Annotated in this window: 50 protein-coding genes and 1 pseudogene (1 of these 51 running past the window's edge); 30 read left to right on the top strand and 21 right to left on the bottom strand. The window is 44.2% G+C overall.

Going from position 1 to position 57,671, the window contains the following annotated elements; genetic code table 11:
* Positions 1–731 carry the start of a hydroxylamine reductase gene (gene hcp / locus AB4384_RS19525; RefSeq protein ID WP_048608912.1) on the bottom strand. It extends 931 nt beyond the left edge of the window, so the window shows 731 of its 1,662 coding nt (coding positions 1–731); its start codon is at positions 729–731; the stop codon falls past the left edge of the window.
* Between the two features lie 273 nt (positions 732–1,004).
* Here hcp and AB4384_RS19520 point away from each other — a divergent pair, with 273 nt between their 5' ends.
* Complete coding sequence (locus AB4384_RS19520; protein WP_017061777.1) at positions 1,005–1,235, top strand: hypothetical protein; 231 nt, start codon at positions 1,005–1,007, stop codon at positions 1,233–1,235.
* Between the two features lie 53 nt (positions 1,236–1,288).
* Complete coding sequence (locus tag AB4384_RS19515; protein WP_048617008.1) at positions 1,289–2,452, top strand: carboxylesterase; 1,164 nt, start codon at positions 1,289–1,291, stop codon at positions 2,450–2,452.
* Positions 2,453–2,843: 391 nt separating this feature from the next.
* On the opposite strand, the gene AB4384_RS19510 is transcribed toward AB4384_RS19515, so the two are convergent.
* The 3 genes from AB4384_RS19510 to AB4384_RS19500 all read right to left on the bottom strand — a co-directional run bounded on the left by AB4384_RS19510 (position 2,844) and on the right by AB4384_RS19500 (position 4,961).
* Positions 2,844–3,458 carry a LysE family translocator gene (locus tag AB4384_RS19510; protein ID WP_017061779.1) on the bottom strand — a complete coding sequence of 205 codons (615 nt, stop codon included), beginning with the start codon at positions 3,456–3,458 and terminating at the stop codon, positions 2,844–2,846.
* A gap of 127 nt (positions 3,459–3,585) precedes the next feature.
* Complete coding sequence (locus AB4384_RS19505; protein ID WP_017061780.1) at positions 3,586–4,506, bottom strand: LysR family transcriptional regulator; 921 nt, start codon at positions 4,504–4,506, stop codon at positions 3,586–3,588.
* Positions 4,500–4,961, bottom strand: a complete 462-nt coding sequence (locus AB4384_RS19500) for an Lrp/AsnC family transcriptional regulator (RefSeq protein ID WP_017061781.1) — start codon at positions 4,959–4,961, stop codon at positions 4,500–4,502. The genes AB4384_RS19505 and AB4384_RS19500 overlap by 7 nt, the downstream gene beginning before the upstream one ends.
* Positions 4,962–5,215: 254 nt before the next feature.
* On the opposite strand from AB4384_RS19500, the gene yjeH reads away from it, so the two are divergent.
* On the top strand, positions 5,216–6,481 hold the full coding sequence (gene yjeH, locus AB4384_RS19495) for an L-methionine/branched-chain amino acid transporter (RefSeq protein ID WP_372129989.1): 1,266 nt from the start codon (positions 5,216–5,218) through the stop codon (positions 6,479–6,481).
* 16 nt (positions 6,482–6,497) lie between these two features.
* On the opposite strand, the gene AB4384_RS19490 is transcribed toward yjeH, so the two are convergent.
* On the bottom strand, positions 6,498–7,955 hold the full coding sequence (locus tag AB4384_RS19490; RefSeq protein ID WP_372129988.1) for a PLP-dependent aminotransferase family protein: 1,458 nt from the start codon (positions 7,953–7,955) through the stop codon (positions 6,498–6,500).
* Between the two features lie 90 nt (positions 7,956–8,045).
* Between AB4384_RS19490 and AB4384_RS19485 the strand changes: the two genes are divergently transcribed.
* Both AB4384_RS19485 and AB4384_RS19480 read left to right on the top strand, forming a co-directional pair.
* Positions 8,046–8,705, top strand: coding sequence for a pyridoxamine 5'-phosphate oxidase family protein (locus tag AB4384_RS19485; RefSeq protein ID WP_102394154.1), 660 nt, complete (start codon positions 8,046–8,048; stop codon positions 8,703–8,705).
* 82 nt (positions 8,706–8,787) lie between these two features.
* Complete coding sequence (locus AB4384_RS19480; protein ID WP_372129987.1) at positions 8,788–9,726, top strand: urea transporter; 939 nt, start codon at positions 8,788–8,790, stop codon at positions 9,724–9,726.
* Between the two features lie 10 nt (positions 9,727–9,736).
* Here the strand turns inward: AB4384_RS19480 and AB4384_RS19475 are convergent, their stop codons facing one another.
* Positions 9,737–10,744 carry an AraC family transcriptional regulator gene (locus AB4384_RS19475; protein ID WP_017061786.1) on the bottom strand — a complete coding sequence of 336 codons (1,008 nt, stop codon included), beginning with the start codon at positions 10,742–10,744 and terminating at the stop codon, positions 9,737–9,739.
* Between the two features lie 133 nt (positions 10,745–10,877).
* Here AB4384_RS19475 and AB4384_RS19470 point away from each other — a divergent pair, with 133 nt between their 5' ends.
* The 6 genes from AB4384_RS19470 to AB4384_RS19445 all read left to right on the top strand — a co-directional run bounded on the left by AB4384_RS19470 (position 10,878) and on the right by AB4384_RS19445 (position 17,696).
* Positions 10,878–11,228 (top strand): MFS transporter, encoded by a 351-nt coding sequence (locus AB4384_RS19470; protein ID WP_017066493.1) that lies wholly within the window; start codon positions 10,878–10,880, stop codon positions 11,226–11,228.
* Positions 11,222–12,445 (top strand): HlyD family secretion protein, encoded by a 1,224-nt coding sequence (locus AB4384_RS19465; RefSeq protein WP_372073541.1) that lies wholly within the window; start codon positions 11,222–11,224, stop codon positions 12,443–12,445. Before AB4384_RS19470 ends, AB4384_RS19465 begins: the two co-directional genes overlap by 7 nt.
* 680 nt (positions 12,446–13,125) lie before the next feature.
* Entirely contained in the window at positions 13,126–14,364 is a 1,239-nt protein-coding gene (gene codB, locus AB4384_RS19460; RefSeq protein ID WP_032545811.1) for a cytosine permease, read from the top strand.
* A 9-nt stretch (positions 14,365–14,373) separates the two neighbouring features.
* Positions 14,374–15,651: a cytosine deaminase gene (locus AB4384_RS19455; protein ID WP_372073539.1), complete on the top strand. Its 1,278-nt coding sequence runs from the start codon at positions 14,374–14,376 to the stop codon at positions 15,649–15,651.
* Positions 15,652–16,009: 358 nt separating this feature from the next.
* A complete protein-coding gene (locus AB4384_RS19450; RefSeq protein WP_004740083.1) occupies positions 16,010–16,222 on the top strand; it encodes a cold-shock protein in 213 nt (70 codons plus the stop codon).
* A 457-nt stretch (positions 16,223–16,679) separates the two neighbouring features.
* Positions 16,680–17,696 (top strand): GGDEF domain-containing protein, encoded by a 1,017-nt coding sequence (locus tag AB4384_RS19445; protein WP_102398619.1) that lies wholly within the window; start codon positions 16,680–16,682, stop codon positions 17,694–17,696.
* A gap of 127 nt (positions 17,697–17,823) precedes the next feature.
* On the opposite strand, the gene AB4384_RS19440 is transcribed toward AB4384_RS19445, so the two are convergent.
* Positions 17,824–18,420 carry a malate synthase gene (locus tag AB4384_RS19440; RefSeq protein ID WP_017060610.1) on the bottom strand — a complete coding sequence of 199 codons (597 nt, stop codon included), beginning with the start codon at positions 18,418–18,420 and terminating at the stop codon, positions 17,824–17,826.
* A gap of 169 nt (positions 18,421–18,589) precedes the next feature.
* Between AB4384_RS19440 and AB4384_RS19435 the strand changes: the two genes are divergently transcribed.
* Positions 18,590–20,119, top strand: coding sequence for a DUF3612 domain-containing protein (locus AB4384_RS19435; RefSeq protein ID WP_081090203.1), 1,530 nt, complete (start codon positions 18,590–18,592; stop codon positions 20,117–20,119).
* A 567-nt stretch (positions 20,120–20,686) separates the two neighbouring features.
* On the opposite strand, the gene AB4384_RS19430 is transcribed toward AB4384_RS19435, so the two are convergent.
* Positions 20,687–22,336, bottom strand: a complete 1,650-nt coding sequence (locus tag AB4384_RS19430) for a DEAD/DEAH box helicase (RefSeq protein ID WP_372129986.1) — start codon at positions 22,334–22,336, stop codon at positions 20,687–20,689.
* A gap of 163 nt (positions 22,337–22,499) precedes the next feature.
* Positions 22,500–23,855 (bottom strand): diguanylate cyclase, encoded by a 1,356-nt coding sequence (locus AB4384_RS19425; protein WP_372129985.1) that lies wholly within the window; start codon positions 23,853–23,855, stop codon positions 22,500–22,502.
* 282 nt (positions 23,856–24,137) lie between these two features.
* Here AB4384_RS19425 and AB4384_RS19420 point away from each other — a divergent pair, with 282 nt between their 5' ends.
* A complete protein-coding gene (locus AB4384_RS19420; RefSeq protein ID WP_017060606.1) occupies positions 24,138–25,280 on the top strand; it encodes a DUF3541 domain-containing protein in 1,143 nt (380 codons plus the stop codon).
* Between the two features lie 143 nt (positions 25,281–25,423).
* Here AB4384_RS19420 and AB4384_RS19415 read toward each other — a convergent pair whose 3' ends face one another.
* The 8 genes from AB4384_RS19415 to AB4384_RS19380 form a co-directional block, all read right to left on the bottom strand.
* The gene (locus AB4384_RS19415; RefSeq protein ID WP_017064868.1) at positions 25,424–26,041 is read right to left on the bottom strand and encodes a class I SAM-dependent methyltransferase; all 618 of its coding nucleotides are present in this window, start codon (positions 26,039–26,041) and stop codon (positions 25,424–25,426) included.
* Positions 26,041–27,294, bottom strand: coding sequence for a HAMP domain-containing sensor histidine kinase (locus AB4384_RS19410; protein WP_017070986.1), 1,254 nt, complete (start codon positions 27,292–27,294; stop codon positions 26,041–26,043). The genes AB4384_RS19415 and AB4384_RS19410 overlap by 1 nt, the downstream gene beginning before the upstream one ends.
* Positions 27,291–28,001, bottom strand: coding sequence for a response regulator transcription factor (locus AB4384_RS19405; RefSeq protein WP_017070987.1), 711 nt, complete (start codon positions 27,999–28,001; stop codon positions 27,291–27,293). Before AB4384_RS19405 ends, AB4384_RS19410 begins: the two co-directional genes overlap by 4 nt.
* Positions 28,002–28,136: 135 nt before the next feature.
* On the bottom strand, positions 28,137–31,325 hold the full coding sequence (locus AB4384_RS19400; RefSeq protein ID WP_372129984.1) for an efflux RND transporter permease subunit: 3,189 nt from the start codon (positions 31,323–31,325) through the stop codon (positions 28,137–28,139).
* Between the two features lie 2 nt (positions 31,326–31,327).
* Positions 31,328–32,557: an efflux RND transporter periplasmic adaptor subunit gene (locus AB4384_RS19395; RefSeq protein WP_017060601.1), complete on the bottom strand. Its 1,230-nt coding sequence runs from the start codon at positions 32,555–32,557 to the stop codon at positions 31,328–31,330.
* A complete protein-coding gene (locus tag AB4384_RS19390) occupies positions 32,554–33,972 on the bottom strand; it encodes a TolC family protein (RefSeq protein ID WP_017060600.1) in 1,419 nt (472 codons plus the stop codon). Before AB4384_RS19390 ends, AB4384_RS19395 begins: the two co-directional genes overlap by 4 nt.
* A 114-nt stretch (positions 33,973–34,086) precedes the next feature.
* Complete coding sequence (locus tag AB4384_RS19385) at positions 34,087–34,356, bottom strand: hypothetical protein (RefSeq protein ID WP_017060599.1); 270 nt, start codon at positions 34,354–34,356, stop codon at positions 34,087–34,089.
* Positions 34,357–34,677: 321 nt separating this feature from the next.
* Positions 34,678–35,886, bottom strand: coding sequence for a NupC/NupG family nucleoside CNT transporter (locus AB4384_RS19380; protein WP_102320600.1), 1,209 nt, complete (start codon positions 35,884–35,886; stop codon positions 34,678–34,680).
* Between the two features lie 613 nt (positions 35,887–36,499).
* Here AB4384_RS19380 and AB4384_RS19375 point away from each other — a divergent pair.
* The 4 genes from AB4384_RS19375 (at position 36,500) to AB4384_RS19360 (ending at position 39,243) form a co-directional block, all read left to right on the top strand.
* Positions 36,500–36,976, top strand: coding sequence for a hypothetical protein (locus AB4384_RS19375; protein WP_372130012.1), 477 nt, complete (start codon positions 36,500–36,502; stop codon positions 36,974–36,976).
* 284 nt (positions 36,977–37,260) lie between these two features.
* Complete coding sequence (locus AB4384_RS19370; RefSeq protein WP_017064872.1) at positions 37,261–37,530, top strand: PTS sugar transporter subunit IIB; 270 nt, start codon at positions 37,261–37,263, stop codon at positions 37,528–37,530.
* Between the two features lie 10 nt (positions 37,531–37,540).
* On the top strand, positions 37,541–38,797 hold the full coding sequence (locus AB4384_RS19365; RefSeq protein WP_017064873.1) for a PTS ascorbate transporter subunit IIC: 1,257 nt from the start codon (positions 37,541–37,543) through the stop codon (positions 38,795–38,797).
* The gene (locus tag AB4384_RS19360) at positions 38,794–39,243 is read left to right on the top strand and encodes a PTS sugar transporter subunit IIA (RefSeq protein WP_017070990.1); all 450 of its coding nucleotides are present in this window, start codon (positions 38,794–38,796) and stop codon (positions 39,241–39,243) included. Before AB4384_RS19365 ends, AB4384_RS19360 begins: the two co-directional genes overlap by 4 nt.
* 134 nt (positions 39,244–39,377) lie before the next feature.
* Here AB4384_RS19360 and AB4384_RS19355 read toward each other — a convergent pair whose 3' ends face one another.
* The gene (locus tag AB4384_RS19355) at positions 39,378–40,643 is read right to left on the bottom strand and encodes an HD-GYP domain-containing protein (RefSeq protein ID WP_102320601.1); all 1,266 of its coding nucleotides are present in this window, start codon (positions 40,641–40,643) and stop codon (positions 39,378–39,380) included.
* Positions 40,644–40,869: 226 nt separating this feature from the next.
* Here AB4384_RS19355 and AB4384_RS19350 point away from each other — a divergent pair, with 226 nt between their 5' ends.
* Entirely contained in the window at positions 40,870–41,406 is a 537-nt protein-coding gene (locus AB4384_RS19350) for a GNAT family N-acetyltransferase (RefSeq protein WP_050633186.1), read from the top strand.
* 130 nt (positions 41,407–41,536) lie between these two features.
* Here the strand turns inward: AB4384_RS19350 and AB4384_RS19345 are convergent, their stop codons facing one another.
* Both AB4384_RS19345 and AB4384_RS19340 read right to left on the bottom strand, forming a co-directional pair.
* Complete coding sequence (locus tag AB4384_RS19345; protein ID WP_372129983.1) at positions 41,537–42,886, bottom strand: sensor histidine kinase; 1,350 nt, start codon at positions 42,884–42,886, stop codon at positions 41,537–41,539.
* Positions 42,879–43,568 (bottom strand): response regulator transcription factor, encoded by a 690-nt coding sequence (locus AB4384_RS19340; RefSeq protein WP_017060591.1) that lies wholly within the window; start codon positions 43,566–43,568, stop codon positions 42,879–42,881. The genes AB4384_RS19345 and AB4384_RS19340 overlap by 8 nt, the downstream gene beginning before the upstream one ends.
* Positions 43,569–43,750: 182 nt before the next feature.
* On the opposite strand from AB4384_RS19340, the pseudogene AB4384_RS19335 reads away from it, so the two are divergent.
* From AB4384_RS19335 to AB4384_RS19295, 9 genes and pseudogenes are all read left to right on the top strand, one after another.
* Positions 43,751–45,139 (top strand): annotated as a pseudogene (locus AB4384_RS19335) (putative bifunctional diguanylate cyclase/phosphodiesterase); the annotation flags it as partial.
* 250 nt (positions 45,140–45,389) lie between these two features.
* Entirely contained in the window at positions 45,390–45,869 is a 480-nt protein-coding gene (locus AB4384_RS19330) for a type II secretion system protein (RefSeq protein WP_372129982.1), read from the top strand.
* An 848-nt stretch (positions 45,870–46,717) separates the two neighbouring features.
* The gene (locus AB4384_RS19325; RefSeq protein WP_372129981.1) at positions 46,718–48,463 is read left to right on the top strand and encodes an EAL domain-containing protein; all 1,746 of its coding nucleotides are present in this window, start codon (positions 46,718–46,720) and stop codon (positions 48,461–48,463) included.
* A gap of 223 nt (positions 48,464–48,686) precedes the next feature.
* Complete coding sequence (locus AB4384_RS19320) at positions 48,687–49,058, top strand: GntR family transcriptional regulator (RefSeq protein ID WP_017079597.1); 372 nt, start codon at positions 48,687–48,689, stop codon at positions 49,056–49,058.
* Positions 49,055–49,909 carry an ABC transporter ATP-binding protein gene (locus AB4384_RS19315; RefSeq protein ID WP_017079596.1) on the top strand — a complete coding sequence of 285 codons (855 nt, stop codon included), beginning with the start codon at positions 49,055–49,057 and terminating at the stop codon, positions 49,907–49,909. The genes AB4384_RS19320 and AB4384_RS19315 overlap by 4 nt, the downstream gene beginning before the upstream one ends.
* The gene (locus AB4384_RS19310) at positions 49,909–50,766 is read left to right on the top strand and encodes a hypothetical protein (RefSeq protein WP_017083226.1); all 858 of its coding nucleotides are present in this window, start codon (positions 49,909–49,911) and stop codon (positions 50,764–50,766) included. Before AB4384_RS19315 ends, AB4384_RS19310 begins: the two co-directional genes overlap by 1 nt.
* A gap of 935 nt (positions 50,767–51,701) precedes the next feature.
* The gene (locus AB4384_RS19305) at positions 51,702–51,989 is read left to right on the top strand and encodes a putative quinol monooxygenase (RefSeq protein WP_017060584.1); all 288 of its coding nucleotides are present in this window, start codon (positions 51,702–51,704) and stop codon (positions 51,987–51,989) included.
* Positions 51,989–52,543, top strand: coding sequence for a nucleotidyltransferase family protein (locus AB4384_RS19300; RefSeq protein ID WP_108207690.1), 555 nt, complete (start codon positions 51,989–51,991; stop codon positions 52,541–52,543). Before AB4384_RS19305 ends, AB4384_RS19300 begins: the two co-directional genes overlap by 1 nt.
* A gap of 125 nt (positions 52,544–52,668) precedes the next feature.
* Positions 52,669–53,106, top strand: coding sequence for a bifunctional diaminohydroxyphosphoribosylaminopyrimidine deaminase/5-amino-6-(5-phosphoribosylamino)uracil reductase RibD (locus tag AB4384_RS19295; RefSeq protein ID WP_372129980.1), 438 nt, complete (start codon positions 52,669–52,671; stop codon positions 53,104–53,106).
* 17 nt (positions 53,107–53,123) lie between these two features.
* On the opposite strand, the gene AB4384_RS19290 is transcribed toward AB4384_RS19295, so the two are convergent.
* Positions 53,124–53,576 carry an NUDIX pyrophosphatase gene (locus tag AB4384_RS19290; protein ID WP_017060581.1) on the bottom strand — a complete coding sequence of 151 codons (453 nt, stop codon included), beginning with the start codon at positions 53,574–53,576 and terminating at the stop codon, positions 53,124–53,126.
* A gap of 279 nt (positions 53,577–53,855) precedes the next feature.
* On the opposite strand from AB4384_RS19290, the gene AB4384_RS19285 reads away from it, so the two are divergent.
* The 3 genes from AB4384_RS19285 (at position 53,856) to AB4384_RS19275 (ending at position 57,574) form a co-directional block, all read left to right on the top strand.
* Positions 53,856–55,568: a pseudouridine synthase gene (locus AB4384_RS19285; RefSeq protein WP_372129979.1), complete on the top strand. Its 1,713-nt coding sequence runs from the start codon at positions 53,856–53,858 to the stop codon at positions 55,566–55,568.
* Positions 55,569–55,723: 155 nt separating this feature from the next.
* Positions 55,724–56,104 carry a hypothetical protein gene (locus AB4384_RS19280; protein WP_076676346.1) on the top strand — a complete coding sequence of 127 codons (381 nt, stop codon included), beginning with the start codon at positions 55,724–55,726 and terminating at the stop codon, positions 56,102–56,104.
* A gap of 309 nt (positions 56,105–56,413) precedes the next feature.
* Positions 56,414–57,574, top strand: coding sequence for a multidrug effflux MFS transporter (locus AB4384_RS19275; protein ID WP_065677369.1), 1,161 nt, complete (start codon positions 56,414–56,416; stop codon positions 57,572–57,574).
* Positions 57,575–57,671 lie beyond the last annotated feature (97 nt).

Raw genomic sequence — 57,671 nt, 5'->3', positions numbered from 1 at the left:
CCTTGCTTCGTCTTCACATTCACAGTTGTTGGTTGAGGGTGACCAAATGTATCTGTCTCGCCTTTATCCAGCATTTCCATGACTTTGTAGTTCATCAAGCCAATCTGCATAGACGTATCTAACAGTTGTTTTAGGTCTGATGGATCCGTACCTAGGAAAGCCATGATTTCATGGTATTCAGCAAAGATAGCATTGTCAGTTTGACCAAGAACACGTGCGTGCTCCATGTAAGCTGCTGCACCTTTTAGCCCGTAAAGACAAAGAAGGCGAAGACCAATCACATCTTCGTGTTGAGAGTCGTGGCCACGGTTTACCGCCGCTTGAGGGGCAAGCGCCAATAGCTCTGAAGAGTCCGTTGGAAGGTCGAATTGAGCAGCAGCAGAAAGCGCTGGGATCTCAAAACCAATCAATGTCGCTGCCGCGCGAACCTGTTGTTCTAAGCGCTGCTTAAATTCATGAGATTGCTGTGCAAATTCAATGATACGAGCAGGGTCGAAGTTAACGTTGGTTAATGTTGCGAAAAACGCTTTTGGCGCCCACTCGTCGATTTCAGTATCAATAACATCACACGCACGGCCCAAATTGGCCCAAAAAGAAACACCTTGAAGAGAATGCACCAACACGTCTTGAAGGTCGGATACTTCAGACGTTTTTCCACACATGCCTTGTGCGAAAGAACAGCCTTTTACGGTTGGGGTTTGAATTGTTTGTTCACATTGAATACAAAACATATAAGGGCTCCAGTAATTTTTATTAACTGTAAGTACTTTGCTTACAGTGACTTATTCCAAACCCTATAGAGCATTAAGCGTGCCAACCTTTAAGTTATTGATTTTATTTAACTTAGTTTTATTCCATATTTTTAGTGCGTGATTATGACTACATATAAACTCCCTAACAGCACACATCCGTGTCATAGTGACTCTCTGAGATTTATTAACGACGTTCATGTTTCGTTCAGAATAGAAGCGATAAAGTAACAACATAGAAAAAGAGGAATGAATATGAAAAATATATTAGTTACGATTGTTGCATTGTTTACTGGCCTTTTGGCGTTATTCACAAGCTTGATCCTTGCTATTCCTTTAGCTATTGCAGCTTTAATTACTGGCAAGCGCATTCAGAATCAAATGAAGAAACAAGGTTTCGCAGCACATATGAACACTCGTCAGTCATCAACCAATGATGCCGGTGTTATTGAAGGTGAATACGAAGATCTTTCAAGCAAAAAGTAACCTAAACTTTAGTTTCAGACATAGTGAAAGCACAACAGAGACAAAATTACATAATGCAAAGAAAGCCCCTGCTAGCACTGCTGGCCTTAACGACTTTAAGTCTCGTTGGTTGTTCCAACGAGACACCGATACCCGCTTACGAAACATCTCCAGACTTACCTAGCTATCAGCAAGACAGCTTCGATGCCTACGTTAATGACACCCAAGATTGGTTATTGAAAAACCGTGTGTTCATGACGGAAGACAAGCAACTCGAGATCCAACTCAATTCACCAACCGAGTATCAACCAACCTCGCCAAACGGTAAGGCGGTGTTATTGGTTCATGGATTAGGCGACTCACCTTATTCATTTAAAGACATCGCTACGCATTTGGCAGAGCAAGGTTACTTAGTGAGAACCGTATTACTTCCGGGTCACGGCAGTCGCGTGGGTGATTTAATGCAGCCGAGCCTAGAAGATTGGCAAGGTGTGGTAGCTCATCATACGAAGTTACTTGAGCAAGAGTATGATTCTGTTTGGCTAGGCGGCTATTCAACCGGCGCGAACCTCGTGACTTCACAGGCGATGAACGATCCTAAGATCTCTGGGTTACTGTTGTTCTCTCCTGCGTTTCAACCAAGCTCGTCTGCTGTTCAATACGCAGGGCTAGCAAGCTACTTTGTCACTTGGGCTGATCAAGATCCTGAAGACAATGTGTTGCGTTACAACTCGTTGCCAATGAACGGAGCCTCGGTTTACTACGAGACATCAGAAGTCGTACGTGATGACTTACAAGATAAACACTTCGACAAACCAGTGTTTATTATGATGAGTGAAGGCGACAGCGTGATTGATACCAACTACGTTCAGCAAGCCTTTACTGAATCAATGCCGAATCCAAACAATGTGTTGGTTTGGCAAGGAGAGACGACTCTCGAGGATCCTCGCGCTGTTCAGTACAGCATGAAAATTCCAGAGCAACGTATCTCGAACGGCTCTCACATGGGCTTACTGTTCTCACCAAATAACCCTTATTACGGAATCAATGGTAGCGAGAAGATTTGCTCCAATGGTCAGGCAGAAGGCTTTGAAGAACAATGTAACGCAACCAGTGAGGTTTGGTATTCAGCTTGGGGCTATCGTGAAGAAGGGAAGAACCATGCGCGTTTGACCTACAACCCCTACTTCTCAGACTCGATGGCGAAGTTAGATGCCGTGCTGAACTCTGAAGGCTAATACGCTCAAGCCTTTCGAAACCAATCCATAGAACTCAAAAAGGCTCACTAGATAACCTCTAGTGAGCCTTTTTAATGAGTGTCGTTTCTGGTGAACGTCTAGGGTCTGTTGACCTTTAGAGCTGATTTTTGCAGCACTTTGTGGGAAATTTCTACAAGGCAGAGGCTTTGAAGTGTAGCTAGCCTACATGAGAAGCCGATAACGCAGTAGAAATGAACCACAAAGGCTGCCCGAAGGGTTCGGCTAGAATCGTTTTATGCTTTGTTAAGAAGTATTAACTTAGAATGACTAGGCTACATACTCCTTGCCGCGCCTAAAACGATTCTATCTCGAACAAAATTTAACCACTAAAAGTTAACAGACCCTAGTTACTTATTCTTATCGTTTACTGCTATATCGTCCACACCACGCGAACAGCAAGCAGGATCAGCACCACGCCAGATAGTCGATCAATCAACTGAGCTTTCGAGCGAATACGTTCAACAATCAACGGGCTAGACAGTACCAAGGTGATAAAGGTGTACCAAAGGCCGTCGACAATCAGCGGCGTTGAGACAATAATCACTTGATTGGTCAGTTCATTACCTAGCGCTACAAATTGGCTAAACAGAGCGATGAAGAACAATGCGATCTTTGGGCTCAAGATAGAGATCAAGAAAGCCTCACGAGCAGACTGCATGTAACTCATCTTTTCACCCGCTTCTAATTTCGCGGCAACACCACCTTTCGAACGTAACGCATTAACGCCAAGATAAAGCAGATAAGCAGCCCCCGCTAAGCTAATACCTTTAAATAACATTGGGGATTGCTCAAGCACAACGGCTAAACCAACAATGGTTGCGAACGCATAAATACCGATACCAGCAGCGTGTGACCAAGCTGCGATAAGCCCGTTCATACGGCCACCAGCCAAACTGTGTTTAGCGATCATCGCCAAGCTTGGGCCCGGAGACATTGCACCCAACAAGCAAATCGCTAATAAAGAAAACCAAATTGTTACTGTCATCATTCCATTCCTAATAAAATAAAGCGTTCCAGCTGAACGCTCTACGCTTAATACTCAATACTTGGCACTTACCATAATTCGCAGGAGGTATTATTTGAAATCAAAGATTATCATCACACCTATGATTTCAAGTCATACTGATATTGTAACTCGACTTTTGCATGGCTTGGAATGCTTTTTCTCGCGCCCATTTGTGGGCAGAGTCGTTGTCATATTTAGGATGCCACATTAACCAATAGGTATGCATTTCCGTATCAAATGGCAACGAAAAGTAGGTAGTATCGAGGTGTCGACCTAGGTTATAGGCGATATGTTCTGGCACGATCATCAGATAGTCGTCTTGCAATAACACAGTACCAGCAGATGAAAAGAACGGAACCTGTAAAGCCACTCTTCGCTTCAGCCCTTGCTTCTTCAATGCTATGTCCGCGTAACTGTCTTTATCTCCACCACCCGTCACTTTGATGTGAGAGTAGTGAACAATATCTTCTGCACTCAAAACCGCTTGTTGAGCCAGCGGGTGCGACTTTCGCATCAAACACACCGACTTATCTTCACCAAGTTTGATACTTGAGACATGTTCTGGCTTTGTGGGAAACATACTGGAAGCCAAATGAATCCCAGACTCGTTCAGTGCTTCAAGGTAGTTTGGCTGCCACAATCGATAAGCCAAATTGATGTTCGGCGCTTCAGCAGACACCTCTGCCACAATCACAGGAAGAATATACTGAGCGACATAATCACTCGAGGACAACACCAATTCACCTTGCCAGTCTTGCGGCTCGAAGGGTTTATCATCTAACAGGTGGTCAAACTCGCCAAGCAGGTCGTCGAGTTTGCCTTTAAGCAGAAGTGCGCGGTTGGTCGGCACCAGTTTGTTGCCATCACGGACCAGTAAAGGGTCACCACACAAATCTCGTAACTGGCTGAGCTGGCGGCTCACCGCGGATTGTGTGATATGCAAACGTTGGGCGGCACGGCTCACATGACACTCTTCAAGAAGTACATGCAGTGAACGCAGCAGGTTTAAGTTGATATTGCCTAACATGAATGCACCGTCGCATTCTGTTTGTTGAAAAACTCGGTCAAAACCGTATGAGTCATTAAGTGACGCAGATCTGGGTAGCTTTGCAGCTGATCGCGAACTCGGTTCAGGCTCTCCATGCTTTCCACTTCCACGTACAGCATCATGTCGGTCTCACCGCTAATAGAGTGGCACCATTGCACCTCATCGATACTCTGAATTTGTTTCGCGTAAGACTCACAACTATGGTCACTACTCGACATGTCGAACTTCAACAAGATATAAGCGCACACATTCTTCGTTTGGTTGGGTTCTGCCACTTGAGCGCAGTAGCCCGTAATCACTTTGTCGCTTTCCAGTTTCTTGATTCTGGCGTTCACTGCCGAGCGCGAGAGACTGACATCTCGGGCGATATCGCTCACTGAGCATCGTGCATTGGTTTTGAGAATATCCAAAATCTGGCGATCAAATTTATCCATGCTTCTGATTCTTTCCATTTATTGTTCTATTTATAACGCCTAATTTGACACAACTTTCCTACTTATAACAGCCATTCTGACAGCCGACACTTTCACGCTGAATCGGATTAATACCGTTAAAATGACGGTGTCTTACGACGTTTCGCTAGCTGTATTATTGATGTCAACAATGTATGCTCTCAATCATAACTTCTCACACACCAGAAGAAAGTTACTGGAAGACCGTGACCAGAATCAAATAGCTAGGAGAGCGAATGACACAACTCAAACAAGAAATCACGCTTATTTCAGGAATCGGACAACTCTCGACGACCTTGCTAGGCACGGGATTATTTATGATCCCTGCGATCGCAGCAGGCATTGCAGGACAGTTGTCTCTTCTTGCTTGGTTAATCCTGTTTATCGCTATTTGCCCGATTGCACTGACCTTTGCAGCATTAGGAAAACGCTACCCGAATGCAGGTGGTACTGCTTACTTTGTGCGTCAGGCATTTAGCGAGCGATTAGAAACCAGCGTGGCGTGGTTGTTTGTGAGTGTTATTCCTGTCGGTATTCCAGCGGCCATTGCACTAGCAGGTGGGTTTGCTCAACAATTGTTACCCGCCCCCCTCGACACACCACTTGGCGCTCAATCCTTTACCGTCGCCCTGCTTATTGCCGTCAATTTGATGGGCAGTAAATCTTCTGGCCGACTACAAACCGTGATCGCATTGTCGATTTTTGCCTTAGTCAGCGCTTTTGTTTGGAAAGCCGACATCACGGCAGCCGATGTTTCTCTTCCAACCATCTCGTCCGATTCGGTGTGGTCTATCGGCGCTGCGTTGGCTGTCATGTTTTGGTGCTTTGTCGGAATAGAAGCTTTTGCTCACATGGGAGAGGAATTCAAAAATCCACAACGTGACTTCCCAATCGCCATCATTGCAGGCTGTTTTGTTGCGGGGTTAGTGTACTGGGCTTGTTCAGTGGTGATTCTTAAACTGGGCGCTTACGGTTCATCTGAATTCGATGCCGCATCCATCCCGTGGGTAACAGAACAACTGTTTGGCAATGGCTTCAAAACTGTCATCAGCGTGCTGGGGTTCTTTGCTTGCTTTGCTAGCCTAAACCTTTACACACAAAGCCTGTCTCGGATGATCTGGGCTCAGGCTCGCCAACACTCTCCTACAAGTCGAATGGCTCAACTGAACAGCCGCGGCGTACCGTTTTACCCAACCATAGCAATTGGCTTTGTCGTGCTTATCTCGTGTGTGATTGGTGAACTGTCCAACTTGGACCTTGAATTCTTTCTCAAGCTCGCCAACGGTATTTTTGTTCTGGTTTATCTGCTCGCGATGTTAGCCGCTTGCCGATTACTAACAGGCGCATCTAGATACACAGCCATGCTTTCATTGGTCATCTGTACCTTGGTGTTTATCTGTTTAAGTTGGTCGATGCTCTATGCCGTGACTATCTTTGTGACATTGTCACTCCCTTGGCGAAAGTGGTTGGGTAAACCCACCGTTTCTGTCGACAAGCTGTAAACGATACCTACCAATATCACTGATAGAAAAGCCGAGCGATCTGTTTGATCTTCGGCTTTATCTCAGCCAAACGGATATTTCCAAACCCCAACACCGCCCCACTCCAATCACGAGCATCACTTGATCCATATTCATAAAAATCAAACGGACGAATGATGATATTTTGAAGATCAGCTCGTCGGCTCCACTCATGTTCAGATATACCTTGATACCACTTCACGGTCACATGTAGCCCTGCTGCCTGACTGATCACTTCAAGATCACCGTTAAACTCGCTTTCAATCGCTTCTATCATAGCTTCATACTTGAGTTTGTATGACCGGCGCATCTTTCTAATATGACGCAGCAGGTCGCCTTCTCGAACAAAATCAGCCAAAGCTTCCTGTGTGTGGGACGCCGTGTCTCCAGTGAGCGCGTCTTTGATCTCAAGACACTTCGCCACCAGACTTTCTGGTACCACTAAGTACCCTAATCGAAGGCCATTGAACATAACCTTACTCAGAGAGCCAACATAGATGATGCGATCATCGAATCCCAACTTTCCCGCCAACCCTTGCATGCTGGTATAAGGACGATGAGCAAACTGGAACTCACTATCATAGTCATCTTCAATGATCCATGACTGATGTTGATTGGCCCAGTCGATCAATTTAAGGCGCTGCTCAGTATTTAAAGTCGTGCCCATTGGGTATTGGTTACTCGGTGTGACATAGAGAGCCTTAGCGTTGCTGGACAACACTTTTTCAATATCTAGCCCCACCTTTTCACGCACACTCACACCATCCAGCTCTAGTCTCAACAGATCGATAATTTTATGCACTTGTCGATAACCGGGTTCCTCTACAAGGATTTTGTCGTCCATCGCTAACGTTGCCATTAATCCGATTGAGATGGCTTGCTGCGCACCTGCGGTGATGATGATTCTGTCGGCACTGCAATGAACCGAACGACTGCTTGCAAGATACCCACTCAACGCTTCCCTCAAGGCTGAGCTTCCCTGAACCTCTTGATTGCCCGCAATGTTCTGACGTGTAGAGTGGCGTTGCAGCAGCCTCTGCCATTTTGCAAAAGGGAACGCATCTAAGTCAGGGACTCCGGGGGCAAAGCTACGGTTAATGTCGTTCGGTGTCGCTATGTTTGCACTCGGTTTACTGACTGTTTGTTTGACCTTCGGATCCTGAATACTGTTTGGCTTAGACAAACTTAGAAAGTGTTCTGGTTGTTCAACCGAGACATAAAACCCTGAGCCTTGCTTACTCTCGATATAGCCTTCCGTGACCAGTTGTTCGTACGCGTAAATCACCGTATTTCGACTCACTGATAACTCGACGGCCAACTTACGTGTTGAAGGTAACTTACTGCCCTTGCTCCATAAATCTTGAACGATTTTCTCTCTTATCGCGTGGAACAAGGCGGTTTGACGCGTGTCGTGTTGTTCGTCTAACTGTAGGTCACCGACATCGATAGGCTGCATAACTGGATCCAAATAGTGTTTAAAAGTGGCTCTATTTAATAGACCAGTTAATCGCTACATTAATCAAAAGGCAATGATTAAGGAGCGATTATGTTATCTAACACGAAAAGAACCACGATTAAAAAAGGGGCTCACAAAGCCGTATTTGAACAAGAGAAACTGCACCAAATTATTGATGAGAGCTTAATCGCACACATTGCATTGCAAGGCGAACAAGGCCCAATGGTTATCCCGATGCTCGCGTGGCGAGTGGATGATATGGTCTACATTCATGGGGCTAAAAACAGTCGCCTACTAAAAGGGCTAAAAAAGGGAGAACCAACCTGTTTAACGTTCACCTTATTCGATGGTTGGGTGTTGGCTCGTTCGGCATTTCATCATAGTGCGCATTATCGTTCTGCTGTGGTATTGGGGTCATTTTCAGTCATCGATGACAATCAAGAAAAGGATCGCTTGTTGAATATCTTTATTGAGCAAATCGCACCGGGCAGAACCGATGAAGTGAGGCTCAGTAATGAAAAAGAACTCACTGCGACCGAGTTGTTGGCGATACCTTTAACAGAAGCTTCCGTGAAGATTGGTAAACATGGAGTGAATGATGATAAAGCCGATATGGACATTCCAGTTTGGGCTGGCGTATTACCCTATAGAACTGTTGTTGGGCCGTTAGAAACCGTTCCAGAACAAGAAGGCATCATTGAAACACCAGATTACCAACAAGCTTATGGTGAACGCTGGTATCAGAATTAACACTCGAAGATGGTGAACTTGATAAAATTGTATACAATCTGAATTACAAAAATTTAACATGACTCAATAATGTAATCAGACGATGAAAACGAACAAGGATATTCTGCCGTTTCAAGGCTTGCTCAATGGCATTGGGCAAGTCTATTTCACACCGTCTATCATGACGTCGACTTTGCTGTTGCTTGCCATTTCTATTGAGTCACTGGCGCTGGCTTTTCTTACCTTACTTGGCGCCAGTTGCAGCTATGCATTAGCTTTCTATGGCTATATGTACACCAACACCAACACCAACACCAACACCAACAAGTCAGTTGACGACATTGATAGTGGAATGTACGCGCTAAATGGCGCTTTGATTGGTTTATTTATCGGTAACTTTTTTGGTGTGACACCATTATTGGCTTTAGTGACTGCGTTAGGTGCATTACTCACGGTGCCGATTGCCCACATCGTATTCAGTTTTGAGAAATATCGCGGTTACACTAGCGCCTTTATCCTCACCACTTGGCTGATTTATATTATCCAATCAACCTTTGAGCTGTCAGCGTTTTCTGCACCTGATTCCGCACTGATGCCACTCATCAGTATTGAGGCTAACTCGTGGTTCAACCTGCCGACAGTGGTGATCCCGTTGTTAAAAGGGATAAGCCAAGTCAGCTTCATCGAAAATGCGTTGTCGGGGCTCGTTATCTTAGTCGCCATCGCACTCAACAATATCAAGCATGCCATTTGGGTTATGCTCGCAGTAATAATTAGCACCGTATTTAGCGGGTTGATTGGCGCTTCTAACGAACTGGTAGCCCAAGGTCTTTACGGGTACAACGCCATTCTTGCCACTTTAGCACTTGTGCCCTATCCGCGAATCCGTTGGCCGTTAATCCTATTAGGCATTCTGTTAAGCTGTCTCATCACACTTGGTTTTCATGAACTGTCACTGTTACCACTCACCGCCCCTTTCATTTTGAGTACTTGGGGGATGGTTTACTTGTCCAGCCTGATCCATAAACGAACCATAAGATAGCTCTGAATAGTTACAGGCCAGTTTTTAGGCGCTCAACATATTGCTTGGGTGTCAAACCTCGATGTTTCTTAAACATCCGATTAAAGCTCGCGACATTGGTATAGCCGAGCCTCGTCGCGACTTTATCTATTGGCACTGAATACATCAACAACTCCACCGCCACATTACTTAACGCATAGCCCATAATGGTAGAAAAGTTGATGCCTAAGTTATGCAATCGACGTTGAAATTGCTGTTCAGATAACCCAAGCAAACTCGACACTTTATGCAGTGTTGGCAGGCCGAAATGGCGACTGTAATTGATCATCTCATAGGTCACCTTATGCTCATCCGCGGCATCAGGCATGTTGAGGTAATTATCTAAGTCATGAAAGTTCATTGCCAAGCTCATCTTGCCGCTAGAAGGGGCTTGATTGCTCGATAACCTCGACTGGCTTGGTATCCAGATTTCAGTTCGTGGCTGGCCCCACTGAATATTGCACCCAAAATACTCTTGATAGAGTTGAGTGTTCTCGCGATAACCTGCGATAGAGACGGCTGCGGGAGTAAAGTCGTCTCCCAAGTAACGCCTTAATATCTTCATCATAAAGATGGCAACTCGAATTGAGTCATGAACTTTACCCACCTCAGTATAAGCAGGATTGTCGTAGCACCATTTGATGAAATTACCGACTTGAGCGCCATATAGAAAAGCCCCGGACTGCAAACAGTGCAACCCGATGTTAACTCGGCGTATAGACGACGCCAGATCGTGCCCCGAGAAAAACCAGTTAGAGAGAGGACCTAGCCTTTCAATATCCACTCTATCAGCCAGCTTCAAGATAATATCGGAATCACCGGTTTGTTGTTCAAGTAAGCCATACCATTTGTCCACTTCACTTACGGGGATAAGGTTCATCGGGTTATTAAACACCGATTTAGGAATACCTAATTGCTCAGTATTCACAGCCTTATTAGTCGTTGCGTATTGGTAAATACCCAAAATACCCAATGCTCTTAAGAAGTTACAATTGTTCATTAGCCACCATACTTAGAAGTCACTATTACAGATCAAATCATAATGACATCATTATTAAAGTAATTGGTAAATTATCAACTTCTAAATCTGATATCAATAACACTCGGTGCTCAATTTAACCTAGGGTATATCAATGAGTTTAGTTAGTGTCCCATTTGTCGGAACCGGCGCAGATACCGCACTACACGTAGTTGCAGGCGTAGTGTTAGTCGCAACCATCGCTGCTGCATGTTACGGCTTCTGGCGTGTGCATGAATTACCAATCAACAAGGCTCACAGTAAAGAGCATCAACAACTCGGTTTGATCACCGCATTAACATGGATTGGTTTTGTATGGCACTGGGTATGGGTACTAGCAGTAATTTTGGCCTTCGTTGATATGGAAAAAGCCATCATCAATCTAAGAGACACATGGAAGTCACCGACCACAACCAAGGAGCAAACAACTTCCGACAAGCAAGATGAGGAGAGCCAAACATGTTAGAAGGCTTGGCAATTTGGGCACTGTTCATTTACTTACTCAGACTTGTTGGTATGCCTTGGAACAAAGGCACCAAGGCGTTTGCGTACCTAGGGGGTACATCTTGGTTGCTGTTTGTATGGGTTGGCCTACTCAATTTTACTCCGATGGATCTATCGGGAGGCTCAGTGGTTCAGTCTCCACATATTCAGCTGCGTCCCGATTCAACTAATGTGTCGGGAAAAACTTCCAAAGTCCACATCGACCCAAACCAGGATGTGACTGAAGGACAGCTAATTTACGAAATTGATGACACTAAATATGTCATCGCAAGAGACAAAGCCAGCGTTCAACTTGAATCTGCAGAGGTCGCTTTAGACACAGCTCGTCAAGAAGTGAGCATTGCAAAAGTCAGCTATCAATCGGCGCTTGAAGACATCAAAGCTTCAGTCGCACAAATAGATTCGGCTAAAACAGACTTAGTACTGCAGTCAAAGACCCTTGATCGTTACCAGAAGCAAAACAAAGTGGTAGAACATACGATCACTGAAACTGACATCGACCAACAAACAGCAAAGGTAGACTTAGCGACGTATAACGTTACGACATTGGAATCTCAGCTTAGCAAGAAAGAAGTCGATGCCGAGAATGCGAAGTTGAACATCCACAAAGCTGAAACCAATGTGAGCAAGAAGCAAACTGAGGTCGATTCAGCAAAGGCAACAATGGCACAAGCACAATGGGACTTGAACAGCACCAAAGTCACGGCACCGACTGACGGCTTTGTAACAAACTTTATTCTTCGTGAAGGTCAGCGTGTTTCAATGATGCCTCGTATCCAGATGTATACCGAAGAGAAGTACGTGCTGATGCGAGTTAACCACCAAGCGATTCGTAATATTAAGGTCGGTCAACCTGCGGAATTTGCGACAGCGGTATACCCAGGAAAAGTGTTCTCTGCAACCGTAGAAGGCATTGTAGAGGCCACTGGTGAAGCGCAAGCAAGTTTGCTGGGTATCGATGAGCAGGTTCGTGTTACCACAGGCAAAAACCTTCAGAACAAGCACCACTTTGTTCGTTTAAAAATTGATGAGGCAGAGGGTTACGATATTCCTGTTGGCTCTGTCGGATTAGCGTGGGTAAGCGGTGAGAAGCCTATCAGCTTTATGGCGTTCCTAGACGTAATACGCGGGATCATCATTAGAATGAAGTCTCAACTGTACTTCTTCTACTCCATCTAATACTTCCTATTGGTGAAACAATACCCAAGCCCGTGCGCTCTTAGATCGCACGGGCTTTTTGTTTATTTCACCATTCGTCGCCAGAAAGAACACAAACCCGAAAAACGAATAAACACTCTAAAGTTGCAAATCGCAATTGCATTTTGCAATTGGGCATTTCAAAAACGCAAATTAAACGCTCAAATACGCACCAGATTGCTATAAAACTGCCGTTTTACGTGGTTTTAAAAGTTGGCACACTAACTGCAATGTATAAATTGACCCTTCTTAAGCCGAGGGTCACCTAGCCAACTGACGTTGTTAGTGAACCTATTCTTGTTCACAAAATATATAGGCCAATTGCGATTATTGCGATTGGCTATTTTTTTGCCTGCAGTTTGGCCAACCGCCCTCTTTTTCGATACAGACACCCATTCAGACGTATAATAATAAGCATTCATAGCCAACCAAGAACAGCAGATAACCAACGCATTATAGAAAACGTTTTCTATTTGTTTTTTTTAAATAAAGACAGAAAATAACCCTATGTTTTACAAGATAATTACTGCAATAACTGGTTTTTATGGGCAATTATTGACAAAATTAGCATTGACTATGTGATTTATATCACCATAATGCGCAAGTTTGCCTGCAATACGGCGACCGTTAATTTTAATTTTGATCATTTGCGGAGGTAAAAAATGGCTGCTGATAATAACTACAGTCTAGGGCCGGTTCCTACATCGGCTAGGAAAGGAGTCGCTTCACTCACCATGGTAATGCTTGGACTCACTTTCTTCTCTGCAAGTATGTGGACAGGTGGTTCACTCGGGACAGGTCTTTCATTCAACGATTTCTTCCTCGCCGTTCTCATCGGTAACCTAATCCTCGGTATTTACACTTCTTTTCTTGGCTACATCGGCTCATCTACTGGCCTCTCTACCCACCTCCTTGCTCGTTTCTCTTTCGGTACTAAAGGCTCATGGCTTCCTTCTGCTTTACTTGGTGGTACACAAGTCGGTTGGTTTGGTGTGGGTGTTGCGATGTTTGCTATTCCAGTACAAAAAGCAACGGGCATTGATACCAACACCTTGATTATCGTATCTGGCTTATTGATGACGGGTACAGTGTACTTCGGCATTCAAGCGCTAATGGTGCTTTCAGCGATTGCAGTGCCTGCGATTGCGATTCTGGGTGGTTACTCAGTACTGACTGCGGTAGACAGTGTTGGTGGACTAGAGCAATTGCAACTTATTAAACCAGAGACGCCAATGGACTTTTCAATGGCTCTTGCAATGGTTGTAGGTTCGTTCGTAAGTGCGGGTACGTTAACGGCCGATTTCGTTCGCTTTGGTAAAAAGCCAGCAAGCGCAGTATTAATTACTATGGTTGCGTTCTTCATCGGTAACTCGCTGATGTTTATCTTCGGCGCAGCAGGAGCAGCAGCAACCGGTCAGGCTGATATTTCAGATGTGATGATCGCGCAAGGTCTGCTGCTTCCAGCCATCATCGTGCTTGGCTTGAATATCTGGACAACCAATGAAAATGCACTTTATGCATCCGGTTTGGGTTTATCTAACATCACTGGTCGCTCAAGTACTACAATGTCAATCATTAACGGCATTATCGGTACGATTTTCGCACTTTGGTTATACAACAACTTCGTTGGTTGGTTAACCTTCCTTTCGCTGGCGATTCCACCAATTGGTGGCGTAATCATCGCCGACTTCTTCGCGAACCGTAAACGTTACAAAGATTTTGCAAATGCAGAGTTCCAAACCGTTAACTGGGCTGGCATTATCGCGGTAGCAACAGGCGTAGCCGCTGGTCACTTCCTACCTGGCGTTGTTCCTTTGAACGCAGTGTTAGGTGGTGCAATCAGTTACCTCGTGCTTAATCCTCTATTGAACAAAAAAGCTCTGAAATCTCAGGCCGCTTAAGGACACACTATGACAACCTTATTAATCAAGAACGCGAAACTTCAAGACCAAGAAGGCTTGAAACAGATTCTGATTGAAAATGGTCAATTTTCTCGCATTCTCGATAATGGCGCGCAAATCAATCATCAAGGCGACATCCTTGATGCTGAAGGTGGCATTGCAGTTACTCCTTTCTGTGAACCGCACATCCACCTAGATACTACTCAAACTGCTGGTGAGCCTAACTGGAACATCTCTGGCACTTTGTTTGAAGGTATTGAGCGTTGGGCTGAGCGTAAAGAACTGCTATCAATCGAAGACGTAAAGTCTCGTGCCAAGCAAACACTGAAATGGCAGATAGCTAACGGTGTTCAACACGTTCGTACGCACGTTGATGTGTCAGACCCAACACTCGTTGCGTTAAGAGCGATGGTTGAAGTTCGTGAAGAGATGAAAGAGTGGGTCGACATCCAGATCGTTGCATTCCCTCAAGAAGGCATCCTTTCATACCCTAACGGCAAAGAGTTGCTTGAAGAAGCAGTGAAGATCGGCGCTGACGTTATCGGTGCTATCCCTCACTTCGAATTCACTCGTGAATACGGTGTTGAATCTCTGCATTACGTGTTCGAGCTTGCACGTAAGTACGACTGTCTGATCGACGTTCACTGTGATGAAATCGACGACGAACAGTCTCGCTTTGTGGAAACATTAGCAGCTCTTGCTCATAAGTTTGAAATGGGCGAGAAAGTAACCGCTAGCCACACGACTGCAATGGGCTCTTACAACGGTGCTTACGCATCTCGCCTATTCCGTCTATTGAAGATGTCTGGTATCAACTTCGTGGCAAACCCGTTAGTGAACATTCACTTACAGGGCCGTTTCGACGATTACCCGAAACGCCGCGGTGTAACGCGCGTTAAAGAGATGCTAGCAGCAAACATCAACGTTTGTTTTGGCCACGATGATGTGTTTGACCCATGGTACCCACTGGGCACAGCGAACATGCTTCAAGTTCTGCACATGGGACTGCATGTGACACAGGTTATGGGCTACGATCAAATCAACAACTCACTTGATTTGATCAGCAAGAACTCTGCTCGCACATTGAACATACAAGACAACTTCGGCATCGAAGAAGGTAAGCCAGGTAACTTACTGATTCTTCCTGCTGACAATGGCTTTGATGCAGTGCGCCGCCAAGTACCAGTGCAGTACTCAATACGACACGGTAAGGTGATTGCAGAGACTCAACCAGCGAAAACAAAAATAAATTTAGATCAAACTGAAGATATCAACTTTAAGCGTTAATATCGTCTATACTAATGATCAAAAGGAAGCTGAGATGCTTCCTTTTGTTGTGTTGGACGAAGCGACAAAACTATCACTAAATCAGTGTAAATCTTGTACATTCGCACGGTATGACAAAAAAAGCACAAATTTCTTAAGCAATGCGTGTACATCTCAAAAGACTGTGTTAACATGCTCTCGCTCTGTTAGCCGGAGTTATTTAAGTTAGATGAATAGTAAAAAATTGACATGTAAAATCGTTACCCGTTTTTGTAAGTAGTTTTTCCTTATTTCTTAGCAATATTAAATAATTCAATTATCAGCGCATTGCATTAAATGCAATCAACAACTTAGAAAATTTATGAATAAGGGACAAATTATGTCTAACACAAATACTGGCACTGTAAAATGGTTTAACGAAGAGAAAGGTTTCGGCTTCATTTCTCAAGACAACGGCGGCGCTGACGTATTCGTACACTTCCGTGCAATCGTTTCTGAAGGCTTCAAAACTCTGAAAGAAGGCCAAAAGGTTTCTTTCGAAGTTGAAAACGGTCAAAAAGGCCTACAAGCAGCAAACGTTGTTGCTCAATAATTAGCTCTTATAGCTAAAAAGAATTTTAAAGCGCTGATTTTTATCGGCGCTTTTTTATGCCTGCTCATAAACATTTCCCCTCTCGATACAGGCTTTCCCCCGTAAACTCTGAACAAATGCAAATCACCAGCCAAGCGTCCTCAACCTAGACTTTCTCAGTTAAAGCTCAACGATCAATTTACGTCACTTTTTGTATGCACTTCCCTAGACAACACTTAATTCTCAGCAATCTTTTGATACTAACTCACGCTACGCCGAAAGTTTGATAAGCCCAAATATGGTTAAAGAACAATCCATTAGATTACACTTATGAATACGCAATCGATATTCATAATAAAAATGAGTTATTTATCCAACCCTCATCCACTAATCATATAATTTTTAAAGCAAAGACCTTCGAAATCCGCTAACCTTGTTCGCAAGTGGCTTAGTTGTTTTGGTATCTGCAGTAAAAATAATGAACAAAGACGAATTTCAGAAATCCACCGCAAATCTAAAAAAAGCGGTGCCTCTTATGATGAAGAACAGGGTGTCAACGACACCTGCAAATTACGCACTTTGGTACACCTATGTCGATAACGCTATTCCCCAGCTGACTCAAGACATGGATGGTATTTTAGAACACTACGGTATTTGTCCTCCTGCCGTTGGTGAGCAGCTATACAACAATTATGTTGCCAGCAAATCCGAAACCAATATCAATGACCTTCGCGCTAATTTGGAACTGTTAGTTTCTGAAGTTTCCAATTCAATGAATGACACCCTGACCGACACCTCCGCTTTTTCTGACATGATCGATAAAAGCTTCGAGGACTTGGCTCGTGTTGATAATGAAAGCCTATCTATTGATGAAGTCATGTCCTTAGTTCGACAGCTGGTGTCTGAATCCCGTCATATTCGTCACTCTACTCAGTTTTTAAACTCTCAGCTAAACTCTGCAACCTCAGAGATCACCAAGCTAAAAACCCAGTTAGTAGAAGTTCAGAAAGATGCGCTTTTCGATAGTACAACCACACTCTATAACCGTCGCTCTTTCGACCGTGACATAGAAACCCTGTGTGAAGCACAACAATCTTTGTGTCTGATTCTTCTCGATATCGACCACTTTAAAAATTTCAACGACACCTATGGCCACTTGTTTGGCGATATGGTGCTTAAAGCGATCGCTCGCAAGCTGAAGTTAAGTTGCCGTGAAGGTATTTCTGCCTATCGATTTGGTGGTGAAGAGTTCGCGCTGATTGTGCCTAACAAGTCTTTGCGTATTGCTCGTCAACTCGCTGATACCAATCGTCGCTCTCTAGAAAAGCTGTCGATTAAAGATCGCCGCAGTGGTCAACAAGTCGGCAGTATCACTGCATCGTTTGGTGTCGCTGAACTTGAACCCGGCGAATCAGCTCAATCGCTGATTGAACGTGCTGATAAGCTACTTTATGAAGCGAAATCACTTGGCCGTAACCGAGTCATGCCTTTGTAAAACACACCAACAATGCTCTTATCGACATATTAGTCGGCTCGTATTGAGACTAGAAAGCCCCAAAGACATTATCTTCGGGGCTTTTTCTTTAGTTGTATAAATTACTTTAGCTAACTAGGATTCACCGTTAGATCTGGAAGCAATAATTCAAGCAGTAGTCTTCACCACTCTTTGCTCTGAACTCTTTATCTTCACTGCATGCCTTTGGTTTACCCTTTGCGTCACCTTGAATCAAACTGATCCAGTGGCGCATCGCTGCAATGGTCTCTTCACGCATTGTGGTTGTTGCTTCCATTGGTGATTGGCCAAACGTGGTGCATGATTCCAACTGAATATCATCAATTTCTACTAGCTCAATACAACCTGTCCCTTTGTGGCAACCAAACATCACCTCTAGGTGGCTGCCACTGCCATCTCGAAACAAGATAGAGTCTGGGTCGTTCTTCTCACCCATGTACGCTACAAACTGCTTAGGGTGCTTCAGACCGCTGTGCTGACCGTCTTTAAAGTAAGCCATAATATGGCGGTAATCGACTACGTAGCTGGTTACGTCTTGATGTGAGCCATTCTCTAGTGGGAATAGTCGATCAAGCAGCTGCTTTGCTTTCACTTGCTTTTCAGTTTGCTGATTAGCATTGATTGTCTCCACGGCAAAGACAGCTTCAGCGATAAATGGCTTTGATTGTTTTTGGATTTCTGTTTTATCGAATGTAAGCATATTCATAGTCTTTCCCTCTTGACCAGTCCGGTGATAACCACCGATTTCTACAGCAAAAATGTGTCCTAGAGCAATTATTCCAAACTAACGTTTAATTTATTTGTCATTTTGTGAATTGCTTAGTTTGTAGATTAGCGCTTTTTTACATACAATTTCACAACAAAAATTTTACAATGTGAATTTTACAAATATGGCCTTGTCAAAAAGTTTAGTTCGTCAGTCACATTTCCTAGGTACGAAAATACGTAACCTAAGAAAACGTAACCATTTAACGATGGAAGACCTGTCTGCGCGTTGTATTAGAATCGACCCAGAATGTGCTCCTTCCGTTTCTTACCTTTCAATGATTGAACGTGGAAAGCGGGTTCCGAGCATCGATATGCTGGAAGTGATTGCACAGGTCTTTCAGAAGAATCCGACGTGGTTCCTCGACGACGAATCTGAACAACAAGCCATTGCTCCTGATAAGGGGAATCGTGGTGGGATAAGTGGCATGGCGCTCGAGCCGAGCTTCCTATTCTCAAACGACATCCTGCAAATTGCGATTCCTGAGATGCTGTCACAAACGGGCATTTCAGGCCGCCAGTTTGCGCACCTCTTGATTCGAGCACACCAAGAGAGCAACCAGAACCACTTCCCTGACCTTGAGCGCGCTGCGGAAGAAGTAGGCTTAAAACGTCTTAACCTCAGCGTAGAAGACCTGATAGACATCGCTAGAAGCCTAGGAATCAACATCCGCTGGGTAACGCGAACGCCGCAAGACGTAGTCGATGAGCTCGGAATTAACGCTAAGCAGTTGGTGACATCCTTCTTTGAGCCTCCCGGTACTATCTTCTTAAACGAGATTCTTAAAGAGTATCCAACTCGTCTGAAATACGACCTTTCGGTTTATATCGGTCATTGCATTCTGCACAGCAAAGAAGGCCTAAAGAGTGTGTTGTCGGTCGGTAACAACAACACGTGGGACGACAACCAGGTATCAGGCTCTTCACAGCTCAACTCCCAAGATATTCTTCAAGCATGGCGAGACTTTGAATCCAGCTTCTTTGCTGGCGCACTTCTGTGCCCGAAAGTCCCGTTTAGGCAGCTACTTGACCGCACTGGTTACGAAATCGACGTTCACAAAAGAGCAGGGGTTTCCCCCTCTGTTGCGATGCGTCGAATGACTGTAGTATCGCCCTACCCTCACTGGCACTACTTTGATGCTTATGGGCCGGGGAAACTCAAGGCGGTATATCGCGGGAACGGGATTCCGCTACCTTGGGGAAATATGAGAACGGTCGCTGACCCATGTCAACATTGGGCTGTGTTCCGTCGATTATCTGAGCCCCGTGCGGGTAGCTCGGCTCAAATCTCCATTTTGAATGTCGGAGATGAGCCTAGAATCTACTGTTGTGAATCCATCAATATGACGGATCCTGCGGGTAACAATCGTGTGTTGTGTGCTGGTATAGATCTCAACCCTGCGATTGATGCTCAAGGCGGTAATTCAAGAGACATAGCAGAGCAGCTTAAAGCGTCATGCGTTAACAATGGTGGCTCTGTGGCAATTCCGCGTAACATCAAAAAAGATCTCACGACAATAGCCAAGATTCTAAATATAAATTGGATTGAACGTGGGATTGAGACAGAGGCGAGGCTTATCTGCTCCAGAGGTGGAGAATGCCCACGCCAACCAAGCTGTTACTCTAAGTGTGGTGAGTAAAAAAGTAATAACAAAAAATAGAACCTAAATTTCAGGCAAAAAAAAACCAATCACAATAAGGATGATTGGTCATATATTTTGTGTGAACAAAAAAGGTTCACTAACAACGTCAGTTGGCTAGGTGACCCTCGGCTTAAGAAGGGTCACCATTACTAATGCAGCATGCGTGCCAACTTTTAAAACACGTATTTACTACGCATCTGGACACGTATTGGCCGGATATCCTTGTTTGTTTTGCAAACTGGAATTGCAAATTGCAAAATCCAACAAAAACGCTAGTGATTATGTTATTATTAATGAATAATTAAAGATTCATTACCCTTCCCAAAAATGTCATATTTCCCTTAGATTCAATCACTTTAAACAGCAATAAACCTCCCCTAGCTTACTCAAGCTATACGGTTACTCAACATAAACAACACCCTAAACAACGCCCATAAAAAAACGCGAACATTGAGATTCAATATTCGCGCTTATTCGATTTCTATGACAGAAAGAACTTAACCCACGAGACGCCTTTTTATAAAGCGGCTCATGTTCGTTGCTCTTTCAATATCTCAGAAAAGATTACTTCTGAGGAGCTGGCTTAGAACGGCTTCGAGACGGTTTGTTTGTAGAAGGTTTGTTGCTTGTCGGCTTATTTGACGACTTGCTTGGGCCGTAGCTACCGCCGTAACCAGACTTCTTAGGTTTGCCTGCAGGTTTACCCGCGTTGTTTGGCTTACCAGTACCGTTAGATTTACCCGCACCGCTTGGTTTGCTCAGAGTGTTCTGAGCACCTGCGTTATTTGCAGCAGGTTTATTGCCCGCACTACCGCGTTTAAAGTTGCTGCCGTTGTTTCTTACTGATTTATCTTCAGTTGTCGCAGCTGAGTTGTTTTCAGCAGGTTTCTTACCAGATGTCGGCTTACGCTTTGGAGCCGAACCATTACCAGCTACATGACGCTTGTTCTTACCTGCTGGCTTGTGCCCGCGAGCGTTATCACCAGAGCGTTGACCATCAGCATGTTCACGTGGCTGTTTTGCTTTCTTCGGTTTCTTAGGCTTGATTGGACGTGAATCCAAGCGAGACTCAGGTAACTTATTTACTGGAGAGAAACCTTCCAGTTCACGACGCTCTAGCACTTGTTGAATCAGGCGTTCAATACCGAACAGCTCACACACTTCATCAGCACAAACCAATGAAATCGCTTTACCTACTTCACCTGCACGGCCAGTACGACCGATACGGTGTACATAGTCTTCTGATACATGAGGAAGATCGAAGTTAACTACTTGAGGCAGTTGCGGGATATCGATACCACGAGCGGCGATATCAGTTGCAACAAGTACTCGTACCTTACCTGTTTTGAAGTTCTCTAAGGCTTTAGTACGTGCACCTTGGCTCTTGTTACCATGGATAGGTGCAGCAGTGATGTCTTGCTCTTCAAGGAAGCGAGCAAGCTTGTTCGCACCGTGTTTCGTCTTGCTGAACACCAACACTTGTTGCCAATCGTTATCTTTGATTAGCTTCGCTAGCATTGCGCTCTTTTTCTTTTTGTCTACTGGGTAGATGCTTTGCTCAACCGTTTTTGCCGTTGAGTTTGCAGGGCTTACTGAAATCTCAACAGGATTGTTCACCAAGCCTTTCGCTAAGCTGCGGATATCATCAGAGAACGTCGCTGAGAACAGTAGGTTCTGACGCTTCTTAGGCAAGAAAGCTAAGATCTTACGAATATCGCGGATGAAACCCATGTCTAGCATGCGGTCCGCTTCATCTAGCACTAGGATTTCTAGTTGGTCAAAACGCACTGCATTTTGGTTGTATAGGTCAAGTAGACGACCAGGTGTTGCCACCAACACGTCACTACCTTTACGCAGTTTTTGCATCTGAGGGTTAATCTTCACACCACCAAACACTACCGTCGAAGTCAGCGGTAAGTTAATACCGTACTTCACTACGCTGCCATTCACTTGCGCAGCAAGCTCACGAGTTGGCGTTAGCACGAGCGCACGAACTTGGTTCTGACGTACGCGAGTACCTTTCGATAACATTTCAAGAATAGGTAGCGTGAAGCCTGCAGTTTTACCTGTACCTGTTTGAGCAGCGGCCATAACATCTTTGCCCGTTAGGACAGCTGGCACGGCTTTCTCTTGTATTGGTGATGGCTTATCGTAACCTTGTGCTTCAATAGCTTTAAGGATCGGTTCAGAAAGGCCAAGGGAGGTAAAACTCATAGATTATTTTCTCAGTTGAATAACATTTAGTATGAGCAACACGTTAAAAAGTGCGTTGCTTCAGCTTTTGCTCATCAAATACATTGATACGGAGCAAAGCGCGGTATTCTGAGGCTTTTCCCCCCATTCAGCAACTAAATTCTAATCGCAGCTAAAATTCAACCTAGATAACTTGTCGCTTCTGTTCGTACATTTTTTCATCAGCGGCTTTCAAGAGCGCATCGACATCATTGTAGTTACTATTGTGAATAACCCAACCCACACTGATTCTGAGATAAATAGAGTGCGCTTCGTACACAACTGGCGCCGAGCATATCGCCTTTCGTAGTTTAGTCACGATTGAAGATACGTGTTGATCATCGATAATGCGTGGCAACAAGACCAAGAACTCATCACCGCCTATCCTTGCAACGATATCTGAAACACGCAGCTCACTTCTTATGCGGTTAGCACACTCGATCAATACCTGATCGCCTGCCGCGTGACCATAAGTGTCGTTGATTGCTTTAAACCCATCGAGGTCGATATTTACAACAGCAAAGGTTCTCGCTCTCTGTTTTTGAGTGGTTTTGAAGGCCTGCTTGAGGCTATACATGAAGTATCGACGATTCGGTAACATCGTTAGCTCATCATGCATAGAGCGGCTATCTGCAATCCGGTACAGACGATAAATAGTAAAGAAGGCAAACGCCAACACTAATATAATGGAGTAGCCTACCAGCCTTACCGCTTGGATTCGATACCAAGGCTCATCCATCAATACATGTTCGTTACCGGAGAGAGCAAGGTACCAACCCCCGTATGGGAAACTCACCTGTTCAGTGGCGAACGCATTATCGAACACATCCTGAGTGCCATAAAAGACAGCGCCATCTTTCCCTGAACTGTTTGCACCACGAATTGCTAATTCATACTTGTTCTCTATCTTGCCGATTCCAACATCTTCAAACAGCTCATCTAAACCGATAACAGCACTGGAGACACCCCAGTAATCTTGATTGAAAGGCGGGTCTCGGAAGACCGGAGTGCGTGCAATGAGGGCTTGTCCACCTTGAAACAGCTCAAAAGGACCGGCAATAAAGGTGTTGCCAAGATTACGGGCTATCTCAACAGACTCCCATTGATTTGGGTGATCACGATAATTAATACCGAGAATCTGCTCATTACCTTCCATCGGGTAAACAAAGTTTAGAATGTCGTCTTTGGCGAGTCCGATAAGTCGAATATGGAAGCCATCTTGAATGATATTCTCAGCAATCTTATCCCAATTTTTCACCTCACCATCGGGGTTGATGGTCACTAAGGTCGGGAAATTATTGAGGATATACATATCTGACACGATCGCGGCTTCAATCCGAGAACGAATAATGGATAGTTGCTTTTTTGCCTCTGAATACGATTCGTTTTTAAGAAAAGTTAATTGCTTGGCATGAAAGAACTCAATTGCGCTTACTATCGCAAGGAAAAAAAGAAAAGATACTACTCTGGCAGACCACTGCTTGCTAGAACCACTTGGCATTTACGAACCTCTAACACTATTGTTCTATATACTGCCTTATAACGGCTCATTTCTGGCTTATTGCCCCAGTATGCCGCTAAGTCATTAAAAATCCATACTGACGTCGACTATCTATCAAATATTGAGTGATCCATCACTTCAAACTTCTTTACTAAACGAATGGTTTAATCAAAAAGGGTTAGTGAACCTTATAAAGCTTACATTGTATTGACTCACGCTTACATTGAAGGATTCATCAATGTTATTTTACATAGACTAATAATCAGCTTGGTACCTCACGACATGAAGTTAAAAACTATCACACTGTGTACATTGCTATCAGCCTCGGTTGCCGTTCACGCACAAGAAAACGTTCAAGCGCCAACCGCAGTGAACGTTCAATCCCAAGCAGATTCGCTCAATTCTCAAGAACAATCTTTCAAGCAATCTGCAGACCTAATTCGCACCACCTACGAAAGCCAGCTTTACACCCTGCCTGCATTCAAAGAAGGTCACTACGGGCTGCGCATGTATCGTCAAACATTAGACGATAAGTATTCAGCGGCGGTGTGGAGCGACATGGCTCGAGTGGCAAGCAAGCTCAGCACCCTGTCGAATGACGTTCAAACCATGGAACAAATCGTACTCTACTCAGAGAAGCGAGTTGCATCTTATATTGGTGATAACGATGAGCGCAGTATTCGACGCTACAACATCACCAAGCACATGCCTGAATACCTTTACCTTGGTGTTGACCTTCTAGGCTCTATGGCTCGTGCTAACGAATACGGTTTAGAACACAAGAACGATGCCAAGCTACGCGAAATCATTCGTCGCTATGACTTCTCACGATACGTGACCAATGAAGACATGGTGAAAGCGTGGGCCGCTCAATTAGCGAATCAGGTTTACTGGTTGCGCCAACTGGGTGAGCAGGATGTCGTTGATGAGTTTGTCGATACCTTCAAAAAAGCGTATCCAGACGATAAAGACAAAAAACTCTCAAGCCAGCAATTCGGCAATAAGATCTATGGTATGACACACGTCATCTTCGGCGACTCAGAATATTACCAACATCAAGTAAGCGAACAAGACCATCAATGGATCTACGATTACTTTAGAGAAAACATCGATACGATTCTGCTGCGTGCGAAAGAAGATGTCATTGCTGAGGTTGGATTAACCTTCTTGTTGGCAGGTTTAGAAGATGACCCAGTTCTAGAGAAAACTCGACTCGCGATTCAAGCTTCAATCGATGAGAAACAAGGCATGATCCCTTCTATCACTGGTGATTTTGATCTTGAGTACGGTGAACACCGCAACGTGTTAGCAATCATGCTACTCGATTGGCAGCAAGTGAATGAAGCGCCGACTTATGAAGGCAACCCTAAGGTGTTTACTAACATCCCTTACGGACTCATTAAAAACCAACCACCGAAGAACTAGCAACATACCTAGCCTAGGTTCATCATAGAACCCAAAAAGCCTCATACCTTCAAGGCTGCGGCTTTTTGCTGTTTACTACGTCAGTACTCGTATCAAAAGTTGTTAATATCAAAACCTGCGTAAAGATAAAAACAAAGACGACATCAAGCTCCTGACACGGCTTTGTTCATCACTATCGTAAAATCCCCTTCTGCGTAGCCCTCCGTTAAAGAGACATCATCGCAGAGCGTTTTACAGAAACGATAGACACCTTGAGGGTGATAACTCATCAAGGTATTACGCGAAGGATACTGGCTTGAGTTGAGAAGATTAAAAATCACCGTCTGATTCGCCAGTTCATACATGCGAGTAATCATGTTTGTCAGATAATCAGAATCACGAGAGATGTAGTTCAGTGAACCACTAGCGATGACAATGTCGTGCGCCTCAAGGTTCATTTTGCTCATATCACCCGCCAAAAACTGACAACGATCTTCTGTGTAGTTTTGCTTCGCCTTCTTAAGAAAGCCTGCGTGTTGGTCAACGCCGGTATAAGATTGAATACGATAGATGCTGTCGAGCAGTTCAAACAGCTCGCCATAGCCGCAACCCAAATCTAAAACACTCTTCTTTTCGAAGTCCGCCGCACGAGCGATTACTTCAAAGCGACACAATTGACTCTCTTCGCTAGTCCAACCTAAAGCTTTAGCCTTGTCGCCATTCGAGCGGTTAGTTTGTTTCCGATGATAGCGATACACCTTCCAACGATCGAGCCAGTGCATTACGAGAAATCCACCCACACTTCACGACCACCAGCCAGCTCTTGGTTATGGTATTGCCATTGATATTGCGCGAGCAGCTTTTCGGTGAGCTCTAACCCTAGACCAAAGCCCAAATGATTGTCTTCTATCGTGCCGTCAGTGTTGTGATTAACAATGGTGACTTTCGAGCCTACCTGAACGATGCCCACGGTACCGCTTCCTGTGTGTTGGAAAGCATTGCGAATCAAATTGGTCAGCACTATGCGAGTGAGTCCGACTGGCAACTGACATTGTGTGTCGTCGCGTTCAAGATTCACAGCCACGGCTTTGCCATTCAATAGATAGCTTAAATCGTGGTTTATTTGTTGCAGCAGTTCACCGAGATGTATGTTTTCTAGAGGCAGATCTTTGTCTTGTTGTCGGGTAAGCCACAACAAGGTTTCTGTCAGATCTGTCATGGTGAAACCCGCGCGCTTGATTCGATCAATGACTTCAAGCTGCTTTTCTGGGCTCTTTCCCTTTTGAATCAACTTCTCTAGCAATTCACTATTTGTTCTTGTGACCGCAATAGGAGTACGTAATTCGTGGCTCGCGTAACCCAAAAATTTCTGCTCTCGTTCTAAGCTGTTTTGAACCGAACTCAAACTATCACGAATGATGTTAGCCAAGGTGTTCAGTTCACTGAAGTGAAAATCAGGTGTCGGTTCACTGAGGTTATCTTTATCTAGCGATTTGGCCCAGTTCTTTAGCTGCTCAACAGGCGATGCCACCTTACGTAACACCAAAACCAAGATAACGAAAAACAGTACGATCGCACCCAGTGCGGTCAAAAGAATCGTGATAAAGTGCGGAAGCCCTTCATCATTAATGAAAGGGTCATGTTTTTGAGCAAACACCGCAGAAACATAACGAACCTCATTACCTTTCATCACCTTCATGGCGAAATAGCCTTTCTCGGGAGGTGAGAATATAGATTTGCCAATGATTATTTTGGTCATGCGGTTGAATTGCAGTTCGTTCTGGTTAAGGTTGTTCTGAATACTTTGTGGCAAGTCGCTCCATTGGGTCGCCACCGTAAATTCTTGATTGGTCATAGGCTTACCCGGCTTTACCGCATCTTGTTGCGCTTGGGCAATCATAGAGCCACGCATAGCGATATCCATCCCCGAGACAAAGTAGTTTACGCTCAAGGCAGAAAGAACCAGAATCGTGGTCACGCCTGTGACTAAAATAGCCAATAAAACGTAGATCCTTAAGCTTGGTCTGATCTTCATGCTTGTCGTAACTCCTTAATCGCAAAACCTTTACCCGCAATGGTATGCAGCAGCTTATTGTCTTGTTCAGCATCGACTTGTTTACGCAGATTGAAGATATGCACTTTTAAGCTATTACTGTCTGGTTGATCGTCGCCCCACACGCCCTGCATAATGGTCTCACGAGAAACAGGATTAGGGCTAGAACGCATCAAGATTTCCAGTATTTTGAGTGCGGTAGGCGAAAGCTTTAAAGGGGAATTATCGCGATAGGCTTGATGCTGTTTTAGGTCAATTTCCAAATCGCTTACCGACAAGCGGCGAACCTGACCACTGCGTCGCTTCGCCAACACTTGCACTCGAACAATCAACTCTTCCATTGCAAAAGGTTTCACCAGGTAATCATCGGCCCCTTTTGAAAAGCCTGTCAGCTTATCATCAAGCGTATCACGTGCAGTCAGCATCAAAACGGGTGTATCAATACCCTGCGTTCTGAGATTCTCACACACCTGCAAGCCGTTCATTTTAGGTAAGTTGAGATCGAGAATTACCGCGTCATATCGGTTTGTTTCGATGAGGTTGAGTCCAGCTAAACCATTCGCTGCATGATCGCACTGGATATCTTCTAAATCGAGGTAATCAATAACAGCAGTGGCTAAATCAAGGTCGTCTTCAACCAAAAGCAATTGAAGCTTATCTGTGAGTTTATTGGTGACGGATTCTGCCATCGTGACGACCTCTATTGTTAGTTGTAGTGTAGCTTTGTAGTGATCTTTAATATCTTGTTCGGTAATGAACCTAGACCGAAGTTGCTGAGCCTCGCTCGGCATTTATCAGCCTAGATATCATTAGCTTAGCTATTGTTAGGCCGTTTGTTCAACGCCTTTGACTCGATTTGTGACTTTAAGAATCAGAGACTTAATCTCACACTGAATCATTAACAATGCTGGCGTTAGAATCAGTGTAATAAACGTCGCAAACAAAATACCGTAGCCTAGCGCCGCTGCCGCAGGGATCAGGAACTGAGCCTGTAAAGACGTTTCACTTAATAGTGGCGTCAAACCTGCAAACGTCGTGACCGATGTAAGTAATACCGCTCTTAGTCGACCAGAACACGCTTCAACAATCGCATCGTGAACCGACTTACCTTTCTCTTTGATTAGCTCGTTGAAACGAGAAACCAACAACAAGCTGTCGTTCACCACCACACCGCTCAACGCAAGGATACCGTTTAACGATAGGATACTGATTGTTAAGTCATTCCACCAGTGCCCTAAGATTGCCCCAACAATGCCAAATGGAATCGCTGTCATGATGATCACAGGTTGAATGTAAGACTTCAGCGGGATAGCAAGCAGCGTATAAATCGCTATCATGGCAAGTATGAACATACTCATCATTGAACTAGCCGTCTCTTCTTGTTCTTCCGTTTCGCCAGCAAAGTCGACCGTTAATCCCGGGTATTGCGCTTCTAAATCGGGTACTAATGTGTCTTGCAACTGATGAACAAGCTCAGCAGGTGCAACCACGTCTTTATCTAATACTGCACTGATGTACACCGCTCGTTGGCTATCAATACGTGTGATCTCTGATACTTGGTAATCAGAATATACTTCAGCAACGGTGCTCAAAGGCACCACGGTACCGTCGTTGGTTCTCACGCTCGATTGCTTGATATCCGCAATGGTTTGGCGATCCGATTCTGGGTAGCGCACTCGAACTTTTACCTCATCCTTACCACGTTGGAACTGCTGAACAATATCACCACCAAACGCTTGCAATACTTGCTGTGAAAGACTTGCAGTATCAAAGCCTAACGCACGGCCTTGCTGTGTTAATTCAAAACGATACTGAGGCTCACCAAGATCCAAGTTATGGTCAATACCACTCACACCTTCAATCGCTTGCAGCTTGGTTAAGAACTCATTACCCGCCGCAGTCACTGATTCTTCGTTCCACGCTTTCAATTCTACTTTGAAGTTGTCGACCATCTCCATTTTAGACAAGACTTTGAGCTTCTTAACCCCTTCCATCTGGCCCACAGTCTCTTGCCAAGCATCAGCAAACTCATTCGATGTGTAGACACTGTCGCTGTCCAATTCAATTTTAACTTGACCAGAGTCATCAGCATCCGCGATAACTTGAAGACTCAGCAGTTCAGATGCTTCATCTTGAGCACCGTATTGCGCTCTCAGAGTTTCATCCGTTTGGGTTGCCGCCGCTTCAAGCACCAACAAGTTTTGTTGTGTTTGACCAAAGCTCGCATCGTTTTGCATCGACATATCGGCAGTTACCGTATCGCCCGGCATATCAGGGAAGAACGCTACACGAACCGCCCCCGTCATTGGTAACCCAGCAACTAAAATAAGCAATGACAAGAAAACCATCACTACCGCATAACGCAGTTTCAACGCCCATTCAATTACGGGGCAGTAGATACGCTTATTAAACCAACCTAGCCCAGTATCGGCAGCATGTTGAACGCGAGCCCACAGCCCCTTCTTCTCACTACGCTTAGTATTAATATGAGCAAGGTGCGATGGCAGAATGAACTTAGACTCAACTAAAGACAGCAACAAACAGATAATCACGACCGTGCCGAATTGAGCGTAAATTTGCCCCATTTTACCGTCAACATTCGCTAACGCTAAGAAGGCAACAACTGTCGTTAACACACCAAATATAGTTGGTGATGCCACCTTCATGGTGCCTCGTATAGTACTGCCTATCGAATCGCCTTCTTCTTTGCGCGTGGAATAGATACTTTCCCCAACCACCACCGCATCATCGACTACTATCCCGAGCGCCATAATGAAACCAAAGGTGGTCATTTCATTGATGGTTAACCCCATGAAGGTATCTGTCATGAAGAACATGGTGCCAAAAAAGACAAACGGTAAGCCAGCTGCTACCCAGAAAGCGACACGCACGTTTAAGAATACCGCTAACACCATGAACACCAATGCAATACCGGTGAGCGCGTTCTTCATCAATAGGCTTAAGCGGTCTTTGATCATGGTACTTTTGTCGTACCAAGTTTCGATTTCGACATCGCTCGGCAGCATGTTGCTGTTTTCCCAGCGTTCTACCACTTTCTCTGCTTGTTCAACAATGCTGACGACGTCTCCGTATTCATCCATCACGATCTGAATTGCCATCGCATTCTGTTGGTTATAACGAGAAAGCATGAAGGTATCATCAGCAAACATGTCTTCAACGTTGGCAATGTCACCCAAGGTAATTTGCGTACCATCAGTCGTCGTCATCACCGGAATCGCGTTGAAATCTTGGATCTCATACGCCTGTTCAGAAACCTTCAAACGAACCGTTTTTTCGCCATTACGAAGGCTCGTCGAGATAGCCGCAGAAGATTCCGCATTGATCGCTTCAGAAACGTCAGTCAGTGTTAAGCCGTATGCCTGTAGCTTGTTCTCATCAACCTCAACTGAGATCATAGGGTCAGCCTTAGCCTTGATTTCCAAATCACGAATTGATGACTGGCTCAATAGATCTGATTTCAATTGCTCGGCTAAGCTTTGAAGCGTTGCTCGGTCTGCGTCACCATAGATCTGCACCCATAAGGCATGATCTTGCATGCGAGCTTTATCAATCACAGGATTATCAGCGCCAGAAGGCAGGTTATTGATCGCATCAACCTTAGTTTTAACGTCAGTTAACAGGGTATCAAGATCATAGGTGCTCGTTTTTTCAATCGAAACATGGCTACCATTCGCATCAGAAGTTGACGTAATACGCTTAATGCCCGGTACGGTTTCTAACGCATCTTCAATCTTAATCGCTAGGCCTTCTTCCGCCTGAATAGGGTCACCACTGTCATAGGTCACAGACACTGTCACCACATCGGGTTCAAGGCTTGGAAATGCTTCTTTACGCAATGAGTTCAGTGATAACAGGCCTATGATGATCACGCCCACTAACAACAAATTCGCTGCTACAGAGTTATTCGCGAACCATGCGATTGCGCCAGTGTGTGGTTTAGTTGGCTTCTGGTTACTGTCCGCTTGGTTATTCGGTTTCAACTCATGAGACATGACTACCCCTCCGCCTTAGCCAGAACGACCATGCCCGCTTTAAAGCTACTTAACGGACGCTTAACCACTTGAACACCGTCACCAATTTCCAAGTTCAATTTGGTAGGATCGATGTAAATAAAACCACCCTTTTCAAATTCAACATTCGCGTTTGATTTAGAAAGCAGACCGTTGTCATCCACAAACCACAGGTCACCTTGTTGCGAAAGTGCAGAAGCCGGAAGCTCCCACAATTGAGTTAGTTGCTTACCCGAGATCGTCGCTTGCACGAACGTGCCTGGATAAAGATCTTTCTCTTGCTCCAAAGGGTTATCGACTTTCACGATCAATGAGCGCTGACGCGTATCTTGTTGTAAGTGCTGCTCAACACGCTCGACATAACCTTGCCATTGGAATTGACCGTCAGAACTCGATAGAGTCACTGGCCACGGCTGCTCTTTCAGTTGGGTGTTATCGCTGTTGGGTAGGCTCAACCATTGGCTTTCAGAAAGGGGGACAGAAACTTCAACCTCATCAACGCTGTATAACGTGGCTATCTGAGCGCCCGTTTGTGCGTAGCTTCCCGGTTGAACATCACGGCTCACGACCAACGAATCAAAAGGGGCAACCAAGGTTGTTTTTTCGAGGTCTTGCTCAGCCTTCACCAATTCAAGCTTGGCGTTCTCCAAGGCTGCTGTTACTTGTGCCAGTTGTGGTTCGCGTAATACTAAAGGTGAATCCGGCTCGCCAGACAAACCAGAGCGTTGCCATTCAGACTTAGCTTGTTCGCCTTGTCTCTGCTCTTCCAACAAATCCAGTTGAGCTTGAGCCACATTTGCCTTCGCTTGGGTTACCGCTTGTTGGTAACTGGTCGAATCGATATTAGCGATCACTTCACCTTGGCCAATCACTTGCCCAGTTTCAAACTGCGAGCTGATCGTTTCTACTCGGCCACCAACTTCCGTCGAAAACATCAATTCGTAACGCGACTTCGCTTCCCCGTAACCCACCACTTCTGCTTGGTAGTCACCGAGAGTGGCAAGTACCACAGACACTTGCTGTTGTTGTGAAGCAGGTAAGGTCGTCGTATCAATAGACTTGGTTTGAATAGGCGTAGCTTGAGGTTCTGAAACCGTTAGTTCATTCGTCTTTTGAGGAGCAGGAGCCACTTGTGAATCGTTGTAAGCAAGGGCAGCAAAAATGCTTGAACCAGCCACTAAGGTGATTGCAATTGTGATGGTGTTCAGTTTCATGAAGATACTCCCAAGCCCAGAGCTAGGCCTAAATCAATTCGGTTTACGAGACGGTTATAAATGGTTTGTGTTAACTGCGCTTCAAGGTCATAGGTTTGCTGCTGAACAGTAAGTAGATCAAAAATGTCGACCAAACCCTGACGGTATTTCTCTTCATAGCTAGTGAAGCTGCGTTGTGCGCTTACCAAGGCGTTCGTTAGGTGTTGCTGTTGAAGCGTTAATGAGGACTCTTGCCCCATTGCATTTTCCACTTCATTCACCGCATTGAGCAGTGTCTCTTGGTAAGCCCAGTAGCTGGTTTCTGTGGTTAGGTCAGCAATTTCTGCCTGTGCTTTTAGCTTGCCACCTTGAAACAGTGGTGCTGACACTTGGCCAAGCGCACTCCACAAAGGTCCGGTAAGCAGCGCTTCGCTCGGAGAATCCGCCATATCGGTTAGGCTGGCAGATAAGCTGATCGACGGCAGCATCGCTTTGTACGCCGCGTCAGCACGCAATGTTTCTGCTTCGATATTGAAGAAAGCCGCTTGAAGATCGGGGCGACCTGCTAGATCTTGTGTCGGCATATTGTCTAGTGGATTAATGATGGTTGGAAACGAACCTAGCTCAGCAAGGGATAGCTCATCAGATTCACCACTCCACTGACCCGTTAATAAAACCAATTCACGTCGGCTTTGTGCAAGCTGCTCACGGTAATCAGCTAAGGTTGCTTGAGTCGATGCGCTGCTCGTTTTTGCATTATCTAGATCTTCAAGGCTACCTAGCCCTGCGCGATAACGTTCTAAAACAAGTTCTTCATTGTTTTCTAGAATCACCAAACGTTGCGATTCGATATCGACAAGCTGTTGCTTCAAACTGATATCAAGCCAACCTCTCATCACACTCGCGACCAAAAGATCTTGAGCGCCCTGAAGGTTAGCCTGAGACGTCGCAATGTCTTTCAAAGCGGCGTTGTTTGTGTCTGCAAGCTTCTGCCATAGATCGAGCTCCCAACCAACCGTGACATCAGTGGTGTAGGTTTCAGTCGTGCTTGAGCCGTCAGTGCCTTCGTCAGCTTGACCAGAAAAGCTCGCATCGACAGTTGGTAAGCGATCACCTGAAGTTACACCTTGCAGCGCATAAGCTATTTTGAGTGCTGTAATGCTTTGTTGGATGCTTGGGCTGTTCTGCAGAGCGCGCTCGATATAGAGGTCGAGCTCCGGTGCATTCACTAAATCGGTAAGTTGTACGTTCTCTGCGTCTAGATCTTGTTGAGTAGAAGCCTGTTGAATCAGCTCTGCGAGTAAGCTTTGTTGTGTCTGATTAGTGCTTTGCTCAGCGAGTGAAACATAGTCGGCCTGACTGGTTGTCGTGCAACCCATCAATCCGATTAGAGCAAGTGAAATAAGGGAATGTTTTAAAGGAAGATTCAATTTCATCTTCTTGTCTCCTGTAAGAATGGAGACAAGATAACGAGCTGGGGGTTAAGAGAGGGTTAAGGCGAACGTTAACCCCAAAAGAAAATACAAAAAGCGTACGTTTAAACTTCAGCTTTACGCTTCTGACTTGCTTGAAAAGAGCCCACCGATTTTATAACCGATCGCATAACAAACCACGGCGACAGTAACAAACACCAATGCCGAGAAGAAATACGCTACAGACGCTGCGACACCAGCCCCCCACACCACGCTGAACACCAAACCGAGATAAGCCTCTTTTGGCCACTGGTAGATAGGAAACTGAGCGCCGCCAGCAATTAGGTAAACCATCGCAAACAAGCCAATGAAGGTAACAATAAGACCGATGAGAACGCGAATGTTCATGGAGAGACCCTTGATTAATTTAGCTTGGTTGCCATTGTTCCTAATCGAAAGCGGATATGCTTAGTCGGAACCGAATATTCTCAATCGAAATCGAATGTTCTTAATCGAAGCCGAATGTTATTAATCGCAACCTGATGATATTCAAGTATATCGGATAAAAGGAACTGGCTCTATTACTCTTCCGAGTGAGCTTTTACTCACGATAGACAAATCACAGTCGACGGCCAAAACCTGATTTCGCCTGATTAACAGGCACAAAAAAGCGGACACCCTCCTTACGTTAACTCTGTAAGTAAAGTGTCCGCTTTAACTGAATATAGCTTAAAGCAGGATGAAAATACCCGCTAAGCATGCACTCATTAGGTTTGCTAGCGTACCAGCAGCTACAGCTTTCAAACCTAAGTTTGCAACTTCAGCACGGCGCTCTGGTGCCATAACACCGATTGAACCTAACTGAATCGCGATAGAACCAATGTTAGCAAAGCCACATAGAGCAAAAGTCACGATCACTTGGCTGTGTTCAGATAACAGAGCTTTGTTCTCAACGAAGTCGATGAAAGCAACAAACTCGTTCATAACGATCTTCTGACCGATGTAAGAACCCGCCATCAATACTTCGTCACTTGGGATACCGATCAGCCATGCAAGAGGCGAGAACAGGTAACCAAAGATAGCTTGTAGCGTAATACCCGCAAAACCGAACGTCTCACCTAGGCTTTCTAGGCCAGTGTTGACCATCGCAATCACACTCACGAATGCAACCAACATAGTACCAACCGCTACCGCAACCTTCATACCGTTCATCGCGCCGCTTGCCAATGCATCAATCACGTTGCTTTGGTCAGCTTTATCTAGTTCGATATGGTCGTAATCACTTGGTGTGCTGCGCTCAGGAACAATGATCTTCGCCATTAACAGACTGCCCGGAGCCGCCATAAAGCTTGCAGCGATAAGGTATTTAAGCTCAACACCAAGGCCAGCATAACCACCAAGTACACTACCCGCTACCGACGCCATACCACCTGCCATTACAGCAAACAGTTCCGAACGAGTCATAGACTTTAAAAAGGGACGAATAAGAAGAGGAGACTCACCCTGAGAAAGGAAGATATTACCTGTAGCAACCAGAGATTCAGCTTTACTTGTACCCAGCAGTTTTTGCACCGCTCCGCCCAAGATTTGAATCACTTTCTGCATAACGCCTAAATAATAGAGCGCAGAGATCAAAGCACTGAAGAAGATAATGATTGGAAGTACGCGAATCGCGAAAATGAAACCTTCAGTAGCCAGATCACCAAATAGGAAAGCGATACCAACGTCTGCAAAACCAAGCAAACTCGAAACGCCATTGCTTAGGCTTGTTAACGCCAGTTGTCCCCAAGGGAAATACAATACTAAGGCTGCAAAACCGATTTGAAGTAATAGTGCACGAGAGACCGTTTTCCAGTTAATTGAAGAACGACTTTCAGATAACAGGTACGCGCAAGCAATCAGTGCAAGAACACCGACAAAACCAAATAGAATATTCATAATGTGTCCTAGTAATCCTTAAAGAGTGAACATGAGCCAAGCAAATGACATCAAAGGAACAGGACAAAGAACCGCAAGCAAAACGCTACGCGATGAAGGAGCTAACAGGGTTAGCGAATGTAACAACGAGTTGTTCATGTAAAAAATCACCTTATACAAGCAGTGGAACGTAGCTGGTCCGGTCCGTGGGGTCATTCACATATCCATGTGACGGCTTGTATTGGCTAAGCACCGGCTTAAAACCGGAAGAGAAGTATAAACAGTTAAGTGAGACTTTCATCACATTTTTTAACGCAAACGATCGCGCGATCAAGGATTAAGCAAAATGTATTGTTTGTCGTCGTTTTCGAGCTTCAAAACTGTAAACAATCTGTAGGGAGTTGAATTTGTAATGTTAAGTCTTTAAGTGTGTGAGCGTAATCACTCGGTTAATTCTGTGTGATTCTTACTACTTTTCTGTGCTCTGCCTCATTTCCCGAGACTTCAAGATTCATCTTAAGTTTAGATGCGTATATACTTTGTATGACCTCACCAAATAATTATCTATAAAATACCAATAGAGCTGATTAGATATAACAGCCATCGAGACTAAGAGAGGAAACACGTGAAGAAAATGGAAGCTCCGCACGACATGAACAATGGAGCTAGATTCAAAACAAATAGACACGGCTATGTGACAATAGTTGAATATTATAATACCTATACTGTTATTGTCGCGTTTGAAAATACTGGAAATATCCGCGCTATCAGTGCGGCGAAATTACGTACAGGTCAACTCACCGATCGTTCTGTCGCGCCTGAATCAATTATGATTGGTGAAAAGGTTGAATCGGTTAAACACGGGATACTAACCATTACTCAAGTTGAATCTGAAAATATTGTGGTACTGACCAATGCCAATAACGAAGAAATTAGAATGTTATTGCCTGCCGTACAGAAAATGAAAGATAAAAAAGAAGAAGTCGACAGTGAAAATATTGCCTCCCCAAAACCAACCTCTCTTAGCGAACTGACTAAAAGAAATAAAAAGACCAAAGACGTTAATAGCATGCTTAAGAAAATGCTTACCGATTACGGTCGATACGATTAACTCTCTGTTTTCAACAATAAAGCCTCTATAGATTTATATTCTAATATAAAAACTAGTTAAGCCTGCCTTTCTCAATAAAATACGTTGCATATTCGAGTGAAAAGTTAAATTTGATCAAAGTCTCACTCTGGATCTTTACTACAAATTAACGAGATATCCATCACAATCTCATTTTAGTTTTGTGATGGGGATCTTGTTGAAATCTGAATACTTCCATTACTATGCTCTCACACAATAAGAGAACGAAGTTTCTCAACCCCTAAAATCCAATTGAGACAAATATTATGAAAAAGATTCTTGTAGTTTGCGGTAACGGCCTTGGTACTTCTCTAATGATGGAAATGGCAGTAAAAGAAGTCGCTAAAAAAATCGGTTTCGAAGCAGAAGTTGATCACGAAGATCTATCATCTGCAGCATCAAGCAATGCGGATATTTGGGTTGCAGCAACAGACGTTGCAAACCAACTAAAAGACGCTGGTAAAGAGAATATCATCAGCCTTAAAAATATTTTTGACAAAGCATCTATTGAAGAACAACTAAAAACTTTCATGTAAGGTCAAAATTATGCAAAACTTTTTCGAGTTCATGCTCGGCTTATTAAAAGAGCCGGCGATCATGGTAGGTTTAATTGCTTTTATCGGCCTGGTTGCACAAAAAGCAGATGTTTCTACCATTCTAAAAGGCACAATTAAAACCGTAATGGGTTTCCTAATTTTAGGTTTTGGTGCTGGCGCTCTTGTTGGCGCACTAAATAACTTCTCTGTTGTATTTACTGAAGCATTCGGCGTAAGTGGTGTTATTCCAAATAACGAAGCAATTGTTGCACTAGCGCAAGAAGCATTCGGTTATGAAATGGCTCTAATTATGTTCTTCGCATTCGTTGTGAATATTTTATTGGCTCGTTTAACACCTTTAAAATATATTTTCTTAACGGGTCACCACACAATGTTCATGTCTATGCTGGTAGCGGTAATCCTGTCTACAGCTAACATCGAAGGCACTGCTCTCGTTGCAATCGGCTCGATCATTGTGGGTTCACTGATGGTTATCATGCCTGCACTTGCTCAAAAATACACAGAGAAAGTGATGGGTACTGATCAGTTGGCGATGGGTCACTTCTCAACGTTCTCATACTTAGTATCGGGTTACATTGGTAGCAAGTTTGGTGACACTTCAAAATCAACAGAAGACATCAACGTACCTAAGAGCCTAATGTTCCTGCGTGATACGCCAGTTGCTGTAGCAACAACAATGGCTATCTTCTTCATGTTTGCTTCTATTGTTGCTGGTGGTGACTTTGTTGAAACAGTATCAGGCGGTCAAAACTGGGTAGTATTCACCTTCATGCAGTCTCTTGTGTTTGCAGGTGGTGTTTACATCGTACTGCAAGGCGTGAAGATGCTGATTGCTGAAATCGTTCCTGCATTTAAAGGTATCTCTGACAAGCTAGTACCGGGTGCGAAACCTGCTCTAGACTGTCCAATGGTATTCCCTGTAGCACCAAACGCGGTACTTATCGGCTTCCTTTGTTCTTTCGCTGCTGGCCTACTAGCAATGGCAGTTCAAGGCGCTCTTGGCTGGACAATCATAGTCGCGGGCGTTGTTCCTCACTTCTTCGTAGGTGGTGCAGCGGGCGTTTACGGTAACGCAACTGGCGGTCTACGTGGTGCAATTCTTGGTTCATTCACACAAGGTCTATGTATCTCTTTCCTACCAATGCTACTTCTTCCAGTTCTAGGTGGCCTTGGTCTTGAAGCAACAACATTTGCTGACTTCGACTTCGGTGTAGTTGGCCTGATTCTAGGGTGGATTGTTTCATGAGCTTATTCGATTTAATTGGTAACCAAGGCGTTATCATCAACTCTGAAGAAAACCTAACGGTTGATGCAGCGATTGATGTGACCTGTTCAACACTGCTAGCAAGCAACAAAATCGAAGCAAGCTATGTTGAAGCTATCAAGCAAAAGCACAAGGACATCGGCGCGTACTATGTTCTGGCACCAAAAATTGCGATGCCTCATGCTCGCCCTGAAGATGGTGTGAACGAAGCATCACTGCAAGTAACGGTATTCAAGAAGGGTGTTGATTTAGAGTCAGAAGACAACGGTGACGTTTACCTTTCGATTACTCTGGCAGCGATGGACTCAGATAGCCACATCCATACGATTATGGCGCTATCAGAGTTGTTCCAAAATGATGATGACATCGATGCCATCATCGCAGCGGAAACTGAGCAAGCGATCATCGAGATCTTAAAACGATACTAATCTCGATATAAAGATCCTGATAAGCCCCCATGAAAAAAGCGATAGCCTCGGCTATCGCTTTTCTGTTTCTGGTGCTTGGTCATTTCTCATCGAATATGAGTTAAGGCATCACACCTAGAAAGCATTCAGTGGCGTTAAAACGCGTACATTCGTTTGTCTGTCGATAATTCAAAGCAATATTGCGCGTGTTTATTAAGGCACTCAAACACTTCTCGATCCAACTTAAAGTTATCAACGTGGTCCCTCAAAATAGCGAGAGTCTCTTCTAACGTCATGCCTCCACGATAAGGTCGAGACTGAGTTAGCGCTTGAAACACATCCACCACAGCAACAATTCGACTGGGTTGATCCAACTCTTCCGCCGTTTTTCCCATTGGGTAACCCGAACCATCTAACCTTTCATGATGATCAGATGCCCACTGACAAACCTGAGGTGAACTGAACAACTCCTGCAATGCGAATCGAGTGTCCGTTGCATGGCGTTTAATACAGCAATACTCTTCTTCAGTGAGTAAATCCGGCTTATGCAGAATGTCATTAGGGGTTTGCAGTTTACCGATATCATGGACTAACCCAGCCAGATAGAGTTTGCGCTGAGTGGTGTAGGAATAACCCAGCTGTTTGGCGAGGTATTCTGAAAGCTGCCCAACCTTTAAAGAGTGCTTAAAGGTAAACGAACTTTTGGTATCAACAACATTGGCGATAAACTCGGCAAAGGCCACCGTCTCATCCAGCGACATTTGCTGGGAGAAAAATGGCACAGGTTCAAAGTTATCCCTCATGTTCTCGAGGTATGGAATCTCCATAGAAAACCAGAAGTCATCCAAATCAACCAACTCGCACATGTGTTGCACAAGGTTGGTTTCGAACATCTCATCCGCTTGTTCAGTCAAACGTTCAATGATGCTCGCTTTGCCATCTGGTGTTAGGTTTCCATAACGATCAGAAGAGGTTATGCCGTATAGATAATCGACTCTATCGGCAAGCATCACGATGGCAGCTAGTTCTCTTTCTAACTCGCTGATATGAATAGCCCTTAGCTCAGACCACGGAGTATGGTGATAAAGAACCGGCTTAGCAAATATAGAAAGAACTGGGCACTCTTTTAAGATTTGGTAGCCCTTTTGACAATGGTGATAGCTTGAGTCAGGTACAAACCCAGACGTTAAACTGAGCTGTTCATCAATTTGCGAGACACCACAGTCGTGAATCAAGCCTAACGAAAACGCGAGCTGCGCTTGCTCTTCTTCCCACCCCACACTCAGAGCACATCGATACGCGATATAGCCCACTCTCTGTCCATGATTTTTACTTTCGAAACCGACGTTATCAAGCGCCTTAGCAATACCGAATAGAGCCTTCCTTAGGTCCACGGTCACGTCCTGGCAATGTTGATTCATTATTTAAGCCTAGCATTTTTATATTTTTTATATATTTAGGCCGCTAATACTAATGCATAGCTAATGATTATATACACAACTATTGTAAGGTTTAATGAGTTTCGTGATAGAACCAACGTATCACGAAAAATCCGTGCTACAAATGGTTGCATATTAAAAATCATGCGACATTATAGCCTGCCGACTAAGATTCGCTTAAATAAGCAGCCATAAGAAAAGGAAAGACATGTTTAAAACGGTTATCGACAACGAACTCTCCATCGCATTGGTTGAAGAGAGCTTCGCTTCTCACTACGCGGAAATCTCACAAAGCCAGAATGAGTACCTAAGTCAATGGCTCGTGTGGCCGCCACATTGTAAAACCGAGCAAGACTTTAGGATCTTCATCCAACGCTCGCTACACGATTATGCGGAAGGGAAAAGCATGACCTGTGCGATCGTGTATCAAGACAAGGTCGTCGGTAACTGCAGTTTCAATACTATTGATCATGATAAGCAAAAGGTGACGATAGGTTATTGGTTATCTGAGACATACCAAGGAAAGGGGATTGTGACGCGCGTTGTCCAGAAGCTGATTGATATTGCTTTCAATGAGTTAGATATGGAAAAGGTAGAGATATCAGCCGCAACCGGTAACCAAAGCAGCCGTAAGGTTTGTGAGCGCTTACATTTCACGTTAGAAGGTATTATAACTCGTAACGAGAACTTGAATGGCCGCATCGTAGACCACGCTATTTATGGACTTCATCGCTCTAAGCTCTAAGCTCTAAGCTCTAAGCTCTAAGCAGTAGTACTAAGAAGTCACTAGCTTGTAAATCGGAATATGGAAAAGCCACGGTATTAGTCCGTGGCTTTGTTATTTGACGAGCCTGAAGAGTTCTTAAAGCTACAGTTTATGCGATCTTAGGAATCACGATACTGAACTTGGCACCACCATGGTTGCTGTCGTCGATTTTGATATCCCAAGAAAGTTTTTTAGCCGCCGATAGAGCAATCGCGAGGCCCAACCCCAATCCACCGTTGGTCGACGTTCTGCTTGAGTCTAGTCGAGAGAACGGAAGGAATACCTCATCACGCTTATTCTCTGGTATTCCAGAACCATTGTCTTCAATCACCACCAGCCAGTTTTCTGAGTTCTCATCCAGCGTCATCCACACTTTGTCTTGTGTGTAATTACCCGCATTCTTGAGAACGTTATCGAACACCAAGCGTGCCATTGAGCAATCACACTTAATCTTGCACTCTAGCTGTACCTTAGATTCAAAGGTGGCATTGTCTAGTTTCGAGTAACGAATTCGGTCTAGGCAATACTCACGAAGATCGGAGGTCACTTTAACGAGCTCAAAGAAAGAGTTATCCATGACATTCAACTTCGACAGCATGATGATTTCTGACGTGAGCTCGTTGATATCCTCAATGTAGGTATCAATGTCATCGAAAAGAACCTGATGATTATCGGGGGCTCCCCTTCTTAGGATATCGGTCGCCAGTTGAATACGACTTAGCGGAGTTCGTACTTCGTGTGGGATAGCTTGAGCGAAAATATGACTTTGTTTTACTTTGCTTTCGATCTCTTCAGCCATGAAGTTAAAACTGCTGGCCAAATCAGAAACAGGATGGATGTCGTCCATGTCAGATCGAGTACTAAGCTTGCCCTTACCAAACTGTTTCTGCTTCTCGACGAGCAACTCTATTCTTTCTTGAAAACGCCTCACAGGTAAGTAAACACTTGCTCCAATCGCCACAATCACAGCCAACAACAGCCCTAACAAAAAGTGTCGTTCTGAGTCTTCGTACCATTCAATGTCAGGAGAGAAAAAGTCCCCTACCTCACTGAACCCAAAACTGAATTTAGAGTTTGGTAGCTGAAACACGGTCGAATAGAGGTTGTCATCACTTAGATATATCGGCACACCGTTTAAGGTTGTGTATAACTCACATTGTTGGCAAGGCGCCTCGCCCGACCAATTCTCCAACAGGCGTAAATTGAAGATATAAAATTGTTGGTAGCCTGTTCTATCGAGCTCTTTATAGAGAGAGTTTTCTTGATTGTGTTGACGAACATACTGCTCCGCAAAGTAGATGCCATCATTGAGGAAGGTTTCGATCTCGGTGCGTCGCATGTGCCCCTCACCAAGGTTCAAGAACAAAAATATCGTTGCCGACATCCCAGTCACAATCCCAAGGTATAAGCGAGCAAACATCGAAACCGAGCGAAGCTTCGTAGCAATGAACTTACGCAACCAGCATGTACCCCTTGTTGCGAACCGTACGAATCAACTGTTTGTCTTTTGCGTGAATGCGCAGCTTTCGGCGTAACCCAGACACGCGCATATCAATCGAGCGGTCGTTGAACGCGTAATCTATCCCTCTAAATAACTGACAGCACTGGTCTCGAGTCACGACCTGACAGATGTTATTAACGAGAAGGTTTAAGATTTCAAATTCAGCAGAAGTAAGCTTGAGGTTTTGGCCGTAGAGCGTGGCACTTTGAGCAGAGCTGTTGATTACAATATCGCACTGTTTTTCAGCCGTAGTTTCTTGCGCAGTTTTTACGGGAGTCGCTCGACGCAATAACGCTTCAATTCGCGCTAACAAGGCATGGCCACGAATCGGTTTGGCAACGTAATCGTCCGCACCAAATTTAAACAAGCTGACCTCGCTCATTTCATCGGCGGAAGCCGTTAGCACTAAAATCATTCCATTGTAAAACTCACGGGCTTGACGGCAAATTTGCGCGCCGCTCATCCCTGGAAGCATCAAGTCCAACAGCACTAAATCAGGTTCAATACTACGGATCGCTTCAAGTGCCAAGTTCCCTTCATGAACAACGCTAACATTGTAACCTTCAGCTTCGAGGTAAAGCGTCGTTAGACGAGCTATCTCTTGGTCATCTTCAACAATGAGCACTTTGGTTTTCGACATTCCTATCACCAGTATTTATTAAAAGCGAAGGCAGTATATATACTGGTCATAGATCATCAATATTGGAATCAGAGCCCTACATTTACCGTACGCAAAACATAGTAATCAATTTTGTACATACACGTTTACAGAATAGAGAACCAACAACCGGTGCGCCTTGGTTTATCAAGGTTTCCTCCTTCAGAGCACACCATTTTGATGTGCAAGGAAAGTGGCTCTTTGATAAAAGCGAACTGCTGCTAAACCTAACCTGTACAACAAAGCAAAAAGAGAAGCTGATAAAAGCCAGATACAACGCAGAACACGACTGTTTAACGGAGCTTTATAATCGCCGTGGGATCAGCAACCTTCTAGAAACCAGCATTGCCTATCGCTCACCGTTTGAATTGATGTTTGTCGACCTTGATGGCTTCAAATTAGTTAATGACACTTATGGGCACACTGTCGGAGACCAACGACTCAAACAGGTTGGTGAACGCCTTAAACAGTTGGTTGATGAGAAATGCATGATAGGGCGATTTGGTGGCGACGAATTCATTGTGATTGCCCACACCTGCCGAAATCAAAATATCCCACTACTTTGCTCTCGCATCATTGATGCCTTAAACCGAAGTTTCCATATCAGAGGCATCGGCAGTTTATCTGTCGGTTGCAGCATAGGTACCGCGCATTTCCCTGATAACGCGGTTGACCAAGAAACATTGCTAAAGCAAGCGGGTATGGCGATGCATCTTGCAAAAGCGAATGGTCGAAACCGCTTCCAAACGTTTACCCCAGACTTAGCACAAACCCTGCATCGCAAAGTAGAGATCCGCCATCGACTGGCACGCGCCATAGAAAACGACGATCTCAACCTTCACTATCAACCGATCATGAACACCAACAGCGACAAGGTGAAAGGGTTTGAAGCCTTGCTTCGATGGTCAGACAAAGAGCTAGGTAACATAGGCCCTGATGAGTTTATTAGCTTAGCGGAGGAGACGGGGCAGATTGTACCGCTCGGGAAATGGGTTCTGAACTCTGCACTCAAACAGCTATCGATATGGCAACGTGAGTTTGATAGTGAGTTGATGATGAGTATCAATATTTCGAGTATTCAGATGCACGCGACCTTTGCCGAGCAGCTATTAGCAATGTTGAACTTCTACAATATCCAACCTCAAAGCATCGCCCTTGAGATCACCGAATCTTCCATGATCTTCAAGCATGGTGAAGTCAGGCAAGCGTTAAGCGATATTTCTAAATTGGGCGTAGAGCTTCACCTTGATGACTTTGGCACAGGCTACTCGTCACTGTCGATGTTGCATGACTTACCGATTAGCACCGTGAAACTCGATAAAAGCTTCGTCCACGGTTCACACAAAGGGAGCAAAGCGATTGTCCAAGCCACCCATGCTATCTGTGAAAAATTGGGGCTAAAAGTGGTTGCTGAAGGTGTCGAAACCGAAACGCAAAAAGCGTTCTTAATCGATTGTGGATACCAGTATCTTCAGGGATTTTTATTTAGTAAACCAATTCCCTCAAATGAAGTCGAAAGTCAGTTTTTGAATGGTCGACAATCCTACAATTAAAGACTTATTTATCAATAAATTAAGTCGTTTGAATACTTCCTAAACAATCGGCTGCTGTGGGTGTGTACGCTTACGTATGCTTACATAGCGTTTAACAGTAAGAGGAAATAATTAAGCTATTGTTTATAAAGAAAATTACTTAGAAATTCACACAATAAAACACCAAACCATTATACCGACTAACTGTAATGACTTTGGTATTTAGATTACCCTCATTCCGTCCCTTTAGCAGAGCAAATAATCGGTAACCATGAACAGACAAAACGGCTTCACTCTTTTAGAACTCATCATCTCTGTATTAATTTTAGCGATCGTTTCGGCGACAGCTATGGTCAAGTTCTTAGACGTTCAAGGAAGTGCTCGGGCGAGTAAAATACATGATGTGGCTGGTAACCTTCGCACGGGTATCGATATGATCTACGCCAAGTCTGCGATTGCTGGCGTTGAGGATGAGTGCAACTATGTTGAAAAGACGGAGATTGAGACCTACTACGTTTGTCATGGTTACCCAATCGCCTATGTTGACTCACTAAGAAGACTGCTCAATATCGACGCAACAGAGCTTCATGTCATCAACAAAGAAGTAGACTCTGGCAGCAATGCCGAAAGAGTAGCTGCTATCTCTTTTGACGCAGATAGCTACACCTATTCACCTGAAGGTGACTTTTGTCAGGTACTCTATCAACCAGAAAAAGAACCTCAAATCGTCGTACTTGATGGCGCATGTTAAATACTCAACGATTTTACTCATTCAGAAGTTAGATCTAAACCATCGAGACAGCTCTTTGAATATCATGTGGTTACGATAAATTTGTTCAAAAATAATACGAATAGGGTTAAGTTGTTGCTACTTACATTTTTAAGTGCTGTTTACGTTATAACATGAACCTTATTCATATCTTATTTTTTATAATTAGCCTATAAAGATCTACATAGGTGCATGTCTGATATATATCAACAGTGTTTTGATTAAACATCTTTCATAAATAGATAGGTATAAATATATAAATAAAAATAGCATCCTCGTGCTATCTAAAACTTCCCACCTAAAAATTTCATTATTTAATAAGACGTAACAATACAAATAAAGCAAACTCAAAATACAATATTATCAGTGCCATCATCTAACGATATAATTCAATTACTAAAATAATGTCTCAATTAAATTATATTAACATTACATAAATTGACATAATCTAAGTTTATCCTGAAAAATTCTGATAAATCTCACACATCAATAAACCGAATGAATACCATCAAAAGCTACATTAGAAACCTCTAAATCCAGTAGCTAAACCTTCCACATAGATGCGGTGAAATGGATAAATACCAAAACAAATGGATAAATCCCCTTTACCCCTTGTAAATCATTGGCTTTCATTTATAAATTCAACTTTTGGGTGAACATCTCCATAACCTTTCATTAAAGCCCAAATTCTGCGATTAGTATCAACATCTTGAGATAAAATGGTGACATTTTGGTTATATTATTTAGATCGAACTCTTGTGTTGAATGAAAATCCCAGCCATCACATATCCATCACACAAATATAATAACTATCGCTTAGGAGTTGAGCTATGCACTGTTCTTTCAATATAAATAACAATAATGAGAGCTTGCAACTGATCTACAATGAAGAAAAAATATACATAAAAAGAGACAGTAATAAGATATCAGAGGAAACTCTTAATAGTAAAGAGAGTTTTGTTTTCAAATATCTTATTGAACACTCGTCAATATCAAACCCTCAATCTGCACGAGATGTTGAAGAATCTTTTAAATTACACTTTGACGAAGAGTTTAGCTTATACGCGTTAAAAAACATTATTGCTTCTATAAGAAAGAAATATCGAAGCTTATGCAAAAAAGCGAAGGTAGATAATAATAGCGAACTTATCTCTAACCTTTATAAGGTAGGTTACTTTATCGATCTCGATAAAAGCTCAACCAACCGTATCGCACCTAAGTACGACATCAACCAGTTCAAGCCCAGCCAGTTCGAGATGTTGAAACTGATGTTCAACACCTATCATCGAGAGCTGATTAAGGCTCTGATAGCCGTGTTCACCATCTCTTCCTTTTTCCTATTCGTTGTCTACTTTTCCCAAATCCTTTATACGACGAAGATTGCGAATGAATACAGTGAGAACACCAAACACATTGCCGCAGAAGTCATGGACTACGGTTGCGATAGCCACGGGGCTGTGCACTCGCTAAGGCACTCGCTCAACCTTGATTCTGTCGTCATGACCACACCTTATGACTCCTGCTATATCTCTAAAACACGTTCTAAGATGATAGAGCTCAATCAATTAGACGACTTCTACGATAGTGCTGACTTTGCCTATTCACGCTTCATGGATACCGAGCACGACATTGAGATGGTTGCTCGAATATCTAAACGATCTATCGAAGCTCGATACAAGAACTCACTATTGCCTCTATTAGTCGATTCGATTTCCATCCAGAAGAATGGTTACCACATCTTAAACCTTGGCGAAGAGAGTAAATCTATCTATCAAACCTCCCTACCAACGGGTGCAACCATCACCTTCTACAGTGACGACATTGTTGCACTATGGATTGCGCTTTCTCTGATACTCGCCACCCTGCTTTATCGCTCCTATATTCTGGGTTTCGTGATCTACCTGTTTCGTTGGAAACACATCTCCTTTGAAGAAGAGCCGATCATCAACACCGAAGACAACTGCGTTCTCTACTACGAGTTGTTATCTCGTGTGCGTAACGTTGGCGTTTTAAGCTTCATCAACACCATGAGACGCACCAATTTACTCACCTTTCATACTATTTTACTCATCGAGACAGTCAGAAAAGCGAAGTTAAACAACAGCCATGAGATCTATGGTGTCAACGTGTGTCCGAGTGCTTTGGTGGGATCGAACTTCGCAAGGCTCAGAGAGCATTTGGCCGCGATGGAAGCGAATGAATTTGTCGTCGAGATTACTGAATATTCGAACATTGGCTATGGATGTGAGGTTATCGATAACATTAAGGATATCAAAAAGCTTGGTATCACTATCGCTCTGGATGACTTTGGTACGGGCAATAACAACATCGAAATCATCAATGTTATCTCTCCGGCCTATCTAAAACTGGATCGTTGCTTTGTTAAGGATATCGAGTCAGGAGAGCACCATCAGGGTGTATTGCTTAATATCTCTGAGATTGGACGCTTATCAAATATCACGATGATTTATGAAGGTGTCGAGACGCGCAGGCAGCAATATATCTTGTGTCAGCTAGGCTACAACTTACATCAAGGCTATCTGTATAGCCAGCCCAATGACTCAGAGGAGCAATAGCCCCCCCCCTAATAGAAACCTTGACGAGCAACCATTGCCTATTCAAATAATCATCGCTCATACAGCTGCTTGAAGCCCACAAGGATGTGGGCTTCAAGTACCCTCCCCGCCAAACATGCTTTATCCAACTATAAAAATATCCGATCCATTTTCATAAAACCCTTGCCAATTCGAATAAAAAGGTTAGTGTTATACACATGTATATCACCATGCAGTTTTAATTATGACCGAATGGAAAGACGACCAACCGATTTTTAGGCAGCTTGCCTCAAAGATCAGTGACCAAATTCTTCAAGGTGTTTGGTTAGAGCAACAAGCATTACCCTCTGTGCGTGCGGTTGCTGCCGATCTCAAGATCAACCACCTTACTGTCATGAAAAGCTATCAGTTACTGGTGGATGAAGACTTGGTAGAGAAAAAACGCGGCCAAGGCATGTATGTGGCCGAAGGGGCACTTCAAAAATTGAAAGAGTCTGCACACCAATCATTCATCAACACACAGATCCCAGCCATCGCTGAGACGCTAGGCATCATTGATATGAGTGTCGAAGAACTCGTGAAACAGCTAGCACAACATATAAAGGACAAGTCATGAGTACTTTACTTTCCGTGAAAAACGTAACCAAAACCTATTCAAATCAAGTGGGTGTCGAGAACATCAGCTTTGAGTTAAAACCGGGGCAAGTGCTTGGACTGCTGGGCCATAATGGCGCAGGGAAATCGACACTGATCAAATCACTGCTTGGTGGACACAACTATCAAGGTGAGATTGAAGTAAACGGCTACCACCCTATCCACCAGCACGCAGAGCTCATGCAGCACTTGTCGTACATCTCAGATGTTAACGTGTTACCAGAGTGGATGACGGTTAAACAACTGCTTCGATACACACAAGGTGTGCACCCTAGCTTCAACAAGCAAAAAGCAGAACAGACATTAAGCAGCACCAACATCAAGCTCTCTTCGACTATCAAGCAGCTTTCTAAGGGAATGAAGGTACAACTTCACCTTGCGATCATCATCGCGACTGACACTCAAGTGTTGATCTTAGATGAGCCGACACTGGGCTTAGATTTGCTGTACCGCGATACTTTTTATCGCCACCTACTAGAATGGTTCCACGACGGTGAACGCGCCATGATCATTGCAAGCCATGAGGTTTCAGAAATTGAACACCTCTTAACGGATGTACTGATTTTGAAGCAAGGTCATTGTGTACTGCAAAAAAGCATGGAAGACATCGAGAGCGACTATTTCATTATTGAAGTCGCAAACAACCATTCAAGCGAGATTCAGAAACTCAACCCACTGACCTCACAATCAGGGCTAGGCACTACTAAGTGGTTATTGGAAGGTCAATACAAAGCGCAGGTTGAATCACTGGGTAACATCTATAACGTTGGTCTCGCAGATCTATTCCTTGCAACACAGATGGAGAAGGCATAATGCATCCAAGTTTTTACATGCTAGAAAAAGAACTCATCGAGCACAAAGTTAACACTCGATTGCCTCTGTTTGTCGCGTTATGTGGTTTCTTACTGTTCGTTGGTCTGTTCTTTAATGGCGCAGCGCAACATGAGTTTTTCTTTGAAATGCAAGTGAACGGTGACGTAAGCGACATCCACAGAGAGTTCGCACAAGATCTCAACTCAGTGATCTACTTTGGCGCAGGCCTTATTTCACTGATCCTGTCAACGCTTTACATCCCTAAAACGCTGCGTAAAGAACGCCAAGAAGGCAGTTCAATGTTTTGGAGAAGTATGCCGGTATCAAATGCAATGACTCACGGCGTGAAGCTAGGCTTCGGTTTAGTGGTGATTCCGGCTATCTGTGCATTGTTAGTGCTGTTCGCAGATTTTCTATTCTGGATATTGAACGTCTCAAGTGAGCAACAACTGGCGCTATTGGTTGAACAACAATCTCTGTTTTATGTGCTGAGCAACTGGGTCGTGTTTTTTGGACGAATGATGTTAGTTGCACTGGTTTTATTGCCACTGGCAACCGTCACTCTAGCGATTTCGCAGCTGGTAAACTCTCCATTGCTTGTCATTTTCATCTCAAGCTATGCGATTAAGTTCCTCTCTGTCGCAGTGTTTGGGTTCTATGGCATCAATGACTTCCTATCTCTCATCGCGTCATTACCAATGAATGTACTCATAGCAAGCAACCCATTAAGTGCGATTGCAGAAGCGCCGATTTTATCTTTAGGTATTTACGCACTGATCGGTGTTGGTGGCTATCTACTGAGCCTAAAGCTAAATAGAACGGACGATGTGAGCTTAAAGACGCTGTTCCAACGTTAGAGTCTATCCTAAGCACGAGCCTTTATCGGGCAGTCACATCAGATATCAAAATCTAAATCAAAGCTTCTGAGAAATCGGGAGCTTTTTTATTATCAAGACGTTAACGAGTACAGGGATGCGATAACAAGGAACAAGGAACAAGCTTTAGTTTGGGGTAGCAGGTTTAACAAACGAAGATAAACTTAGAGGAGGTATTAATGAGCTGACATTGAATTGCATTGTTGTTAATGCCTGCCAGCTCTTTGGGGATGATTTCGTTAGTCGCCGACCAGATGAAGGTCCTTGAGAGTGCTAATGAAATCAGTTTGTTGCGTTTTACATTTGATTAAGCTTTTCAGCTTTTAAAGCTCTACGATTAAAGCTTATTTCTTTGATGCTTCTTTTGACGTGTCTTTCCAGTATTGGATACGAACGCGATGAAGCTGTGCTCTTCTCATTTTTTTCATAAGGGATATTTCCTTTTCTTTAACTGCTCTTCATGAGCTATTTTTATTGCCAACTATTCGAATCTAACGGTGTTTGATGCCCAGATCAATGATACAAATCACAAAATATATAGAGTTTTGAGTACCATTTACATCAAAGTACGACCTAGATATCAACTATGGCTCAAATCAATCCTATGAGCCGCTGTTCAAAATTGAGGTTAGTTCTCTCAGATGACAAATTCATTTCAGTATCAATACAGTTCAATGATACTAATTTAATAGACCGGACCAACGCTGATTTAGTTCCAGTGTCTTATCATTTGTTGATTACATCACCTTTAAAGTTACGGTGTAACTAAAAAATACATTCAATGTGAACTAATAATCGCCACATTAGCCTATACGTTACAACATCAAAATGGGATTATGTTTGTAACGGATAGAGCTTTTGATAGAAAAAAGCCGTAATGGACCAAATTAAATAGACGTAATTAAATGGACGTAATTATGAGTAAAGTAATTCTGCAAGGGCATATTCTAGTGCCAGACAACGACCTAGAAGCAGTGACACATGCCTTGGTTGTGCACAAAGAACTGACACTAGAAGAACCTGGTTGTATTGTGTTTCGAGTCAGTCAAAGCACGCTTCAACCTAATCGCTTTGAAGTGTATGAAGAATTCACTAGCCGAGAAGCATTCGAAATGCACCAACAGCGAGTAAAAGCCTCTGAATGGGGTGAAATCTCCCAGAACGTGACACGTCATTACCAAGTCACTGATGTTCCGACATCATAATGATACATCCGCTAGCCAAACGCATCGTCACGTTGATCAAACAAGATCCCTTACGAATGAAGGTTTTAGACTGTGTCGCTCAGTTGGATTTGCCGCAGTGTTATGTCGCTGCGGGCTTTGTGAGAAACCTCGTTTGGGATCACCAGCATGGTTATGCCTCCCCGACTCCATTCAATGATATTGATGTGATCTACTTTGATCCCATTGATACCTCTTACGAATCGGATCTTAGATACGAGGCTCAGCTTAAACAACGGTTACCCGAACTGAATTGGCAAGTTCGCAATCAAGCCTACATGCACACTAGAAATGGGGATGAACCTTACCAAGGCTCATTGGATGCGATGAGTTATTGGCCAGAGAAAGAAACCGCCGTCGCCGTGAAACAAAGCCTCCATGGAAACATCGAGTGTATTTCTGCCTTTGGCTTAGAGAGTTTGTTTGATTTGCAAATCACACCCAATCCAAAGCGTAGCCGAGATATCTTTGATCAAAGAGTGCAATCCAAAGGTTGGCTAACCCAGTGGCCCAAGTTAACGATGAGTCACAGTTAACCAGCTGTCGAATTCAAACGCTAAAACCATTGACTAAAAACCCAATCAGATCGAACATGCCCCACTTCTCAAACCAAACGCGCACTTCACCAACTGCTGCGCCCTCGTCATACTGAGTAACGATCATGAACCCACAATATATGCTGCAAGCACTTGAAGCTTCGCGCCAAGCCCTACCCGATTGCCAACCAAACCCGCCAGTAGGCTGCGTTTTGGTGAAGAACGATAAGGTGGTGTCTGTTGGGTACACGCAAAAAGTCGGCGGAAACCACGCCGAGGTTGAAGCACTGAATAGTTATAACGACAAAACGGACGGAACAATGGAGGGGGTTACCGCTTACGTAACTTTAGAGCCATGCTCTTTTGTTGGCAGAACTCCCGCTTGCGCCAATACATTGGTTAGAGCAGGTGTAAAACACGTAGTCGTGGCGATGCTAGACCCAGACCCTCGCAATAATGGTCGTGGTGTTGCGATCCTTGAATCGCACGGTGTGAAGGTAGATGTGGGGTTATGCCAAGCGCAAGTGAGCACCTTTTTAGCCCCTTACCTTGGTAAGTCCTAGATCTTAAACAGCCAGTATTAGTTCAATTTCACTCGATAAAGCGGATTGACTGGCTTATCGACAAAATACGACCAAATATGATCGTAGACGGCATGTTGGTTGGGGAACGGCGCTAACGCTTTTGCTTCTTCTAAATTACACCAGCGGTACTCGGTGTGTTCGTCATTCAGTTCAATCGCTTGGTTGGGTGGGCATAGCACCGCAAACACAGGGATTAGCTGAATCACATTCACGTGCGCCTCATAAAACTGCTCCAGAAACTGCGCGTTATACAAAGCTTCCACTTTAATTTGGGTCTCTTCTTCAAACTCGCGCACGATAGCCTGCCAGCCTGTTTCACCCGCTTCAATCGAGCCTGCGACGTGACACCAAAACTCACCTTTAACACGCTTCATTAATAGCATTTTCATTTGTCCGTCGCTCTCTGAAATAGCGACACCGGAAACAATCGAAGTATTGAGTGGAATCATAACGTTACCTTAGTTTTAATAAGAGGGCGGCAAGGCTACCACCCTTGGTTTGTTAAATTGTCTTCTATGATTAAAAACGAGAAGTTACTCATCAATTAATGGCGTTCAAGCCATATCTCATAGGCTCGTCGCTTGGCTATCCAGTAATAGAACTATTTCTTATTTGAGGCGCTTTTCGATAAAGAGTAGAATCGCCGCCTTGTACTGTGTTTAACGTCTCTGAACATACACAGTAGACTCACAACCATTTATCACCACGATATAAGTATTAATACGACTATGCACTCATCAAAACCAACGCACGACTCAGAAAACAGCCACACACCTGAGCATTGCTTCACTCGTTTTCAACAGCCGATCGAGTCATATTCGTTGCCTGAGCGTTTCACATTCCCGTTCTACTACGAACCGCACCCATTGTGTGAAATCGCTTCTCATCAGCTTCAACAATATCTAGAAACTCAAACCGACTGGCAGCATGACTTCGGACTTGATACTGACGCTGGTCGCGGCAAAATGTTTGGTGTGTTATTGGTGAAAAGCCCTGAAGGTGAATTGGGGTACTTCTCTGCTTTTTCAGGGAAAATCGCCGACCAAAACCTACTGCCTCACTTTGTACCGCCCGTGTTCGACATGCTCAGCAGCGACAGCTTTTTCCATCAAGACACAGCCGACATGATGGCTGTCAACGCTGAGTTTAAAGCGCTGCAAGCAAATACTGAATACCTTGAATTGTGCGAGCAACTGGCACAGCAAAAAGCGCAAGCCGAGCAAGAGATTGAAGCTCAACGTCTATTGATTATTGAAGGCCGAAAAACGCGTAAAGAACAACGTGAACAAGGTAAAGAAAACCTTGATGAGCAAGCTTTCGAACAGCTAAATAATGAGCTAAACAAAGCCAGTGTTGCCGACAAGAACCAGCAGAAGTACCTAAAACTTAACTGGGAACAGACCCTGCAAGTGTTGCAAGCTAAAGTTGATGTGTTCAACACTCAACTGGCTGAGCTAAAAGAGCAAAGAGCACACCTTTCTCATCAGCTTCAGCACAAACTGTTCTCAAAATACGCATTCAAAAATGCAGAGGGACACACAGAAGATCTGAACCAAATCTTTGAAGACACCCCAAATAAAGTCCCACCCGCAGGCTCTGGCGAATGCGCTGCGCCAAAACTTCTGCAATACGCGTATTTGAACGGTTACACACCATTGGCACTGGCTGAATTTTGGTGGGGTCGTTCACCGAAATCGGAAATCCGTAAACACAAGAAATACTACGCGTCTTGCCAAAGTAAGTGTGTACCGATTTTAGGTCACATGATGAAAGGCTTAGAAGTCGATCCCAACCCATTGCTAGAGAACCCCGCAGAAGGAAAAGACCTCGATATCCTGTTCCAAGACGATCACATCGTTGTGGTACACAAACCAGCAGGTTTTCTATCCGTGCCGGGTAAAAACATTAAAGACTCGGCCTACACACGCGTTCAAGAAATGCACCCCGATGTTGAAGGGCCATTTGTTATCCACCGTTTGGATATGGCGACCTCTGGCATTCTAATATTTGCGCTTACACGACGTGCGAACAAAAGCCTACAGAAGCAGTTCATTACTCGTGAAGTTGAGAAGCGTTACGTGGCAATGATAGAAGGCGTTTTAGAGCAAGATGAAGGTTATGTTCGCTTACCACTACGTGGAGATTTATACGATCGTCCTCGTCAGATTGTCTGCTTCGAACACGGCAAGCCAGCTGAAACGAAATGGGAAGTGATTGAGCGAAACCAAGACACAACAAAGGTTTATCTGCACCCGAAAACGGGCCGCACACACCAATTACGTGTTCACTGTTCACATGAAGAAGGGCTTCACATGCCTATCGTTGGTGACGGCTTATACGGCAACAAAGCCGACCGACTGCACCTACACGCAGAAAGACTTGCACTTCACCACCCAGTCACCAAAGAGTGGATGGAGTTCCAGTTCGACGCTGAATTCTAAAATCTCTCATTAGTACAGAGCTTTAAAAAAGGAGTCACACCGCTTGTGGCTCCTACCTCTTTTGGGTATATCTCCACGCTTATTGCACTACATCATGATTCACTTTGTTGTGAAGAGTAGCATGCCCACCTTCTTCTCTCCTTGAGGCCTTTGATATGTCATCAGCTGCTTTGAATATACAACCCAACACAACTACTTCTTCCGTGATCGCTTCGCAAGCACTAAGCTTGAAACCACTCACAGACAAAAAGCCAGACCTAAATTCAGCAATGCTGAGCCTAATTGAAGAAGTTAAAAATGAACTCCCTCTTTATGAGTCGGAGACGTTTATCTGTGGGCCAAAAGGAAACTGCTCGGGTTGCTCTAAGAAGCTACTAGAGATGGTCGACAGTGAGTTGATGTACTGGGAGCACAGTATTTCAATTGGCCAAGGCCCCAACTTCGAAGAACTGCGCCGTTTTGGTAAGCTATGCAGCAGTGTTAGACGCGGTTTAGAGCGTAACGGTTTAGTCGAAAAACGGCCAAAGAAAAGATAACAAGCAAGTCGATAATCATTACAATGTGTCTTTGGCGATTACAAGCCACCCTGCTACTAACTGATTGAACTCGTTAGCTATAAAAGTAATAATGTTTTGTAATACAATTCAGTGCGCAGACCGACTTCGTAGATTCGGACTCATAGAGATAAGTTCATCGATACTTTCACCATATTCTTGAACGACTCTATCCTTCTTGTCTGACGTGCCTTAGTCTTCTGTATATCAATATCACATCAATTAGAAACCTATCTTGGACAACGGAGAGCCACCTTGAAGAGACCACAACCAGTACTGGGAAAGACCGGTATGCTATTTTTTCTCGTCATAATAAGTGCTTTCCCTCCATTGACCATCGACCTTTACTTACCTGCGCTTCCGCAGATGGTCGAGGTGTTTAATACTGACCGATCAATGGTCAACCTAACCCTGAGCAGCTACTTCGTTACTTACGCCATCGGTCTTTTGTTCTGGGGGCCGCTCAGCGAAAAATTTGGTCGTAAGCCGATCCTATTAATTGGATTAGCGGGTTATATGGTCGCGAGCATATTGTGTGCGATGACCAATAGCATCGAACAGTTAATTGGCGCTCGTGTATTCCAAGCCTTTGCGGGTAGCGCCATCACCGTTATCGCTACCGCCATTGTCAAAGATCTTTATGACGGCCGAGAACGTGAAAAGATCATGGCGACTATCATGTCACTGGTGATCATCGCGCCAATGGTTGCGCCTGTATTTGGTGCCTTTCTACTGAAAATTGCTTCTTGGCGAATGATGTTTGTCACGCTCGCCATTTTTGGTGCATTTGCGTCAGTATTAGCTTGCTGCTACCGAGAAACACTCGAAAACAAATACCAAGGTTCTATATTCCGATCATGGGGAAGAATGGGCGTGGTCATGAAAAACCGCTCGTTCGTCAAGCTGCTGGTCATTTTCTCTATCATACCGATGGCGTTGATGGGCTTTCTTGCGGCGGGTTCTTATATCTACATCGATCACTTTGGATTGACCGAACAACAGTTTAGTTACGCGTTCGCATTCAATGCACTGTGCGCCTCATTTGGTCCAACAATTTACATGAAGTTGTCCTACCGAATGCCGGTTCAAAAGGTCATCTCAGGATGTTTTGCTTTATTAGCGCTTGCGGGAATCTTCACCCTAACCATTGGCGACCTGTCCCCTTGGTTCTTCATGTTCATCGCTGCACCAGCGACATTAATGGCGATCATCATGCGAGTACCGGGGACCAACTTGATGTTGAATCAACAAGATCATGACACGGGCTCTGCCGTCGCACTGATACAGTTCTTCAGCATGATTTGTGGCTCGCTTGGCATGGTATTAGTTTCAATCCGCCCAGAGTCACTGATTGAAAACCTAGGCTTTATCCAATTATCCATCGGTACGCTAGGCGGCCTGATGTGGCTAATGGTCAGAAACAAAGAGTTCGTGACTAATAAGCTGAATTAAAGCTCTCAAGCCTAATTGTCATTCACACTACAATAAACTTGAAAACCGCTATAACGAAATTAGAAACCGTCTACATAGGTAATGCCGATCAGTTAAA

Origin of the sequence: Vibrio sp. 10N.261.51.A4 (assembly GCF_041471945.1) — a bacterium.
Taxonomy (GTDB): Bacteria; Pseudomonadota; Gammaproteobacteria; order Enterobacterales; family Vibrionaceae; genus Vibrio; species Vibrio crassostreae_C.
The sequence above is the reverse complement of the archived record's forward strand: the minus strand, read 5'-3'. Positions and strand labels throughout refer to the sequence as shown.

What these genes read in the sequence shown, in the direction of transcription:
- AB4384_RS19505 (WP_017061780.1), bottom strand. Translation starts at nt 4,506, where the DNA reads ATGTTAGGCAATATCAACTTAAACCTGCTGCGTTCACTGCATGTACTT.
- AB4384_RS19350 (WP_050633186.1), top strand. Translation starts at nt 40,870, where the DNA reads ATGTTTAAAACGGTTATCGACAACGAACTCTCCATCGCATTGGTTGAA.
- AB4384_RS19425 (WP_372129985.1), bottom strand. Translation starts at nt 23,855, where the DNA reads ATGCCAAGTGGTTCTAGCAAGCAGTGGTCTGCCAGAGTAGTATCTTTT.
- AB4384_RS19355 (WP_102320601.1), bottom strand. Translation starts at nt 40,643, where the DNA reads ATGAATCAACATTGCCAGGACGTGACCGTGGACCTAAGGAAGGCTCTA.
- AB4384_RS19325 (WP_372129981.1), top strand. Translation starts at nt 46,718, where the DNA reads ATGCACTGTTCTTTCAATATAAATAACAATAATGAGAGCTTGCAACTG.
- AB4384_RS19480 (WP_372129987.1), top strand. Translation starts at nt 8,788, where the DNA reads ATGAAAACGAACAAGGATATTCTGCCGTTTCAAGGCTTGCTCAATGGC.
- AB4384_RS19315 (WP_017079596.1), top strand. Translation starts at nt 49,055, where the DNA reads ATGAGTACTTTACTTTCCGTGAAAAACGTAACCAAAACCTATTCAAAT.
- AB4384_RS19465 (WP_372073541.1), top strand. Translation starts at nt 11,222, where the DNA reads ATGTTAGAAGGCTTGGCAATTTGGGCACTGTTCATTTACTTACTCAGA.
- AB4384_RS19445 (WP_102398619.1), top strand. Translation starts at nt 16,680, where the DNA reads ATGAACAAAGACGAATTTCAGAAATCCACCGCAAATCTAAAAAAAGCG.
- AB4384_RS19290 (WP_017060581.1), bottom strand. Translation starts at nt 53,576, where the DNA reads ATGATTCCACTCAATACTTCGATTGTTTCCGGTGTCGCTATTTCAGAG.
- AB4384_RS19440 (WP_017060610.1), bottom strand. Translation starts at nt 18,420, where the DNA reads ATGAATATGCTTACATTCGATAAAACAGAAATCCAAAAACAATCAAAG.
- AB4384_RS19370 (WP_017064872.1), top strand. Translation starts at nt 37,261, where the DNA reads ATGAAAAAGATTCTTGTAGTTTGCGGTAACGGCCTTGGTACTTCTCTA.
- AB4384_RS19275 (WP_065677369.1), top strand. Translation starts at nt 56,414, where the DNA reads ATGCTATTTTTTCTCGTCATAATAAGTGCTTTCCCTCCATTGACCATC.
- AB4384_RS19295 (WP_372129980.1), top strand. Translation starts at nt 52,669, where the DNA reads ATGAACCCACAATATATGCTGCAAGCACTTGAAGCTTCGCGCCAAGCC.
- AB4384_RS19280 (WP_076676346.1), top strand. Translation starts at nt 55,724, where the DNA reads ATGTCATCAGCTGCTTTGAATATACAACCCAACACAACTACTTCTTCC.
- AB4384_RS19470 (WP_017066493.1), top strand. Translation starts at nt 10,878, where the DNA reads ATGAGTTTAGTTAGTGTCCCATTTGTCGGAACCGGCGCAGATACCGCA.
- AB4384_RS19455 (WP_372073539.1), top strand. Translation starts at nt 14,374, where the DNA reads ATGACAACCTTATTAATCAAGAACGCGAAACTTCAAGACCAAGAAGGC.
- AB4384_RS19490 (WP_372129988.1), bottom strand. Translation starts at nt 7,955, where the DNA reads ATGCAGCCTATCGATGTCGGTGACCTACAGTTAGACGAACAACACGAC.
- AB4384_RS19310 (WP_017083226.1), top strand. Translation starts at nt 49,909, where the DNA reads ATGCATCCAAGTTTTTACATGCTAGAAAAAGAACTCATCGAGCACAAA.
- AB4384_RS19400 (WP_372129984.1), bottom strand. Translation starts at nt 31,325, where the DNA reads ATGTCTCATGAGTTGAAACCGAATAACCAAGCGGACAGTAACCAGAAG.
- AB4384_RS19380 (WP_102320600.1), bottom strand. Translation starts at nt 35,886, where the DNA reads ATGAATATTCTATTTGGTTTTGTCGGTGTTCTTGCACTGATTGCTTGC.
- AB4384_RS19365 (WP_017064873.1), top strand. Translation starts at nt 37,541, where the DNA reads ATGCAAAACTTTTTCGAGTTCATGCTCGGCTTATTAAAAGAGCCGGCG.
- AB4384_RS19390 (WP_017060600.1), bottom strand. Translation starts at nt 33,972, where the DNA reads ATGAAATTGAATCTTCCTTTAAAACATTCCCTTATTTCACTTGCTCTA.
- AB4384_RS19415 (WP_017064868.1), bottom strand. Translation starts at nt 26,041, where the DNA reads ATGCACTGGCTCGATCGTTGGAAGGTGTATCGCTATCATCGGAAACAA.
- AB4384_RS19420 (WP_017060606.1), top strand. Translation starts at nt 24,138, where the DNA reads ATGAAGTTAAAAACTATCACACTGTGTACATTGCTATCAGCCTCGGTT.
- codB (WP_032545811.1), top strand. Translation starts at nt 13,126, where the DNA reads ATGGCTGCTGATAATAACTACAGTCTAGGGCCGGTTCCTACATCGGCT.
- AB4384_RS19330 (WP_372129982.1), top strand. Translation starts at nt 45,390, where the DNA reads ATGAACAGACAAAACGGCTTCACTCTTTTAGAACTCATCATCTCTGTA.
- AB4384_RS19485 (WP_102394154.1), top strand. Translation starts at nt 8,046, where the DNA reads ATGTTATCTAACACGAAAAGAACCACGATTAAAAAAGGGGCTCACAAA.
- AB4384_RS19305 (WP_017060584.1), top strand. Translation starts at nt 51,702, where the DNA reads ATGAGTAAAGTAATTCTGCAAGGGCATATTCTAGTGCCAGACAACGAC.
- AB4384_RS19375 (WP_372130012.1), top strand. Translation starts at nt 36,500, where the DNA reads ATGGAAGCTCCGCACGACATGAACAATGGAGCTAGATTCAAAACAAAT.
- AB4384_RS19430 (WP_372129986.1), bottom strand. Translation starts at nt 22,336, where the DNA reads ATGAGTTTTACCTCCCTTGGCCTTTCTGAACCGATCCTTAAAGCTATT.
- AB4384_RS19515 (WP_048617008.1), top strand. Translation starts at nt 1,289, where the DNA reads ATGCAAAGAAAGCCCCTGCTAGCACTGCTGGCCTTAACGACTTTAAGT.
- AB4384_RS19360 (WP_017070990.1), top strand. Translation starts at nt 38,794, where the DNA reads ATGAGCTTATTCGATTTAATTGGTAACCAAGGCGTTATCATCAACTCT.
- AB4384_RS19475 (WP_017061786.1), bottom strand. Translation starts at nt 10,744, where the DNA reads ATGAACAATTGTAACTTCTTAAGAGCATTGGGTATTTTGGGTATTTAC.
- AB4384_RS19450 (WP_004740083.1), top strand. Translation starts at nt 16,010, where the DNA reads ATGTCTAACACAAATACTGGCACTGTAAAATGGTTTAACGAAGAGAAA.
- AB4384_RS19320 (WP_017079597.1), top strand. Translation starts at nt 48,687, where the DNA reads ATGACCGAATGGAAAGACGACCAACCGATTTTTAGGCAGCTTGCCTCA.
- AB4384_RS19395 (WP_017060601.1), bottom strand. Translation starts at nt 32,557, where the DNA reads ATGAAACTGAACACCATCACAATTGCAATCACCTTAGTGGCTGGTTCA.
- AB4384_RS19300 (WP_108207690.1), top strand. Translation starts at nt 51,989, where the DNA reads ATGATACATCCGCTAGCCAAACGCATCGTCACGTTGATCAAACAAGAT.
- AB4384_RS19510 (WP_017061779.1), bottom strand. Translation starts at nt 3,458, where the DNA reads ATGACAGTAACAATTTGGTTTTCTTTATTAGCGATTTGCTTGTTGGGT.
- AB4384_RS19405 (WP_017070987.1), bottom strand. Translation starts at nt 28,001, where the DNA reads ATGGCAGAATCCGTCACCAATAAACTCACAGATAAGCTTCAATTGCTT.
- AB4384_RS19385 (WP_017060599.1), bottom strand. Translation starts at nt 34,356, where the DNA reads ATGAACATTCGCGTTCTCATCGGTCTTATTGTTACCTTCATTGGCTTG.
- AB4384_RS19410 (WP_017070986.1), bottom strand. Translation starts at nt 27,294, where the DNA reads ATGAAGATCAGACCAAGCTTAAGGATCTACGTTTTATTGGCTATTTTA.
- AB4384_RS19520 (WP_017061777.1), top strand. Translation starts at nt 1,005, where the DNA reads ATGAAAAATATATTAGTTACGATTGTTGCATTGTTTACTGGCCTTTTG.
- AB4384_RS19340 (WP_017060591.1), bottom strand. Translation starts at nt 43,568, where the DNA reads ATGTCGAAAACCAAAGTGCTCATTGTTGAAGATGACCAAGAGATAGCT.
- AB4384_RS19500 (WP_017061781.1), bottom strand. Translation starts at nt 4,961, where the DNA reads ATGGATAAATTTGATCGCCAGATTTTGGATATTCTCAAAACCAATGCA.
- AB4384_RS19285 (WP_372129979.1), top strand. Translation starts at nt 53,856, where the DNA reads ATGCACTCATCAAAACCAACGCACGACTCAGAAAACAGCCACACACCT.
- yjeH (WP_372129989.1), top strand. Translation starts at nt 5,216, where the DNA reads ATGACACAACTCAAACAAGAAATCACGCTTATTTCAGGAATCGGACAA.